The 54,469-nt window shown below is 69.3% G+C and carries 52 protein-coding genes; 19 read left to right on the forward strand and 33 right to left on the reverse strand.

Annotated elements, in window-relative coordinates:
- The first annotated feature begins 165 nt into the window (after window positions 1–165).
- Window positions 166–1,422 (forward strand): MFS transporter, encoded by a 1,257-nt coding sequence (locus A9974_RS17335; RefSeq protein ID WP_183005406.1) that lies wholly within the window; start codon window positions 166–168, stop codon window positions 1,420–1,422.
- A 72-nt stretch (window positions 1,423–1,494) separates the two neighbouring features.
- Here the strand turns inward: A9974_RS17335 and pgaD are convergent, their stop codons facing one another.
- The 4 genes from pgaD to pgaA are packed head-to-tail and all read right to left on the reverse strand — an operon-like array spanning window position 1,495 to window position 7,841.
- Window positions 1,495–1,947, reverse strand: a complete 453-nt coding sequence (gene pgaD / locus A9974_RS17340) for a poly-beta-1,6-N-acetyl-D-glucosamine biosynthesis protein PgaD (protein ID WP_183005407.1) — start codon at window positions 1,945–1,947, stop codon at window positions 1,495–1,497.
- On the reverse strand, window positions 1,944–3,281 hold the full coding sequence (pgaC, locus tag A9974_RS17345) for a poly-beta-1,6-N-acetyl-D-glucosamine synthase (RefSeq protein WP_183005408.1): 1,338 nt from the start codon (window positions 3,279–3,281) through the stop codon (window positions 1,944–1,946). Before pgaC ends, pgaD begins: the two co-directional genes overlap by 4 nt.
- Window positions 3,278–5,359, reverse strand: a complete 2,082-nt coding sequence (pgaB, locus tag A9974_RS17350; protein WP_183005409.1) for a poly-beta-1,6-N-acetyl-D-glucosamine N-deacetylase PgaB — start codon at window positions 5,357–5,359, stop codon at window positions 3,278–3,280. Before pgaB ends, pgaC begins: the two co-directional genes overlap by 4 nt.
- Window positions 5,360–5,366: 7 nt before the next feature.
- Window positions 5,367–7,841 (reverse strand): poly-beta-1,6 N-acetyl-D-glucosamine export porin PgaA, encoded by a 2,475-nt coding sequence (pgaA, locus tag A9974_RS17355; protein ID WP_183005410.1) that lies wholly within the window; start codon window positions 7,839–7,841, stop codon window positions 5,367–5,369.
- Between the two features lie 653 nt (window positions 7,842–8,494).
- Between pgaA and A9974_RS17360 the strand changes: the two genes are divergently transcribed.
- Window positions 8,495–9,718, forward strand: coding sequence for a GGDEF domain-containing protein (locus tag A9974_RS17360; RefSeq protein ID WP_183005411.1), 1,224 nt, complete (start codon window positions 8,495–8,497; stop codon window positions 9,716–9,718).
- Here A9974_RS17360 and A9974_RS17365 read toward each other — a convergent pair.
- Entirely contained in the window at window positions 9,708–11,612 is a 1,905-nt protein-coding gene (locus A9974_RS17365; RefSeq protein WP_370539643.1) for a prolyl oligopeptidase family serine peptidase, read from the reverse strand. The two genes, A9974_RS17360 and A9974_RS17365, sit on opposite strands and share 11 nt — an antisense overlap.
- A 248-nt stretch (window positions 11,613–11,860) precedes the next feature.
- On the opposite strand from A9974_RS17365, the gene A9974_RS17370 reads away from it, so the two are divergent.
- On the forward strand, window positions 11,861–12,316 hold the full coding sequence (locus tag A9974_RS17370) for a BPTD_2524 family lipoprotein (protein ID WP_183005413.1): 456 nt from the start codon (window positions 11,861–11,863) through the stop codon (window positions 12,314–12,316).
- A 217-nt stretch (window positions 12,317–12,533) separates the two neighbouring features.
- On the opposite strand, the gene A9974_RS17375 is transcribed toward A9974_RS17370, so the two are convergent.
- Window positions 12,534–12,959 carry a PaaI family thioesterase gene (locus A9974_RS17375; protein WP_183005414.1) on the reverse strand — a complete coding sequence of 142 codons (426 nt, stop codon included), beginning with the start codon at window positions 12,957–12,959 and terminating at the stop codon, window positions 12,534–12,536.
- Window positions 12,960–13,130: 171 nt separating this feature from the next.
- Here A9974_RS17375 and dinB point away from each other — a divergent pair, with 171 nt between their 5' ends.
- Window positions 13,131–14,213 (forward strand): DNA polymerase IV, encoded by a 1,083-nt coding sequence (dinB, locus tag A9974_RS17380; protein WP_183005415.1) that lies wholly within the window; start codon window positions 13,131–13,133, stop codon window positions 14,211–14,213.
- A 54-nt stretch (window positions 14,214–14,267) separates the two neighbouring features.
- On the opposite strand, the gene A9974_RS17385 is transcribed toward dinB, so the two are convergent.
- The 19 genes from A9974_RS17385 to A9974_RS17475 form a co-directional block, all read right to left on the reverse strand.
- A complete protein-coding gene (locus A9974_RS17385) occupies window positions 14,268–14,729 on the reverse strand; it encodes a GatB/YqeY domain-containing protein (protein ID WP_183005416.1) in 462 nt (153 codons plus the stop codon).
- A gap of 125 nt (window positions 14,730–14,854) precedes the next feature.
- Window positions 14,855–15,295, reverse strand: coding sequence for an excinuclease (locus A9974_RS17390; RefSeq protein WP_183005417.1), 441 nt, complete (start codon window positions 15,293–15,295; stop codon window positions 14,855–14,857).
- Window positions 15,296–15,332: 37 nt separating this feature from the next.
- Window positions 15,333–16,556 (reverse strand): beta-ketoacyl-ACP synthase, encoded by a 1,224-nt coding sequence (locus A9974_RS17395; protein ID WP_183005418.1) that lies wholly within the window; start codon window positions 16,554–16,556, stop codon window positions 15,333–15,335.
- Entirely contained in the window at window positions 16,556–17,287 is a 732-nt protein-coding gene (fabG, locus tag A9974_RS17400) for a 3-oxoacyl-ACP reductase FabG (protein ID WP_183005419.1), read from the reverse strand. The genes A9974_RS17395 and fabG overlap by 1 nt, the downstream gene beginning before the upstream one ends.
- Window positions 17,284–17,739 (reverse strand): hotdog family protein, encoded by a 456-nt coding sequence (locus A9974_RS17405; RefSeq protein ID WP_183005420.1) that lies wholly within the window; start codon window positions 17,737–17,739, stop codon window positions 17,284–17,286. Before A9974_RS17405 ends, fabG begins: the two co-directional genes overlap by 4 nt.
- A complete protein-coding gene (locus A9974_RS17410) occupies window positions 17,736–18,935 on the reverse strand; it encodes a beta-ketoacyl-[acyl-carrier-protein] synthase family protein (RefSeq protein ID WP_183005421.1) in 1,200 nt (399 codons plus the stop codon). Before A9974_RS17410 ends, A9974_RS17405 begins: the two co-directional genes overlap by 4 nt.
- Window positions 18,932–19,501, reverse strand: a complete 570-nt coding sequence (locus A9974_RS17415; RefSeq protein ID WP_183005422.1) for a DUF3261 domain-containing protein — start codon at window positions 19,499–19,501, stop codon at window positions 18,932–18,934. Before A9974_RS17415 ends, A9974_RS17410 begins: the two co-directional genes overlap by 4 nt.
- A 7-nt stretch (window positions 19,502–19,508) precedes the next feature.
- Entirely contained in the window at window positions 19,509–20,756 is a 1,248-nt protein-coding gene (locus tag A9974_RS17420; RefSeq protein ID WP_183005423.1) for an NAD(P)/FAD-dependent oxidoreductase, read from the reverse strand.
- 42 nt (window positions 20,757–20,798) lie between these two features.
- Window positions 20,799–23,120, reverse strand: coding sequence for a hypothetical protein (locus A9974_RS17425; protein ID WP_183005424.1), 2,322 nt, complete (start codon window positions 23,118–23,120; stop codon window positions 20,799–20,801).
- Complete coding sequence (locus A9974_RS17430) at window positions 23,104–23,736, reverse strand: outer membrane lipoprotein carrier protein LolA (RefSeq protein ID WP_255468213.1); 633 nt, start codon at window positions 23,734–23,736, stop codon at window positions 23,104–23,106. Before A9974_RS17430 ends, A9974_RS17425 begins: the two co-directional genes overlap by 17 nt.
- Window positions 23,733–24,176, reverse strand: coding sequence for a thioesterase family protein (locus A9974_RS17435; protein ID WP_183005425.1), 444 nt, complete (start codon window positions 24,174–24,176; stop codon window positions 23,733–23,735). Before A9974_RS17435 ends, A9974_RS17430 begins: the two co-directional genes overlap by 4 nt.
- Window positions 24,169–25,092 carry a glycosyl transferase gene (locus A9974_RS17440; RefSeq protein ID WP_183005426.1) on the reverse strand — a complete coding sequence of 308 codons (924 nt, stop codon included), beginning with the start codon at window positions 25,090–25,092 and terminating at the stop codon, window positions 24,169–24,171. The genes A9974_RS17435 and A9974_RS17440 overlap by 8 nt, the downstream gene beginning before the upstream one ends.
- Complete coding sequence (locus A9974_RS17445) at window positions 25,089–25,862, reverse strand: glycosyltransferase family 2 protein (protein WP_183005427.1); 774 nt, start codon at window positions 25,860–25,862, stop codon at window positions 25,089–25,091. The genes A9974_RS17440 and A9974_RS17445 overlap by 4 nt, the downstream gene beginning before the upstream one ends.
- The gene (locus tag A9974_RS17450; protein WP_183005428.1) at window positions 25,849–27,537 is read right to left on the reverse strand and encodes an AMP-binding protein; all 1,689 of its coding nucleotides are present in this window, start codon (window positions 27,535–27,537) and stop codon (window positions 25,849–25,851) included. Before A9974_RS17450 ends, A9974_RS17445 begins: the two co-directional genes overlap by 14 nt.
- A gap of 3 nt (window positions 27,538–27,540) precedes the next feature.
- Window positions 27,541–28,089, reverse strand: coding sequence for a hypothetical protein (locus tag A9974_RS17455; RefSeq protein ID WP_183005429.1), 549 nt, complete (start codon window positions 28,087–28,089; stop codon window positions 27,541–27,543).
- Window positions 28,086–28,340, reverse strand: a complete 255-nt coding sequence (locus A9974_RS17460) for an acyl carrier protein (protein WP_183005430.1) — start codon at window positions 28,338–28,340, stop codon at window positions 28,086–28,088. Before A9974_RS17460 ends, A9974_RS17455 begins: the two co-directional genes overlap by 4 nt.
- Window positions 28,341–28,356: 16 nt before the next feature.
- Window positions 28,357–28,617 (reverse strand): phosphopantetheine-binding protein, encoded by a 261-nt coding sequence (locus A9974_RS17465; protein ID WP_183005431.1) that lies wholly within the window; start codon window positions 28,615–28,617, stop codon window positions 28,357–28,359.
- 44 nt (window positions 28,618–28,661) lie between these two features.
- On the reverse strand, window positions 28,662–29,549 hold the full coding sequence (locus A9974_RS17470) for a 1-acyl-sn-glycerol-3-phosphate acyltransferase (protein ID WP_255468214.1): 888 nt from the start codon (window positions 29,547–29,549) through the stop codon (window positions 28,662–28,664).
- Window positions 29,546–30,283 carry a beta-ketoacyl synthase chain length factor gene (locus A9974_RS17475; protein ID WP_183005433.1) on the reverse strand — a complete coding sequence of 246 codons (738 nt, stop codon included), beginning with the start codon at window positions 30,281–30,283 and terminating at the stop codon, window positions 29,546–29,548. Before A9974_RS17475 ends, A9974_RS17470 begins: the two co-directional genes overlap by 4 nt.
- Before the next feature lie 134 nt (window positions 30,284–30,417).
- Between A9974_RS17475 and A9974_RS17480 the strand changes: the two genes are divergently transcribed.
- The 8 genes from A9974_RS17480 (at window position 30,418) to A9974_RS17515 (ending at window position 38,656) form a co-directional block, all read left to right on the forward strand.
- Window positions 30,418–31,062 carry a 4'-phosphopantetheinyl transferase superfamily protein gene (locus A9974_RS17480; RefSeq protein ID WP_183005434.1) on the forward strand — a complete coding sequence of 215 codons (645 nt, stop codon included), beginning with the start codon at window positions 30,418–30,420 and terminating at the stop codon, window positions 31,060–31,062.
- A 110-nt stretch (window positions 31,063–31,172) separates the two neighbouring features.
- Window positions 31,173–32,390 carry an NO-inducible flavohemoprotein gene (gene hmpA, locus A9974_RS17485; protein WP_183005435.1) on the forward strand — a complete coding sequence of 406 codons (1,218 nt, stop codon included), beginning with the start codon at window positions 31,173–31,175 and terminating at the stop codon, window positions 32,388–32,390.
- A gap of 19 nt (window positions 32,391–32,409) precedes the next feature.
- Window positions 32,410–32,847, forward strand: coding sequence for an Rrf2 family transcriptional regulator (locus A9974_RS17490; protein ID WP_183005436.1), 438 nt, complete (start codon window positions 32,410–32,412; stop codon window positions 32,845–32,847).
- 234 nt (window positions 32,848–33,081) lie between these two features.
- Window positions 33,082–34,329 (forward strand): D-amino acid dehydrogenase, encoded by a 1,248-nt coding sequence (locus A9974_RS17495; RefSeq protein WP_183005437.1) that lies wholly within the window; start codon window positions 33,082–33,084, stop codon window positions 34,327–34,329.
- A gap of 209 nt (window positions 34,330–34,538) precedes the next feature.
- Entirely contained in the window at window positions 34,539–35,453 is a 915-nt protein-coding gene (locus A9974_RS17500) for a DMT family transporter (protein WP_183005438.1), read from the forward strand.
- A 166-nt stretch (window positions 35,454–35,619) separates the two neighbouring features.
- A complete protein-coding gene (locus A9974_RS17505; protein ID WP_183005439.1) occupies window positions 35,620–36,579 on the forward strand; it encodes a proline dehydrogenase family protein in 960 nt (319 codons plus the stop codon).
- A 54-nt stretch (window positions 36,580–36,633) separates the two neighbouring features.
- Window positions 36,634–37,494, forward strand: coding sequence for an AraC family transcriptional regulator (locus A9974_RS17510; protein ID WP_183005440.1), 861 nt, complete (start codon window positions 36,634–36,636; stop codon window positions 37,492–37,494).
- A 121-nt stretch (window positions 37,495–37,615) separates the two neighbouring features.
- A complete protein-coding gene (locus A9974_RS17515; RefSeq protein ID WP_255468215.1) occupies window positions 37,616–38,656 on the forward strand; it encodes an alpha/beta fold hydrolase in 1,041 nt (346 codons plus the stop codon).
- Here the strand turns inward: A9974_RS17515 and A9974_RS17520 are convergent.
- Window positions 38,565–39,224 (reverse strand): flavodoxin family protein, encoded by a 660-nt coding sequence (locus tag A9974_RS17520; protein ID WP_183005441.1) that lies wholly within the window; start codon window positions 39,222–39,224, stop codon window positions 38,565–38,567. The genes A9974_RS17515 and A9974_RS17520 overlap by 92 nt on opposite strands.
- Window positions 39,225–39,364: 140 nt before the next feature.
- Here A9974_RS17520 and A9974_RS17525 point away from each other — a divergent pair, with 140 nt between their 5' ends.
- Complete coding sequence (locus A9974_RS17525) at window positions 39,365–40,258, forward strand: LysR substrate-binding domain-containing protein (RefSeq protein WP_183005442.1); 894 nt, start codon at window positions 39,365–39,367, stop codon at window positions 40,256–40,258.
- Window positions 40,259–40,268: 10 nt separating this feature from the next.
- Here A9974_RS17525 and A9974_RS17530 read toward each other — a convergent pair whose 3' ends face one another.
- Complete coding sequence (locus A9974_RS17530; protein WP_183005443.1) at window positions 40,269–41,603, reverse strand: MFS transporter; 1,335 nt, start codon at window positions 41,601–41,603, stop codon at window positions 40,269–40,271.
- A gap of 102 nt (window positions 41,604–41,705) precedes the next feature.
- Here A9974_RS17530 and A9974_RS17535 point away from each other — a divergent pair, with 102 nt between their 5' ends.
- The 4 genes from A9974_RS17535 to A9974_RS17550 all read left to right on the forward strand — a co-directional run bounded on the left by A9974_RS17535 (window position 41,706) and on the right by A9974_RS17550 (window position 45,443).
- The gene (locus tag A9974_RS17535; RefSeq protein WP_220806002.1) at window positions 41,706–42,656 is read left to right on the forward strand and encodes a LysR substrate-binding domain-containing protein; all 951 of its coding nucleotides are present in this window, start codon (window positions 41,706–41,708) and stop codon (window positions 42,654–42,656) included.
- Window positions 42,640–43,545 (forward strand): LysR family transcriptional regulator, encoded by a 906-nt coding sequence (locus A9974_RS17540; protein WP_183005444.1) that lies wholly within the window; start codon window positions 42,640–42,642, stop codon window positions 43,543–43,545. Before A9974_RS17535 ends, A9974_RS17540 begins: the two co-directional genes overlap by 17 nt.
- A 156-nt stretch (window positions 43,546–43,701) precedes the next feature.
- On the forward strand, window positions 43,702–44,331 hold the full coding sequence (locus tag A9974_RS17545; RefSeq protein WP_183005445.1) for a glutathione S-transferase family protein: 630 nt from the start codon (window positions 43,702–43,704) through the stop codon (window positions 44,329–44,331).
- 71 nt (window positions 44,332–44,402) lie between these two features.
- Window positions 44,403–45,443, forward strand: a complete 1,041-nt coding sequence (locus tag A9974_RS17550) for a pyridoxamine 5'-phosphate oxidase family protein (RefSeq protein ID WP_255468216.1) — start codon at window positions 44,403–44,405, stop codon at window positions 45,441–45,443.
- Window positions 45,444–45,485: 42 nt separating this feature from the next.
- On the opposite strand, the gene A9974_RS17555 is transcribed toward A9974_RS17550, so the two are convergent.
- Entirely contained in the window at window positions 45,486–45,935 is a 450-nt protein-coding gene (locus A9974_RS17555; protein ID WP_183005446.1) for a helix-turn-helix domain-containing protein, read from the reverse strand.
- A gap of 133 nt (window positions 45,936–46,068) precedes the next feature.
- On the opposite strand from A9974_RS17555, the gene A9974_RS17560 reads away from it, so the two are divergent.
- Window positions 46,069–47,355 carry an MFS transporter gene (locus tag A9974_RS17560; protein WP_370539644.1) on the forward strand — a complete coding sequence of 429 codons (1,287 nt, stop codon included), beginning with the start codon at window positions 46,069–46,071 and terminating at the stop codon, window positions 47,353–47,355.
- Here the strand turns inward: A9974_RS17560 and A9974_RS17565 are convergent.
- The 5 genes from A9974_RS17565 to A9974_RS17585 form a co-directional block, all read right to left on the reverse strand.
- A complete protein-coding gene (locus A9974_RS17565) occupies window positions 47,349–48,089 on the reverse strand; it encodes an ABC transporter ATP-binding protein (protein ID WP_183005447.1) in 741 nt (246 codons plus the stop codon). The genes A9974_RS17560 and A9974_RS17565 overlap by 7 nt on opposite strands.
- Window positions 48,077–48,895 carry an ABC transporter permease gene (locus A9974_RS17570; RefSeq protein ID WP_255468217.1) on the reverse strand — a complete coding sequence of 273 codons (819 nt, stop codon included), beginning with the start codon at window positions 48,893–48,895 and terminating at the stop codon, window positions 48,077–48,079. Before A9974_RS17570 ends, A9974_RS17565 begins: the two co-directional genes overlap by 13 nt.
- The gene (locus A9974_RS17575; RefSeq protein ID WP_183005448.1) at window positions 48,892–49,905 is read right to left on the reverse strand and encodes an ABC transporter substrate-binding protein; all 1,014 of its coding nucleotides are present in this window, start codon (window positions 49,903–49,905) and stop codon (window positions 48,892–48,894) included. Before A9974_RS17575 ends, A9974_RS17570 begins: the two co-directional genes overlap by 4 nt.
- 191 nt (window positions 49,906–50,096) lie before the next feature.
- Window positions 50,097–51,866 (reverse strand): acyl-CoA dehydrogenase, encoded by a 1,770-nt coding sequence (locus A9974_RS17580; RefSeq protein ID WP_183005449.1) that lies wholly within the window; start codon window positions 51,864–51,866, stop codon window positions 50,097–50,099.
- Between the two features lie 31 nt (window positions 51,867–51,897).
- Window positions 51,898–53,535: an acyl-CoA synthetase gene (locus tag A9974_RS17585; RefSeq protein WP_183005450.1), complete on the reverse strand. Its 1,638-nt coding sequence runs from the start codon at window positions 53,533–53,535 to the stop codon at window positions 51,898–51,900.
- A gap of 207 nt (window positions 53,536–53,742) precedes the next feature.
- Between A9974_RS17585 and A9974_RS17590 the strand changes: the two genes are divergently transcribed.
- Window positions 53,743–54,453, forward strand: coding sequence for a Crp/Fnr family transcriptional regulator (locus A9974_RS17590; protein ID WP_183005451.1), 711 nt, complete (start codon window positions 53,743–53,745; stop codon window positions 54,451–54,453).
- The last annotated feature ends 16 nt before the right edge of the window (window positions 54,454–54,469 follow it).

Here is a 54,469-nt window from a genome sequence, read left to right on the forward strand (position 1 = left end):
TGGTGTCACTTCCAGCAATAGGATGAGGCCGGAATACCGGTGAGAGATACGCTATTTTGTCACTTTCCCGACGAAAATTGGCAGGCGGGGCGCAGCGCCAGTTCCTACACTAGCTTCAGCGCCCGGCGTGCCGCCGGCGCATGGCCCATTTTTTTCCCACCCCCCATGAATTCCGCCCAGAATCCCGCTGTCGATATGCCGGACCAGGCCGCGCCCGCGGCCGCCCCGGCGCCCAGCCCCGCCGTGTCCGATCCGTCCACCGCGTTCAAGGTACTGGGCGCGATCAGCGTGGCGCACCTGATGAACGACATGATCCAGTCGATCCTGTTGGCCATCTACCCGATGCTAAAAGAGTCGTTCAGCCTGTCGTTCGCGCAGATCGGCCTGATCACGCTGGTCTACCAGCTGGCGGCGTCGCTGCTGCAGCCGTTCATCGGGTTCTACACCGATCGCAATCCCAAGCCGTATTCGCTGCCCGTGGGCATGGGCTTTACGCTGGTGGGGCTGTTGTTGCTGTCGGTGGCGCCGTCGTTCGGCTGGCTGCTGGTGGCGGCGGTGCTGGTAGGCACGGGGTCGTCGGTGTTCCATCCCGAGTCGTCGCGGGTGGCGCGCATGGCCTCGGGCGGGCGCCACGGCCTGGCGCAGTCGCTGTTTCAGGTGGGTGGCAATGTCGGCTCGGCCCTGGGGCCGCTGCTGGCGGCGCTGTTCATCATTCCGCATGGCCAGGGCAGCGTGGCCTGGTTCTCGCTGGCCGCGCTGTTCGGCATCGTGGTGCTGACCGGCATCGGCCGCTGGTACAGCGCCAACCGTGTGCGCCTGAAGCCGCGCGCCCGGCGCGAAGGCGCGGACAACGGCCTGACGCGCAACCAGGTGCTGGGTGCGTTGGGGGTGCTGGGCCTGCTGGTGTTTTCCAAGTACTTCTACCTGTCCAGCCTGAACAGTTATTTCACGTTCTACCTGATCGACAAATTCGCCTTGTCGGTGCGCGAGGCGCAGCTGTACCTGTTCCTGTTCCTGGCCGCGGTGGCGGTGGGCACGGTGGTCGGCGGTCCGGTGGGCGACCGCATCGGCCGCAAGATCGTGATCTGGGTGTCGATCCTGGGCGTGGCGCCGTTCACGTTGATGCTGCCCTACGCCAACCTGTTCTGGACCGGCGTGCTGGTGGTGATCATCGGCATGGTGCTGGCGTCGGCGTTCTCGGCCATCGTGGTCTATGCGCAGGAACTGGTGCCGGGCAAGGTCGGCATGATCGCGGGCCTGTTCTTCGGCTTCGCCTTCGGCATGGGCGGGCTGGGCGCGGCCGCGCTGGGCAAGCTGGCCGACGCGACCAGCATCGGCTATGTGTACCAGGTGTGCGCGTACCTGCCGCTGCTGGGCGTGGTGGCGGTGCTGCTGCCCAACGTGGAACGCAAGCGAGCCTGATGCGGGGGCGGCCGCAGGCGCTTGCCTGGCCCGCCGCCCGGCAAGCCCGCAGCCCGGGATGCCGGGCGCGGCTCAGGCAGCGCTGGCCGGCACCGCGCTCAGGCGCGGACGCGCCGTGTCGATGCCGCGGATCTCGCCGTCGCCGCTGTGGTGGATGACGGCGATGCGGGCGCCGCGCAGCTGGGCAAGCTGCTGCGGCGTGACCGCGAAGCTCATGGCCAGCTGGTAGTCGTCGAGCGCCTCGATGGGCCGGCGGCGGTCCATGCCGCCAAAGCGCAGGTGGTTGTAGACCGCCCAGGCCACCAGCACGGCCGCGTTGACCAGCGCCAGCAGGGCATAGCTGCCCAGCGTATGCAGCGTGGGCAGGAAGCTCGGCCACAGCGGGGCCTCTGGGCCGCTGGCGGCGCCGCGCAGGATGGCGGCGATGCCCGAGCCGAATAGATAGACGAAGGCGAACCAGCCCACCGCGGTCAACAGCAGATCGAACAGGTAGCCCGCGCGCGAGCGTTGCGTGGTGATGATCATGAGGCGTCCGGAGATTGGATGCCGCGGTCGGGGCTGGTCCAGCGCGCGCGCCGGGCCTGCTTGCGCAGCATGACTTTGGGGAAACTGACCAGGGTCGTAAACAGGCTGACCATCCAGTAGGCCAGCGGATACCAGATGACCCAATACAGCGCGCGCCACAGGCCGGGCTCGTAGCGGCGGTCGATCAGGATGCTGATGGCGAACTGCAGCAGGCAGACCACGGCCAGCATCATGCCGGTGAAGGCCGGCGGCATCAGGCTGGCGATGTGCATGTTGTGGGGCAGGGTCACGACCTGGCTGATCAGCCACAGCAGCACCGACACGCCGAAGGCGAAGGCCCAGGCGGTGGACAGGCAATATTCCAGCATCAGCGGCCACAGGCGGCGGTGGCGCCAGGTCCAGATCGAGCGCAGGTTCTTCAGGAACACTTCGGCGCCGCCCTGGGCCCAGCGTAGGCGCTGCTTCCACAGGCCGCGCAGCGTCTCGGGCATCAGGATCCAGCACAGGCCGCGCGGCTCGTAGAAGATCGACCAGTGATCGCGCTGCAGCTTCCAGCTGATGTCGATGTCTTCGGTGATCATGTCCAGGCTCCAGTAGCCGACCCGGTCCAGCGCGGCGCGGCGAAAGGCCGCCACCACGCCGGATACGGTGAAGACCTGGCCGTAGACGCGCTGGGTGCGCTTGATCAGCCCGATGATGGACGAGAACTCGCCCACCTGGATGCGGCCGATCAGGGTCGAGCGAGTGCGGATGCGAGGGTTTCCGGTGACGGCGCCCACGCGCGGATTGTCGATCAGCGGGGCCACCAGGTAGGCGGCCGCGTCCGGGTCCAGCACCGCGTCGCCGTCGATGCAGACCAGGTATTCGCTGCGCGCGGCCAGCGCGCCCATGCGCAGCGCCATGGCCTTGCCCTGGTTCTGCGCCAGGTGCACGACCCGCAGGCGCGGATGCCGGGCGGCCAGGCGGTCCAGCATCGGGCCGGTGTCATCGCTGGAGCCGTCGTTGATGGCGATGACTTCGATGTTGGGATAGTGCTGGCCCAGCGCGGCCAGCAGGGTTTCTTCGCCGTTGGCGGCCTCGTTGTAGCAGGGCACCAGGATGGAGATCAGGGGGGCGCCGGCGAGCGCGGGCGGCGGGTGGCCCGGGCCCCAGTCCCAGCGCCGTTCCCAGTGCCACCAGAAATACAGGCCGCCGGCCATCCACATGCCGGACATGAAGAGCGGGTAGAAGAAGACGAAGCCCAGCAGCGCCTGGCCGGTCAGCATCATGGTGAAGCCGAACGGCGCGCCCAGCACCGCCAGCAGGATAATCAGGGCAATCAGTCGGTCGATCATCGGATGGGATACCAGGCTTCGGAGAGGGCGGGCCGGATGCCTTGCAACCGGGGCTGATCTTGCGAGAAGTCGTCGGGGTAGTAGCCGAAGCTGCGCGCGCCGCGCAGTTGCAGGCGCTGCATCCAACCGGCCAGGACGGCGGTGTCCACCGGCGTGACCTCGGGGCGGCCGGGACCGGTGCGCCAGTCGCGCGCCTGCAGTTCGAACACGGTGCGGTCCAGCCCGCCGGGGCGCTGGGCGACCTTGTCCACCAGCTTGTCCAGCCAGGCGTTTTCCTGCCCCGCGGGCACGTTTTCCATCAACGGCATGGCCATGGGCGCGGTCCAGTCGTAGGCGCCCAGGAAGTCGTCCAGGTTCTGCGCGAACCAGGTTTCGGACTGCGGCTCCAGGATCGGCATGGCGAAGATGTTGCGCGCGGTCTTGATCTGCGGGCCGCGCACGGCGCGCACCCGCGCGGTCAGATCGGCCGTGAAGTCGACCAGCGCGCGGCTCTTGTAGCGGGTCCAGCGTTGCAGCGTGGCGGGGTCGGCGCGCAGTTGCGCGATGTCGCCTGGCAGGCCGGCGGCGCGGTAGGCGGCCAAGGCGCCGGGGCTGGCGTCTTCAAAGTCGGACAGCACAGCGTCGTCATGGAAGAGGATGCCGTCGAAGATCGCGTGGCGAGCCAGGTCTTCGTAGAGGTCGCCGATGCGGGCGCGGGCGGTGGCGTCGAACGGGGACAGGCGGCGGTACTGGTCGGGATCGGGCTGCGGGGCAGGCTGCGGCTCGGCCTTTGACCCGGACGGCGCATCCGGCTGTGACCCGGGCGCGTCCGGCTGCCAACGCGTCACCCGCGGGATGGCGGGGTCCAGGTCGTAGGCCAGCACCGGCATCCAGGCGTAGACCATCACGTTCGCCCGGTTGTGCAACTGCCAGGCCGCGCGGTTGAGCAGGTCGGCGCGCATGGGTAGCCAGCGGTTGGGGAAATAGACGGAGCGCACCAGCCCATCGCCCGTGGGGTCCGAGTAGGCCTGCAGAAACACCGTGTTGATCTGCATGTCCAGGATGCGCTGCACCAGCTCGCCCAGGTTGCGGTCGGTCTGGGCCGGATCCGGGTCGTAGACGTAGTCCAGGTCCACGTGGGCCACGCGCATGAAGGGCGTGGCTTCCATGCCCACGACGCTGTTGGCGAACGACTTCAGCGCCGGATCGCTGGCCAGCAGCAGGCGCGGCGTGGACATCAGGCGGTCGAGGCGGCCGGCGCCGTCTTCCAGCGTCAGCGCCAGCTGGTAACCGTGCTCGGCGGTGATGCGCAGGGTGGTGCCGCCTTCGGCGCCATAGGGCCAGACCCACACGCGCGGCGCCTTGCCGGTGACGCGTTCGATCTTGCGGCTGATGGCGGCTACGTCGGCGCCCATGCGGGCATTGAACTGTGCCTCGGTTTCATATTGGCGGGTCTTGGCGTCGTAGGCGCGAACGGCGGCGGCCGGCTCGGTGTTGCCTTGCGGGTTGGCCAGCGCGCCGTAGTGCGAGGCGTTGGTGTGTGCGGCGATCTCGACCAGGCCGGATTGCGAGATCTCGCGGATTTCGTCCCAGTTCAGGAAGCGGCCGCGCGGTTCGGGGCTGCCGCCGAAGTCCACGGGCTTACCGGCCGGCGTGTCCATCCAGGTGCCGACGGGCGCCAGCAACGCGGGCCAGCGATAGGCCTTCAGGATCGGCAGCACGCGGGTGTAGAAGCTGCGGTAGCCGTCGTCGAACGACAGCAGCACGGCGCGGTCAGGCAACGGCGCGCCGCCCTGGCGCGCGGCCAGGATCTGGTCGACGGTGACGGCCTGGTAGCCGTTTTCGCGCAGCCAGGCCAACTGGTCGACCAGGCGGTCGGTGCGCACGCTGAGAAAGCCCTGGTCGGGGTCTTCGTCTTCGACGTCGTGGTAGGCCAGCGCCAGGAAGTGGCCGGTCTTCCACGGTTGTTCGGCGGCGGCTGCGGGCCGTTCGGACGGCGGCGTGTAGACGGGAATGTCCTTGGCGCAGGCGGTCAGCGCCAGGATGAGCAGCAGCAACAAGGCCGCCAGGAAAATGCGGGTGGGTAGCTTGAGCAGCATGGCGGTCTCAGAAGCGGTAGGCAAGGTCGAACGTGATGCGCAATTCGCGCTCGCGCTGGCCGTCGTACGGGCGGCTGATGCCGGTGACCATGGCGCCCATGTCCAGCACGTCGTTGGCGCGGTAGCGCTGGCCGTAGCCCAGGGCGATGACGCCGCCGGTGCCGTAGCCTTGCTGGGTATAGGCGCCGGCGCCGATCGTGCCGATCTGTTCCCAGGCGGTTTCGTAGCGGCGGTACAGCGTGTGGGTCACACGAGCGCCGGGCAGCAGCATCAGGTCCGAGCGGGGATTGAAGTAGGGCGCGTCGTCGCGGCTGTTGCGCTGGGTCGACAGGTCCAGCGTCAGGTCGGCCTTCAGGTGCGGCGCGGTGTAGACGCGCTCGCGGCCGGCCAGCCCCAATTCCCAGCGCTGGTTGCCGTCGGAAAAGCGTGACGGCGCCAGCGACAGCGTCCATTCGCGCCGTTCGTTAGCGCGCCAGCGCACGTAGCCGGACAGACGGTTGGACGAGATGTCGTTGGTGAGCGCGCGCAGCGGCGTGTCGCGCGACATCACTTCGCCGCCGCCGCCCACTTGCCAGTGATCGTCCAGATCGTAGGCGGCCGACAGGCGCAGACCCGGTTTGACGCCGTAGCCGTAGCTGTGGGTGGAGACTTCGCCTTCGACGGTCAGGTCGCGGCCGCGCCACTCTACGCCGGTGCGCAGCCAGCGGTAGTTGCCGCGGCCTTCCTCGAAGTCGCCGGTGGCGTAGCCGCCGCCGCCGAACGCGCGCCAGTTGTAATCGATGGGCGGCGAGTACAGGACGGCGTCGATGCCGAAGTCGCCGTTGCCGTTCACCGGGCTGTCCGAGGCCAGCCCGCGATAGCCTTCGATGCGCAGTTCGGCCTTGTTGTGAACTTCCCATTCGCGGGCCAGGCGGCGGCTGGTCAGGTCGTCGGGGGCGCGCGCCAGCGTGTCGGCGGACAGGGCTTCGGCCTGGCGCCATTCCTGCAGGTCCATGGCGGTGAAGCCCTGGCCGTTCTCGACCGACAGCGCGCGCGGCGCCAGCGTTTCGGCTAGTTTCAGTTCGCGTTCGGACGCGCGCGGCCGGTCGCGCTTGCGGTAGGCCGACGCCAGGTCGGCGCGCAGGGTGGAGTTGTTGGGCGCGTTGGCGACCATGTCTTCCAATTGCTGCTGGGCGGCGACGGTGTCGTCGGCCAGCAACCGGGCGCTGGCCACGGTCTGGGCGCTGGCCAGTTTCAGGTCGTTGGGGTTGCGGGTGGCCTGGCCCTTGTAATACAGCCACGGCGCGTAGCCGGATCCGACCGCGTCGGTGACCGGCGCGGTCTGGTCGAACTGTTCGGCTTCGGCCAGCGCGTAGTACAGGCCGGTCTCGGTGCTGAGGCGGTCTTCGGGATCGTCCTGGCGCCAGGCCTCGCCGGCGGCCACCTGACGGTACAGATCGCGCGCCTTTTCGGGCTGGCGCAGGTACAGGTAGGCCGAGGCGACATCGTTCAGCGCGTAGCGCGGCACGGCCACGCCTTGCACCTGCAGCGCTTCGTATTCGGCCACCAGCTCGGCCATGCGGACCCGGGCGTGAAGGGCGTGCAGGCGGTCGATGCGGGCGCGCACGACATCGGCCTGCGCCGGCTCGCCCAGCGCCTGCCAGGCGGGGATCAGTTCGGCATAGCGCGCCAGCGCGCGGTCGGCGATGACGAAGCGCTCTGCTTCGCTGCGGGTGGGCATGGACGCCAGCCGCACCTGCTGGGCCACGGCGTCGGCCTCGAAGCGCCGCAGTTCGGCGGCGCCGTACAGGTCCGGGTGCTGGCGGGCCAGCGCCAGCGCTTGCCCGGCCATGCGGGCCCGGCTGAGCGCGTCGATGTATTCACGTAGCACGTAGGGCGTGCCGGGGGCGATGGCCAGCGCCTGGTCGGCCTGGTGCAGGGCTTCGTAGGGCTGGCGCAGGCGCACGTGGACGTAGCTCAGCGCCAGGCGCGCGTCGGCGTTGCGCGGTTCGCGTTTGATCCAGGCCTGGCCGGCATCGCGGGCCGCGGCGGTCTGGCCGGCGTCGGCCAGTGTCATGATTTCGCCGGCGGTGAAGGCGGCTTGGCCCGGATGGCGGTGCTGGCCGGCGCGGAAGGCCGTCAGGGCCTCGGGCCAGCGGCGCAGGTCGCGATAGGCGCGTGCCGCGGCCAGCTGGATGTCGGCGGGCAGGGCGGCGGTCGAGGGCAGTGTTTCGTAGGCGGCCACGGCTTCGGCCGGGCGGCCGGCCCAGCCGGCGATGACGATGTGGTCGTAGACCGCCTGGCGGCTGGCATCGGGCCCTTGCTGGCGCAGCATGGCCAGCGCGGGCTCGTAGTCGCCGGCCCGGGCGCGCGCGATCAGCGCGTCGTAATCGTTGCCCTGGGCGGCCCATGCCGGGGCGGCCCACGCCAGGGCCGGCGCCAATACGGCGCAGGCCGTCAGGGCCTGCCAGCGGGCGCAGGCAGCGCGTAGCGGCGGCTGCATAAGCGGGGCATGGCGGGCGTCCTCGCCCCGTCGGGGCGTTCCTTTTTTCAGCATCTGTAGTACTTCCGCAGTTGCGATATGGGCGCTCGTGGCTCCGCCGGCCAGGCGCACGTGCGCCGCGTTGCCGAGTCATGCGCAGCGCAAGCGCCAAAGGCGCCGGCGGCGAAGAGAATGAGCGTTCAGGTTTTCACTGCGCGGCGCCCGCTACGGGGACCTTCGCACTCGCGCCAGCGTGTATTGACATTCAAACGGGCCTCGCATGAGCGCCCGAATGACTAGCTGCTGGGGAGTACATGGCTAGTACGCGCCGCACCCGTGGGGTGCGGTCTCGGCGCTTCGGATGGCGCCGTCGACAGTCGAACTTTATGGGTTTTCGGCCGATCCAACTGTCAATTAGTGCAAAGGACGGGCCGTTGCCCGGGGCCTTGGCGTATTCTTTGCCGCATACCGTGCAACCGTCGTGGCCGGTATCCCGCCAGCTGGCACACCCGGCACGGAACGTTTCATGCGACGGAGGTGGCAGGATGCTTTGCCACGCTGGTAACAAAAGACGTCAAAGATACTGGTGTGTAACGCGTCCCCGACTGTGAGTCCGGTGCAACAGATGTTCCAAGCGACGGCGACCGCCCACGAGGGCGCGAAGCCGCAAACACATGACGACTGCTTTATTTTTTCTCGTATGGGGTCTGGCGACGGCGCTGGCCCTGCCGCTGCTGCTGCCGTTCCATGCGCGAGGCATCGAGGGCGTGCGGACCTTCACGGCCGCCAACGCGCTGGCGGTGCTGTCGCTGCTGGCCTACGCCTCGTCGGAGCTGATGCCGCCCGGCATCTACGTGATGGTGTCCAACGCCGCCTGGCTGGCCGCGATGAGCCTGGTGTACGTGGGCGTGCGGCAGTTCTTTGGATTGCGGCCGCATGCCCGGCGCGCCATCCTGGCCGCCGCGATCGGCGTCGTGGCGATGGCGCTGATGCTGTATGCCGCCGACAACCTGATCGGGCGCATGACGCTGTTTTCCGGCTACACCTGTGTGTTCATGGGCGCCACGGGGCGGGTCGTCTACCGCCAGCGCAAGCGTATCCAGACGCCCGGCGTGATGCTGTACGTGATGCTGTCGATGTTCGGCCTGGCCGCGCTGAGCGCGTTGCGCGCCGCGGTCTACGGCAGTGGCTGGGTGCATGCGGCCTCGCTGCTGGATCCGGCGCCCTGGGGCCTGTTCTTCATGGTCTGTGGATCGGTGACCGTGCCGGCGCTGTTCCTGGCGCTGCTGCTCCTGATCCAGACCACGCTGTCCGAGCAGATGCAGGCCGCGCTGACCTTTGACGGCCTGACCCGCGCCTATTCGCGCCGCAGCATCCTGGACGAGCTGGAACACGAGTTGCAGCGCTGCGAACGCGGCGACGGCCGGCTGGCGGTGCTGGTGCTGGACATCGACCACTTCAAGTCCATCAACGACCGCTACGGCCACGCGGCGGGCGACAGCGCGCTGCGCCATTTCGCCCAGGTGGTGCCCAGGGCAGTGCGCGCCAGCGACCGTTTCGGCCGCCTGGGGGGCGAGGAATTCGTGCTGCTGATGTATGGCTGCGATGCCGCTCACGCGCTGGTGCAGGCGCAGCGGGTGTGCGATGCGCTGCGCGATTCGCCGTTGTACCTGCAGGGGCAGGAAGTGCGCATGACCACCAGCGGCGGCGTGGCGACGTTTCAGCCGGGCGACACGGCCGATGGCATTCTGGCCCGCGCCGACCTGGCGCTATACAAGGCCAAGGAGCTGGGGCGCGACCGTATCGAAATGGCCTGGAGCGGGCGCGGGCCGGGCCGCCAGATGGCCCGGGGCGAGGCGGACGGCGCCGCCACGCTGGCGCCGGGCACTACGGTTTGAGGTGTTCGGTGAAGAACTTCTCCATCGCCGCGTAGAACTCGAACTTGTTTTCGTCGTTGTGGAAGCCGTGGCCTTCGTTGTCCTTGACCATGTATTCCACTTCGACGCCGCGCGCTTTCAGCGCCTTGACCATCTGGTCGCTTTCGTCCTTGTTGACGCGCGGGTCCTTGGCGCCCTGGGCGATGAACAGCGGGGTCTTGATCTTGTCGGCGTGCAGCGCGGGCGAGGTGGCCGCCAGGCGTTCCTTGTCGCGTTCGGGGTCGCCGACCATGTCCTGCATCTTGTCGAGCATCGGCTTCCAGTAGGGCGGAATCGACTTCATGAAGGTGAACAGGTTGGACACGCCCACGTAGTCCACCGCGGCGGCGTACAGGTCGGGGGTGAAGGTGACGCCCGCCAGCGTGGCGTAGCCGCCGTAGCTGGCGCCGTAGATGCCGATGCGCTTGGGATCGGCGATGCCCTGCTGCACCAGCCACTGCACGCCGTCGGTGATGTCGTCCTGCATCTTCAGGCCCCATTGGCCGAAGCTGGCTTCCCAGAAGCGCCGGCCATAGCCGGTGGAGCCGCGGAAGTTCATCTGCAGCACGCAGAAGCCGCGGTTGGCCAGGAACTGCACTTCGGGGTTGTAGCCCCAGCCGTCGCGGGCCCAGGGGCCGCCGTGCGGATTGACGATGCACGCCAGGTTCTTGGGGGCGCGGCCGGCGGGCAGGGTCAGGTAGCCGTGGATGGTCAGGCCGTCGCGGGTCTGGTAGCTGATCGGCTGCACCCGGGCCATGTCGGCCTCGGGGATGGACGGATTGATGTCGGCCAGCTTGTTCAGCGTATCGGCGCGGGCATCGTAGATATAACGCGAGCCCGGCGTGCGGTCGTTGTAGGCGGCGACGATGAACTTGTCTTCTTCGCGGTTGGCGCCCTGGATGGCGAACTGGTAGCCCTCGAGCTTGGCTGACAGTTTCTTGAACAGGGTTTCGGTTTCGGCGTCGAAGAACTTGAATTGCGGCTTGTCGGTCTGGTAGGACGCCACCGTCAGCACGCGGCGCTTGCGCGAGAAACCGGCGGCGTCCAGGTCGACCGTGTCCGGGGTGAAAATCTCGTCTTCCTGGTCGGGCGTGGCCGGGTCGATCACCACCAGGCCGAGCTTGTCGCGGCCGCGGTTGGACAGGGCGTAGAACTTCTTGTCGTCGAAGGTGAAGAAGGCCGGGCTGACGCTGGTGCGGTAGTCGGTGGTGAGCAGCGGACGGAATTCCGAGGCTTCGTTGTCGCGGTAGAGCAGGGTGGTGTTCAGGCCGTCGCTGGTGACGGCGGCGCGCACCTTGCCGGCGTGGTCGGTCTGCCAGCCGACGATATTGCCGGGGTTCTGGGCCACCAGCACACCGGCGCCGGTGTGCACGTTGACGCGGTAGACGTCGAACACCTGCGGGTCGCGCTGGTTGTGGCTGATCAGGATGTGGTCGGGGTCGTCTTCGAGATCGTCTTCGATGCTGGCGCGCACGCCTTCATACGGGGTCAGGTCGGTGATTTTGCCGGTCTTGGCGTCCACCGCCAGGACGTGGAAGTTTTCGTCGCCGCCGAAGTCTTTCTGGTAGAGCACCACGTCGGGGCCTTTCCAGAAGAAATTGCTGATGTCGCGGGCCGATTCGCTGGTGAGCTTGCGGGCCTCGCCCACGGGCTTGCTGCCGTCCAGGGCCTGCACGTAGATGTTCATGCGGGGCGGCTTGCCGTCGACGCTGGTGGGCTGCATGAAGCCCAGGGTCTTGCCGTCGTCGGCCAGGCGGAAGAAACCGCGTTCCGGATTGCGGAAGAAGTCTTTCAGCGGATAGGCCCGGGGAGGCTGCGCGGCATTGGCGCCCAGGGAGGCGCCGACGATGCCGGCGGCCAAAATGGTATTTTTCATGAAAGAGAGCAAGGCGGACCTCCGACGGATGCAGCCGGCTGCACCGGCCGCTGGCCGGCCGCGACGGGCCTGGCCAGGCGCGTTGCAGCCTGCGGACGTTGGCCGGCCAGGAGCCGGCGGACTGATTGATAATGCCATAGCCGCGCCTGGGGTGTCGAACCGCTTGGCGACCAAATTGTCCCGCCCGGGCCCGTCCCCAGGATTGCCTCGTTTGCGGGATAATCGCGGCTATCAATCTGGAGAAACACATGGTTAGGAATCTGCTCGCGGTGTCGGCGCTGGCGCTTGGCTTGGCCGGCTGCTCGCTGGGCATCTCGCAGGACAGCGCGTCGCCGCATAGCGAATTCAAGGCGCCGGTGAACTACAAGGACGCCTATGCGACCGTGGTGCGCCAGGCCAATGCCTGCCTGCGCGGCACCGACAACGCGTACCGCGTGGTGGCCAACCTGGACGAAAGCGCGCAATCCGGCGTGGTGCGGGTGCTGGCCCCCTACACCGACAACGAAATGACCCGCGTCGACGTCAAGGCGGCGGGCCCCAAGACGACCGACGCCCGCATCGTGGTGTGGGGCAAGGGCACCTGGGACGTGGCGGCGATGCGCGCCATGCAGGACGCGATCTTCTACAACCTGACGTCGTGCGCGACGTACATGCCGCTGGACCCGCGTCCGCCCGCCAAGCCGTCCCGTGATCTAGGGAAATAGGCCCAGGGGGAGCCCCCACGCCGCGCACGCTACGCGCGCTTGCTGCCCCCCAAGGGGGCTACCCGGCCTTCGGGCGGCCGGGAAAGACGTGGGCCCCCACGCTGCGCGCTCCGCGCTTGCTGCCCCCCGAGGGGGCTACCCGGCCTTCGGGCGGCCGGGCGGCCGGGTGGCTTTTCTAGCGGGCGTTCGGCAGGGGCAGGGCTCCTCGAAGAGGGGATCAATCGCCGCCGGGTCGGCGGCGGATGATCTTGAAGGTGGCGGTGGCGCGGGCGACCAGTTCGCCGTCGGTGCGGCGGATGTCGCCTTCGCAGAAGGCGATGGACGCGCCGCGGCGCAGGCAGCGCGCTTCGATGATCAGGTCGCCGGTGGCGGGCGACAGGAACGTGGTGTTCATGTCGATGGTGGCCATGCCTTCGGTGGCTTCGGCCGAGCCGCGGGCGGCAGCGCTGAGGGTGAAGTCCAGCACGCTCATCAGGGTGCCGCCGTGCACGTCGCCGCGGCTGTTGGTCAGGTCCTGGCGCCAGGGCAGCGTGGTGCGGGCGTAGGCGGGCGCGATGCTTTCGGGCACCAGGCCGAGAAAGCGCATGAAGGGAATTGCCAGGCCGAAATAGTCGCCCGGAGCGGGGGTTGCGGTTGCAGTCATGGAAGCCGGTATGCGGGGATGGAATACGACGGGAATTTGCCGGTCATAATATCCATTTTTCCGGCGCGCGCCGCGTCCGGCGCCCCTAAGCGTCCGGTATGCGTCCGATAATCGTCCGGTCACCGAACCCGTTTCAATGCCTGCATCGCCAGCGCCCGTTTTCTTCGCAACATGAGCGAGCCCAGCCGCAAGATCGTACACATCGACATGGACGCGTTCTACGCGTCCGTGGAGCAGCGCGACAACCCCGACCTGCGCGGCAAGCCGGTGGTGGTGGCGTGGACCGGGCCGCGCTCGGTGGTGTGCGCGGCATCCTATGAGGCGCGCCGTTTCGGCGTGCATTCGGCCATGTCGGCGATCCGCGCGCAGCGGCTCTGTCCGCAGGCGGTCTATGTGCCGCCGGACTTCAACCGCTATCGCGACGTGTCGCGCCAGATCCGCCAGATTTTCGCCCGCCACACCGACCTGATCGAGCCCCTGTCGCTGGACGAGGCCTACCTGGACGTCACCGTCAACAAGCTGGGCCTGCCGTCGGCCACCGAGGTGGCGCAGGTGATCCGCCAGCAGATCCGCGCCGAAACGGGCCTGACGGCGTCGGCCGGCATCGCGCCCAACAAGTTCCTGGCCAAGATCGCGTCCGACTGGAACAAGCCCGACGGCCAGTTCGTGATCCGGCCCGCCAAGGTGCTGGAATTCCTGCAGCCGCTGCCGGTACGCAAGGTGCCGGGCGTGGGCAAGGTGACGCAGGCGCGGCTGGAGCAACTGGGCATCCAGACGGTGGGCGACCTGGCCACGCATGGCGCCGAGGAACTGGAACACTACTTCGGCCGCTATGGGCGGCGCCTGTACGAGCTGGCGCGCGGCATCGACGAACGCGAGGTGCAGACCGACCAGCCGTTGCAGCAGGTGTCGGCCGAGACCACGTTTTCGGAAGACATCCGGCTCGATGCGCTGGGCGTTGCCATCGACCGCATGGCCGACAAGGTCTGGGACCAGGCGCAGAAAAAGGGCGCGTTGGGGCGCACGGTGGTGCTCAAGCTGAAGACCGACCGTTTCCGCATCCTGACGCGCAGCCAGACCAGCCCGAACCCGCCGGCGTCGGCCGCCGAACTGGCGGCGGTGGCGCGGCTGCTGTGCGAGCGGGTGGATTTGCCGGCGGACACGCTGTACCGGCTGGCGGGGGTGGGCATGAGCAACTTCGCCGACCCGGCCGAGCAAGCGCGCCAGCCTGATCTGTTCGGCGGCGCGTTCTGAATTGAAAACGGGGGCATGCCTGCCCCCGTTGATGATGCGCCTCGGCGCGGGCCGTCAGGCCAGGCGGGCCTTGACCTGCTGCGACAGCGCGGTCATGTCGGCGCGGCCAGCCAGCGATTGCTTGAGCAGGGCCATGACCTTGCCCATGGCGGGCGCGCCGGTGATGCCCTGGGCGGCCACTTCGGCCAGCGCGGCGTCGATGGCGGCGGACACTTCCTCGGCCGTGGCGGCTTGCGGCAGGAATTCCTGCAGCACGACCAGTTCGGCCTTTTCCTGTTCCGCCGTTTCAGTGCGGCCGGCCTGCTCGAACGCGGCGATGGATTCGCGGCGCTGCTTGACCTGCTTTTCGATGATGGCGGTGATTTCGGCGTCGGTCAGGTCGCGGCGCTCGTCCACTTCCTTTTGCTTCACCGCGGCCAGCAGGAAGCGCAGGGTGGCAAGGCGCTCGCTCGCCTTGGCGCGCATGGCGTCCTTGACGGCGTCGGACAAACGGGTCTTGAGCGTAGCGGTGCTCATGGTGGAACCTTTGTGGTGTTGCGGCAAACCGGAAGTTTAACCGTGCGGAGGGGAGCGTGGGGCCGGCCATCCGGGGAGGACGGCTCTCTGCGGGCCGGTCATCCGGGGATGGCTCCCCGCCATCCTTACTTGACGTTGGCCAGATCGCCGCGCAGCGCGACGCCCGCCACGGTGGCGCCGGCGTGGCATTCGTAGTCGGTCTTGCTGGCGTATTCGTTCTTGCGGTAGTAGCTGACGATGTTGGTGACGGCATTGGCGCCCGCCTTCTTGGCGGCCTCGTGCAGGGCGATCACGGCGGATTGCGCGACCCACAGGCAGGCTTCTTCGTCTTTCTTGCCGAAGGCGTTGGTCTTGCGGTTGGTGACCACGCCGGCTTCCACGACGCGGCCCTTGGGGCCGGTGCCGGCCAGGTAGAACTTGACGCTGCCGTCGATCTTGCCGGCGGCTTGCGCGGCCTCGACCGCCGCTTGCAGCGGCAGGTAGACCGAGGTATCCCTGGCCAGCGCGGGGGCCGAGCAGGCGAGCGACAGGGCGAGGGCGCCAAACAGCGTACGGGAGACGTTCATGGGATGCGTTCCTGGAGGGAAGGTTGAGGGAAGGGCTTCAGGGCCAGCGGCGGAACACCAGCGAGGTGTTGATGCCGCCGAAGGCGAAGTTGTTGTTCATGACGTATTCGTGGCTCATGCGGCGGCCTTCGCGCAGGTAGTCCAGGTCGCCGCAGCGCGGGTCCACGTTCTGCAGGTTGAGCGTGGGGGCATACCAGTCGCTGCGCAGCATTTCGATGCTGAACCATGATTCCAGGACGCCGCAGGCGCCCAGCGTGTGGCCCAGGTAGCTTTTCTGCGAGCTGATCGGCATGCGGCTGCCAAACAGGCTGTGGGTGGCCTGGGTTTCAGCGATGTCGCCCTGCTCGGTGGCGGTGCCGTGGCCATTGACGTAGCCGATGGCGTCGGGCGGCAGGCCGGCATCGGCCAGCGCCATTTCCATGGCGATGCGCATGGTGCGCGCCTCGGGCCGGGTGATGTGGGTGCCGTCGGAATTGCTGCCGAAGCCCACGATCTCGGCGTAGATGCGCGCGCCGCGGGCCTGGGCGTGTTCGAGCGATTCCAGCACCAGCATGCCGCCGCCCTCGCCGATGACGAGGCCGTCGCGGTCGCGGTCGTAGGGGCGCGGGGTCAGTTCGGGCGTGTCGTTCTTCTGGCTGGTGGCATACAGAGCGTCGAACACCAGCGCTTCGCTGGGGCAGAGCTCTTCGGCGCCGCCGGCCAGCATCAGGTCCTGGCGGCCGTAGCGGATGGCCTCGAAGGCATAGCCGATGCCTTGGCTGCCCGAAGTGCAGGCGCTGGACGTCGGGATGATGCGGCCCTTCAGCTCGAAGAAGATGCCGACGTTGGCCGCGGTGGTGTGCGGCATCATGCGCACGTAGGAATTGGCGTTCAGGTCGTCGGTCACGCCATTGAGCAGCATATTGCCAAAGGCGCGGATCTCGGCGGTGCTGCCCACCGACGAGCCGCAGGCAACCCCCATGCGGCCGTCGGCGATGGCCGGGTCGCCCAGCAGGCCGGCGTCGTCCAGCGCCAGTTCGGCGGCGCGCACGCTCAACTGCGACACGCGGCCCATGCTGCGCAGTTGCTTGCGGGTCCAGTGCGAGGGCACCTGGAAGTCGTCGATGGGGCCGCCCAGGCGGGTATTCAGTTCGGTGTAGCGCGCCCAGTCGGGCATGACCCGGATGGCGCTGCGGCCAGACGCGAACGCGTGCTGGATGGTGGCCCAGTCGGACCCCAGCGCGCTGATGCCGGCCATGCCGGTGATGACGACGCGTTTCATCAGCAGAGTCCTCCGTTGACGGCGATGACCTGGCGCGTGATGTAGGCGGCGCCGGGCGACATCAGGAAAGCGACGGTGGCCGCGACCTCTTCGGGGCGGCCCATGCGCTGGGCGGGAATGGCTTTCAGGATTTCGTCGACGGGCACGTGCTCGTCGATCATGTCGGTGTCGATCAGGCCGGGGGCGACGCAGTTGACGGTGATCTGGCGCTTGGCGAGTTCCACCGCCAGGGCCTTGGCGGCGCCGATCAGGCCGGCCTTGGACGCGCTGTAGTTGACCTGGCCGCGGTTGCCGATCAGGCCCGAGACGGATGCCATGCAGACCACGCGGCCCGGTGCGCGACGGCGGATCATGGGCATCGCCAGGGGGCTGAGTACGTTGTAGAAGCCGTCCAGGTTGGTGCGCAGCACCTGGTCCCAGTCATCGCCGGTCAGGGCGGGAAAAGCGCCATCGCGGGTCAGGCCGGCGTTGAGCACGACGCCGTAATAGGCGCCATGGGCGTCGGTGTCGGCTTGCAGCACGGCGGCGCACTGGGCCCGGTCGGCCACATCGAACTGCAGCACGCGCGCCTGGCGGCCGCGGGCGGCGACTTCGGCCTGCACGGCCTCGGCCTGGGCGCGTTGCTGGCGGCAGTGCAGCACCAGGTCATGGCCGGCGTCGGCCAGGGCCAGCGCGATGGCGCGGCCGATGCCGCGGCTGGAGCCGGTGACGAGAATGGGAGCGGCGCTCATTGGGGTGACTCTTCCTGGATAAAAACAGTGGGGTCCTTGGGCTGGTAGACATTCAGCCGGGCGGTCGCCAGCAGGCGGTCGCCGTCGCGCAGTTCACATTCGAAGACGCTCATGCCGCTGTCGTCGATGAACCCGCGTTGCACAGGGATGGTGAGGACGGCGCCGGCGGGCAGGACGTCGACATGGCAGTCGTAGCGGCGCGTGCCCAGCAGGAAACCCAGCTTGACCTCGGCGCCGGCCAGGCGGGCCTGGCAACCGGCCCAGGCGCCCACGGCCTGGGCCATCAGTTCCAGCCCCAGCCAGGGGGGCAGCGAACCGTCCGGCAGCGAGTAGGGGCCGGGCTTGACCACGGCGCGCGCGGTCAGGCTCTCGGCGTCGTACGCCAGGACCTCGTCGAGCAGGATCATGTTGCCGGCGTGCGGCAGCAAGGTGGACAGGGGCCAGCTGGTCATGGCGATACCCCCAGGATCAGGCTGGCATTGTTGCCGCCGAAGGCAAACGAATTGCTCATGGCGATGCGGGGCCGGCCCGCGGCATAGCGGTGTTCGGCCGTGGAGAAGTCCAGCGCCGGCAGGGCCGGGTCGGGCTGGCCGTCCCACACGTGGGGCAGGAGCCGGCCGTCGGCGTTGGCCGGCGCCAGGGTGATCCAGGCCAGCGCGGCCTCGAGGGCGCCGGCCGCGCCCAGCGCGTGGCCGGTCAGCGGCTTGGTGGACGCGCAGGGCACGCCCTGCGGAAACAGTGTATGCACGGCCAGGCTTTCCATGGCGTCGTTGTGCTGCGTGCCGGTGCCGTGCAGGTTGACCCAGCCGATGCCGGCGGGCGCCACGCCGGCCGCTTGCAGGGCGGCGCGCATGGCCAGCAGCGCGCCGGCGCCGGTGGGCTCGGGGGCGGACATGTGCCAGGCATCGGAGCTGGCGCCGCCGCCCAGCAGCGCCACCGCGCCGTCGCTGGCGGGTTCGCGCTGCATCAGGAACAGCACGCCGGCCTCGCCGATGTTGATGCCGCGGCGGTTGGCCGAAAACGGCAGGCATAGGGCCTCGTCCACGGCTTCCAGCGTGGCGAAGCCGTTGATGGTCAGGCGGCAGAGCGTGTCGGCGCCGCCGCAGACCACGGCGTCGCACAGGCCCAGGGCCAGCAGCCGCTGCGCGGACAGCAGCGCGCGGGCGCTGGAGGTGCAGGCGGTGGACAGCGTGTAGGCGGGGCCGGTCGCGCCCAGCCAATCGGCCAGGAACGCGGCGGGCGACGACAGCACCTGGCGCCGGTAGTCGTAGCCGGCCGGCCAGGCGCCGTCGGCAGCCAGGCCGCGGAAGGCGGGCGCGTTGTCGTTGACGCCCGACGTGCTGGTGCCCAGCACCACTGCGACGCGATGGGCGCCGTGGCGGGCGACGGCCTCACGCAGCGGGGCTTCGATCTGGCGGGCGGCGGCCAGCAGCAGCTGGTTGTTGCGGCTGCGGTGATGCGCGGGGAAGGCATCGGGGATGGCGGGCAGCGGCGCGGCGCACGCGCCCAGCGTCAATTCGCGGCCGGCGACCCAGCCGGGTTGCCGGCGCATGCCCGACGTGTCGCCGGCAAAGGCGGCGCGGGCCACGGCGTCGATGCCGGCGCCCAGCGCGCAGACCACGCCGGGGGGGCTCAACCAGGCGGTCATGGCAGCTCCTTCAAGGGCGCGACGTGCCAGACGGTGCCGCCGGCGTCGCGGATATCGAGTTCGCCGGCGGGCGCGCCCGCCGGCCAGCGCACGGTCCAGCGCGCCTGGCCCCGCTGCATCAGTTCGCGCTGCGCGGCGCCGTCATCGGCCCGGGTGGCGCGCCAGGCGCCCGCGCCGTAGGCCGCGTCCAGGTCGGCCTCGGGGGTCCAGGCGAACACCAGGGCGGCGAACAGGTCGCGCGCCTGGCCGTTGGGACGCAGGAAGCCGTCGTTGCGCCACTTGCCGTTTTCAAGCATCTGGCGCGCCTGCGGCACGCCCATCGGGTCGAACAGCGACCAGCGCGTGGCGCCGGCTTCGCGCTGCACCACCAGCAGCGTGTCCTGCGCCGGCTGGCCGGGGCTGGACTGCACCACGTGAAGCTGGCGCGGCAGGTCGAACGGCGCCAGCCGCGCGGGCACGGGCGGCGCGCCGGCGCACCCGGCCAGCAGCGCCAGGGCCAGCGCGACAGAGGCCGCGTGGCGGACGGCGCGCGCCAGGCGCGAGGACGGGAAGAGGGCGGGCGTCATGGGCGGATCAGGCGGGCACCGGCTGGGCGCCGGGCGCGCGGCAAAGTTCGCTCAGCATGCGCAGGCGGCGCTGCGGGCTGGCCACGAACGGGTTGGTCTGGTCCCAGGCGTAGCCGGCCAGGATCGAGCTGATCATGCGGCGGATGTCGGGCTGGGCGTTCTCGTAGAACACCACGTCCTGGAATTCACCGGTGTACCAGCCCTGCACGTAGGCGCGGAAGGTCTCGACGCCCACCATCAGCGGATCGGCGAAGTCGGCTTGCCAGTCGACGGTCTCGCCGTTCAGCTGGCGGTGCAGGGCGTCGGCCGCCAGCTTGGACGAGCGCAGGGCGATGGTGACGCCGGACGAGAACACCGGGTCCAGGAATTCGGCGGCATTGCCCAACAGTGCGTAGCCGGGGCCGTGCAGTCGCGTGACGCTGGCGGAATAGCCGCCGATGGTGTTGGCGGGCGTGTCCCACACGGCGTTGCGCAGCACGCGCTTCAGGTTGGGCGCGGCGTCGGCCATGGCGCGCAAGGTGGTCATCAGGTCTTCGTCGGCGCCACCGAACAGGTCCTGTCCGCCGACCACACCGAACGAGCAGCGGCCGTTGGAGAACGGAATCAGCCAGTACCAGATGCCGTTCTGTTCCGGATGCACGCTGATCAGGATCTTCTCGCGATCAAAGCCCGGGTCGTCGATGCGGTCTTCGATGTGGGTGAAGATGGCCTTGCGCGGCGGCATGGACGACGCGCGCTCCAGGTCGAGCAGGCGCGCCAGCACGCGGCCATAGCCGCTGGCGTCCAGTACGAACTTGCCGCGCACCTGGTATTGCGCGCCGTCGGCGCCGCGCACGTCCAGCAACGGGCCATCGCCCGAGAAGTCGGCGGCGGTGACTTCCTGCTGGTAGCGCACGTCCACGCCCTGGCGCGCCGCGTCGTCGGCCAGCACCTTGTCGAACTGGGCGCGCTGCACCTGGAAGGTGGTGCCGGGGCCGGGGGTGAATTTGTCGCGGAAGTCGAAATAGGTGTAGCTGTCGCCGCGGGCGAAGGCGGCGCCGTTCTTGACCTGGAAGCCGGCGGCCTGCACAGCCGGCATCATGCCGGCTTCCTCGACGAATTCCAGGCAGTGGGCCAGCAGGCTTTCACCGATGGAAAAGCGCGGGAACTGCTGGCGTTCGAGCATCAGGACGTCGTGCCCCTGCCGCTTGAGCAGCGCGGCGGCGACCGCCCCGGCGGGACCCGCCCCGATGACAACCACTTCCCGATGTTCCATGCCGGATGTTTCCTTGAAGAATCGTTAGAGAAAATGCAGGGTTCAAGCCTTGCGCGGGGGGCGGATCCAGGGCGCCCACAGCAGCGAGAAGGCCACGCCCAGCGCCACCGCCATGCCGAAGTTGGCGATGGCGGGGGTGCTGCTGACGGCCAGCAGGCCGAACGACAACAGGGTCGTGAGCGCGCCCAACAGGATGCCCACCAGGCTGGCCGCCGCACCGGCGACCCGCTCGTACATGAAGATGGCGTAATCGACGCCGATGGCCGACACCAGCAGCAGGCCGAACAGGCTGAACAGCGTCAGCGGCTGGCCCAGGTAGCCCAGCGCGGCCAGGCTGCAGGCGGTGGCGGCCAGCGGCACGGCCAGGATGCGCCAGGCGGCCGCGCGCCCCAGCGTCAGGCACAGAAGCAGCGCCGCCACGCCATACGACAGCAGCTTGAGTTCGGCGGCCTCGATGCGGGTGGCGGTGAACATGCGGTTCAGTTCGCCGCTGCGGTCCACCAGCGTCACGCCGGGCGCGGCCTGGGCGATGGCGGCCAGGGCGGCGGGGTCGCGCAGGCCCAACAGCGTGACCATGCCGGCGGCCTCGCCATCGTGCCATCCCAGCCACAGCGGGCGCCACCGTTCGCCGGCCTGGCCTTGCATGGCGTCATCGATGCTGACGGAGGGCAGGGCCGACAGGGTCATGAGCTCTTGCTTGACGACATCGAAGGGCACGCCGATATCCGTCAGGCCGCGCCAGGCATCGGGCTGGCCAGCCAGTTTGGCCAGGGCGGCGGCGGTGGCCTGTTGTTCGGCCACGGGCGCCACGCGCTGGCTGAGCGCGGTGTAGGCCTGCAGGCCGCCCGCGGCGACCAGGGTATCGAGCTGGCGGGCCACCTGCGCCTGCCGGCGCAGCAGTTCGTCGGTATCGGGCGCGCGCACCAGGAAGAACTGGCTGGTCGGCATGAAGCCGGTGATCTCGCCGATCTGGCGCGCCTGTTGCAGCAACGGCGCGGGCAGGCTGAGCCATTGGCGCAGATCGTCCTGGATGTTCAGCCGCGCGATGCCGCCGGCCGCGGCGGCGGCCAGCAGCAGGGCGCCGGCCCACAGCACGCGGCGGCGTCCGGCCAGGCGTTCGCGCGCTTGCAGCGCGGCCTGGGCGACGCGCAACAGCGGCGTCCAGGGGCGGGGGCGGAAACTGCGCAGCCAGGCGGGCAGCTGGCACACGGTGCAGGCGTAGGCGCCCAGCAGTCCGGCGGCCGAGAACACCGCGGTCTGGGTCAGGGCGGGAAAGGGCGTGAACGCCAGCGCGACGTAGCCGACCAGGCTGGCCGCCAGGCTGATGGTCAGGCCCGGCAGCACGCGGCGCAAGGCAGGCCAGGCGCGCCAGTCGGGCATGCCGTAGCTTTTGCCCAGCCAGTGCATCGGGAAGTCGACCGCCACGCCGATCAAGCTGGCGCCGATCACCAGCGTCAGTACGTGGATGGAGCCGAACACGGCCACGCAGGCGACGGTGCCGGCCAGCAGGCCCACGACGACCGGGGCCAACGCCAGCAGCGCCTGCCAGCGGCGCAGCGCCAGCAGCAGCACTAGCACGATCCCAGCCACCGCGATACCGCCGATCCAGCCGCTTTCCGCCACGGCTTGCGCCCGGCCCGCCGCCGCGTACAGCGCGCCGCCGGCCACCAGCAGGTCGGCGCCGGCCAGGGCCTGGCGGTCCTGGTCGATCTGCGCGGCGATGCGCGCGGGGGCATTGCTGTCGAAGGCGTCTTCGCGGGTGGTGGCGCGCACCAGCACCCACGAGCGGCCGGCGCTTTCGGCCAGCAGCGTGCCGGTGGCCACGTCGTACTGCACCGCGCCGCCGGGGCGCAGCGCCAGCTCGCCCAGCCGGGTCAGGCCCAGCAGGTCCTGGTTGACCGGCACCGCGCTGGACGACGAAAACGGGTCGACCAGTTCGCGGGCGCGGCGTTCGGCGAAGGCGGGCGTGTCCTGCAGCAGCTGCTGGCGCTGCACCGGAGTCAGCAGCGCCAGGCGGCTGGCCAGCAGGCGGGTGCGCAGGTCTTGCATGTCGATGTCCATATCGACCAGCACCGACTCGAACAGGCCGCTGTGCTGCCAGCGCTGCGCCAGCCGCCGCGCCGCGCCGGCGCTGTCGCCGCCGGCGGGGGCTGCCACCAGCGCCACCAACTGGCGGCTGAGGGGCTCCTGGATGCGGGCTTCGGCCAATTGACGGGTGGCGTCCGCTTGCGCCTGCGGCACCAGTTCCATCAGGTTGGCCGACACCGGCCAGCCGTTGCGGCACTGCCATGCCCCCAGGCACAGCAGCAGCAACAGCCCCAGCTTGAACAGCCGCGGCAGCCAGCGTTCAATCGGCAAAGGCACGTTGCTCCTCGGGCGTCAGCGCGTCGGCCGCGACGGCGTCGGTCATCTGCAGCACGCTGCGGTCGCCCTGGACTTCACGCAGTTCGATGCGGTCGACCAGCTTGCCGCCGTTGATCTGGATGTTGTCGAAGATCTGGCGCAGCAGCACCGAGCGCGGCTGCAGCATCAGCTGCCAGGCGCCGGCATCACCGGTCAGGGTCAGGTCGAAGTTCTCGCGCAGGCCGCTGGTATCGCCGGCCAGCACCGACAGGAACAGGCGGTTTTCGCGGCCGGCGCCAGTATGCTGCGGCAGGGCCTGCCAGGTGCCGTCGGGGCCCCGGCGCGCAATGCCGTCGGCGCTGATGCGCAGGTCCTGGGCGATGGGGCTGCGCAGCAGCCACAGCAGTCCGCGGCCGGTGGCCAGGGTGAAGTCGCCGCGGCTGGTCAGGGGCTGGGGCAGCGAGCGCAGGAATTTCTGCTGCACGAAATGGCCGCGCACGATCGGGGTGGCGCGCAGTTGCAGTTGCAGGTCGTTCAGGCTGAAGGCGCGGGCGCTCCAGGGCAGTACGGCCAGGGCCAGGCAGACCAGCAGGCGCTGCATCAGCGGACGCGTCATCAAAGCAAGGAAGCGGATCATGCGGGCGAGTCCTCGGCGTCGAGCTTGCGCCGCACCGCGTCCACCAGGGCCGCGGGCGAGGCCAGCTGCATTTCGCGGGTGGCCATGCAGACGGCCACCTGCACGGAACTGGCCCGGGTCAGGCGCTGGCCGCTGGCGGCTTCGCGGATGAGATAGTTGATCTTCAGGCGGTTTTCCCATTCGACCAGCTCGGCGCGCACCACCAGGCGCTGGCCGAATTGCGCCGCCTGGGCGTAGCGCAATTGCAGGTCGATCACCGGCCACACGTAGCCGCTGGCGCGCATCGCGTCGTAGTTGTAGCCCAGGCTGTCCAGCAGCGCGCAGCGGGCTTCTTCCAGGTATTTGACGTAATGGCCGTGCCAGACGACGTTGATGGAATCGACGTCGTAGAAAGGCACCCGGATTTCGACTTCCGCGCCCAGGGCGCCACGTTTACGCATCGTCTTTCCAGAAGGGGTAGAAGTTGAACCATTGCAGCGGCGCCTGGCGGCAGTGCGCGCCCAGGCGGTCGGCGTAGCGCTGCGTCCAGTGCGCGATTTGCGTCTGGCGCGTGGCGCGGGTCCATTCGATGCCGTCGCACAGGCGCTCCATGGCTACGCGGTAGCGCGCGCCGTGGCGGGTGCAGAACAGCAGGTTGACGGGGCAGCGCAGCAGGCCGGCCAGCAGCCACGGGCCTTGCGGCAGCAGCGCCGCGTCGCCCAGCAGATTGACCTGGGTGCTGCGGTCGCCGGCCAGCGGCACGCGGTCGCCGGCGATGGCCAGCCATTCGCCGCGGTCCAGCCGCTGGGCCAGATCGAGCATCACGCCGGCGTCCAGTTCGCTGACCTGGATCATGCGCAGGCCGCCGCCGGCTTCGTCCAGCAAGCGGCCGAAGTGGACGGCGTGCTTGGTGTGCACCAGCACGTTCAGTTTGAGCAGGCCGGATTGTTCGGCCAGCGCGCGGCAGACTTCGATGTTGCCCAGGTGCGATCCCACCAGGATCTGGCCGCGGCCCGCGCCCATCTGCGCGTGCAGGCCGTCGGGGTCGGCGATGTCCAGGTCGGCCATGCCGATTTTGCCTTGCCAGACGTCGAGCTTGTCGAGCAAGGCCTGGGCAAACGCCAGGTACTGGCGGTAGACCGGGAACGACTGGGGCAGCGGCGCGGCCAGCCCGCCCGCGCGGGCCAGCCGGCGCTGGTAGGCGCCGATGGCGCGCCGGGCGCGGGGGCCAAAGGTGTAGAAATACAGCACCACCACCCACACCACCGGCGCCACCGCGCGGCGGCCGATGTTGCGCGCGGCCCAGGCGGTCAGGCGCAGCAGCGCGGGGCTGCCGCGTTCGGGCTGGTCGGCCCAGTGAGGATCGGCGGCGGTCATGGACGAGCGCCTTTGGCCTGGGGGCGCACGCTTTTAGCCAGGCGCCGCAGCAGCAGCGCAGGCGCGCGCAGCAGCATGCCGAAGAACAGGCGGGCGTGCATGCGGCTGATCAGGACGTTGTCGCGCAATGCCTTGAAATGCGATACGCCGCCTTCGGGGTAGATCACGCGGGTCGGCAGCCAGGCCAAGGGCACGCCGCGCCAATGCAGCCGCACCAGGATGGCGATGTCGAAGTCCATGCGGCGGCCGACCTGCGCGCCGTCGATGACCTGCAGAACCGGGTCCAGCGGGTAGACCCGGAAACCGCACATGGCGTCGGGGATGTCGAGCGACAGCGTGTTGATCCAGACCCACACGCGGGTCAGCCAGCGGCCGTAGAGCCGGCTGCGCGGCACGTCGTCGCCGTATACCGGCGCGCCGCAGATGACGGCCTGGGGCTGGGCCCGCGAGGCCTGCGCGAAGAGCGCCGCGTCGGTCAGGGCATGCTGGCCGTCGGCGTCTACCTGGAGCGCATGGGTGTAGCCCAGGCCGCGCGCGGCGCGCAGGCCGTCTTGCACCGCGGCGCCCTTGCCGCCGTTCTGCGCGCGGCGCACGAGGTGCGTGCCGGGCAGGGCGGCCAGCGTGTCCAGGGCGGCGGCGCAGTCCGGCGCCGAGCCGTCGTCCACCAGTACGCAGGGCAGGCCCAGCGCCGCCAGTTGCGCATGCACCGCGGCCACGGTGGCGCCATGGTTGTAGACGGGGATGACCGCGCAGAGCTTATGCGGCGTCATGGCGGTTTCCGTGGAGCACGCGGCCGGACGAGCAGGGCGCACCGTCCAGGGTGTAGGCGAAATACAGCTTCTGCTTGCCGGCGTCCCAGCGCAGGGCCAGCTCGGCCACGTCGCCGGGGCGCAGCAGCCGCTGGAACTTCAGCGCTTCCATGCCGGCAAAGCCCAGACCGGGCTGCAGGTCGCGTTGCGCCAGTGACAGGGCCCAGGTGATCTGGGCCACGCCGGGCACCACAGGCGCGGTGGGGAAGTGGCCGCTGAAGTAGGCCAGGTCGCACGGAATCTCGACGCGGTAGCGGCGTTCGTCGGCGGTGGCGGCCGGCAGGCTGTCGGCCGCCGGATGCAGCGGGCGTTCGCCGGCGGCGATGTCGAAGTCGGCCTGCGGCATCTTGCCCTGGGCGTTCCAGGGCAACTGGCGCATCAGGCGCCAGCTGCGCGGAATGGCCAGCGATTCCAGGCCCGCCACCAGGTGCTGGCGCAGCCCATCGACCACGGCGGCGCGGCCCTGGTTGCGCAGCGCGTGCAGGCCGGCGGCCGACAAGGCCACCAGCGCTGTCAGGCGCGTGGCGCCCGCCTTGCGGCCCACGCGGGCCTCGGCGACGAAGGGGTGGCGCGCCAGCGCCTGTTCGATCATGGGCAAGGCAATGCGTTTTTCTTCGAGCTTGACGATCCGGTCCAGGCGTCCCAGCAGCCGGAAGCCGTCTGCCGCGAGGTCGGCGCCGTCAGCCGTCTGTTCGTCGGCAGCCTCGACCCAGGGCGAGGCCACGCGCAGCGCGCCTTGCGCATCCAGGCTGACCGTCACGCCGGGCAGGGGCTGCCACGGACCGGTGCCGCTGCGCCAGGCCACGGCGCCGGTTTCGGAGCTGCCGTAGATCTCTGTGGGACGCAGGCCCAGGTGCTGGCCGATGGCGTCCGAGACCTCGGGCGGCAGCGCGCCGCCCGATGAATAGATGCGGCCCAGGCGGCCGCGCAACTGGGCCCAGTCCAGCCGGTCGCCCAGGCGGCGCAGCAGCGCGGGGCTGGCGATCCAGGTGAACGCGGGGTGGCGTAGGCTGGCCTGCTGCAGTTCTTCGGGGTAGTGCCGCTGGCGACGGTCGATCAGGCGGCCGCCAGCGAGCGGCCACAGCACCCGGAACGGCAGGCCGTACATGTGCTGGGCGGACACGCTGCCCAGCACCGGGCCGGTGGCGTCGGGCCATTGGCGTTGCAGGGCGTCGACCTCGCGCGCCAGCTGGCCCCAGCTTTTCTCGATGTGCTTGGGCGTGCCGCTGGAGCCGGACGTGCACAGCACCAGCGCCTGCGCCGGATCCAGCGCGATGGGCGGCAGCGCCGGCGCATCGTGCAGCGCGTCCAGGCGCCAGGCGCGGCTGGCTGTGGGCGGCAGATCGGTATCCGTCAGCCAGGCATCGACGGTGGCGTCCAGCAAGGCGCAGGTTTCGGGCCGCGCGTCGCCGGGCAAGACGGCGGTGACGCCCGCGCGCCAGCAGGCAAACAAGGCGGTGGCCAGGGCCGCCGCATCGTCGAACCAGAGCGCGGCGCGGCGCGTGCCGCGGGCCTTGAGGGACCCCGCCATGGCCAGGCATTGCGCGGCGAAAGCGGCCCGCGTAAAAGGCGGTTCGTCGGCGACCGGCGCGTGGCCGGCTGGCAGCAGCAGATGCGTCAGGGGAATCCAGGTCACCGCTCAGACCGCCTTTGCCGCGGCGGGCCGCAGCAGCCATTCGCCGCCCATCAGCAGGCCCATCAGCCCGTAGCTGATCGCGCCGTTGTAGGCGGTCCACCAGCTCCAGGGGCCCCAGGCGGCCAACGCCGCGGCGATGGCGCCGTTGACGGCGAAAAAACCGCACCAGACGCGCGTGACGTTGCGCGTGTAGCGCACGCCGGCCGCGGGCAGATCGGGGTGACGCAGGCGCGCCAGGCGTTCGATCACGGGGCGGCCGTGACGCAGGCTGGCGCCGAAGACGATCAGCAGCATGGCGTTGATCGTCACGGGGTACCAGCGCAGCCAGTCTTGCGAATTGGACATCGCCAGCACCAGGCAGAACACGACCGCGGCCAAGGGCAGCAGACGTCCGCCCGGCGCGTCGGCGCCGCGGCCCAGGCCGCGCGCCAGCCACAGCGCGGCCAGCGGCAGCGCCAGCCAGGCCGCGCTGACCCGTCCCAGCGTCGCATGCACGACGAAGGGGTAGGCCAGGCCGGCCACGACCAGGGCGGGCGCCAGGCCACGCTTCATGCGGCGGTGTCCTGCTTGTTGCACATGGCCTGCACCACGTCTTCGACCGTGCGCACGCTGCGGAAGTCGTTGGCGTCGAGCTTGCGGCCGGTCTGGCGGCGCACGTGGTCGATCAGGTCGATGGCGTCGATACTGTCGATTTCCAGGTCGGTGTACAGGTGCGCCTGCGGCGTGATGCGCTCGGGTTCGATCTCGAACAATTCGCTCAGCGCGTCGCGCAGCGTGTTGAAGATTTCGTCGCGGGTCTGCATAGTCAACTCCATTGCCTTAGTTGCGGCGTTGGGCCGCGACGAATTCGGCCAGGTTGGCAATGCTGGCGAAGTGCTCGCGCATGTTGCGCGTTTCGGGGTCGATGGCGATGCCGTAGCGCTTTTGCAGCGCCAGGCCCAATTCCAGCGCATCCACCGAGTCCAGGCCCAGGCCGTCGCCAAACAGGCTGGCTTCGCGGTCGATGTCGTTGGGGGCGATGTCTTCCAGGCCCAGGGATTCGATGACGAGTGTCTTGAGCTCGGTTTCCAGTTGATTCATCCTGCGGGACTCCACTTGCGGCGCTTTTTGGCGCTTGTTCGTTATCAGGCGTGTTCGTTGTCGGGCTTGGCGGCGCTTGCCTCGGCGGCCGGCCCAGGGCTGGCCGCCATCGCGCCGGCCTGCGTGTCACGCGTCAGTTCGGCTTCGAAATACGCGTGCAGGTAATCATTCATCTTGCGGCCGGCAATGGGCAGCGGGTGCGCATTGGACCATGTTGCGGGATCAATGTCGTCGCCGACCTGAATGACATAGCGCATCCGGCACGGCGGAATGCGGTACCAGGGCTCGCCTTTGGTCAGGCTGCGCGGGTTCATGCGGATGACCACCGGCGTCACCACGCGCGCGCCGCGCAGGGCGATGGCGCAGGCACCGCGGTGGAACTGCGGGAGGCGGTCGGGCGGCGTGCGGGTGCCTTCTGGAAAGACGATCAGCGTTTCGCCATTGCGCAGCACGTCGGCGGCGCGGTCGAACATGTCGAAGCTTTCGTCGTTGGTGATGTAGCCGGCGTTGCTGATGGGGCCGCGCGTGAACGGGTTGGTGGCCAGGCCGTGCTTGACGATGCAGTTGGCGTTCTTGACGTGGCCCACCAGGAATACCACGTCGAGTAGCGACGGGTGGTTGGCCAGGATCATCTGGCCCGGTTTGCCCAGGCGGTCGGCGCCCTTGAATTCAACGGTCAGGATGCCCACCCGCACCATGAAGCGGATGAAGAAGCGGAAGGTGCCGTTCAGCGCCCAGCGCGCGCGGCGCTGGCGGTCGGCGGCATTGCCGGGAATCAGGCGCTGCGGCGGAAACACCACCAGGCGCAGCAGCAATCCGCCAAGGCCGAACATGGTGAAGGCCATGGCGGTGGCGACCAGGCGCCAAAGCCAGAAGTCCTGGCGGGGCAGGGCGGGCGCTGCGGGAGCGGGCGTCAGGCGGGAGGGCGTCATGCCGAGCGGGTCCAGAGCCATTGGCGGGCGCGGTTCGCATGCCGCCAGGTAGGGGTTTGCAGCGCCAGGTGGCGCAGCAGGTTCAGCGTATTGGGCCAGGCTTGCGGCGCGCCGGCAGCGGCTTGCCGGGATGCATCGGCGCCGGGCGCGGTTTCAAGCCGCCAATCGGCGCCCGCGCGCAGGCGGAAGGCCGCGGCGTACGAAAAGGGCACGTCGTCGATCCAGGGTAAATACGGCGCGGGCGGCCGTTCCTCGGCCAGCACCACCAGCACTTCGGGGTGGCCGCCGGCCAGCAGCAGTCCGGCTTCCAGGAAAGCGTGTTCCAATCCGTCGTCTTCGACCGACAGCGCGACGGATTCGGTGGTTTCGCGGCGTATGATCGACCACTGCCCGGCAATGGCGTTATGCACCGACAGGCCGAACGCGGTGGGCGACAGCGGTTCGGCGGCGGCAAGCGATTGCAGCAGGCCGAAATTGCGGGTGGTTTCTCCGTGGCGCGACGCGAACACCAGGGGCATGGGCGGCTGGCCTTCAGCTACCGGCCAGGCGCACTCAAACACCGCGCGCGCCATCGGGCTGAGGCGACGGCGTTGCATCGGCGGTAAGAATTCCAGGCGGGGCGGGCAGACTTCTCCAACGGGACAATAAGGATGTTCAGCCCAATGCTTCCAGCTGCTCGCGTCTTCAATACCCGATGTCCAACCCTGCCACTGCGCGATTGAGAAGGTCAGCATAAGCGCGCGATCTTACTATGATCGCAAACGAGTTAATTGTTTTCAGGCGTTACTGGAACGCTATGAAGGTCAAGGATTTTACACACCGTTCTATCAATTGGTTACTTAATCACGTGGAATTCCGGGAACTTTTAATGGGGTGGGCGTGCCAAAGCGCGGCTGATTACTATCAGCCGCAGGCGCTATCGCCCGAGGACGCCCGGCGGGCGTCGGAGATCCGTTCGGCCAAGGCCCGAGTGGACTGGCGCGTCAGCCGCGCGCTGCTGCAGCACCTGCGGGCCGCCAGCCCCGCCCCCACCCCCCACGCGCTATCCCTGAGCCACAGCGGCGGCCACGCCTTGTGCGCGCAGGCGCCGGTTGACTGGGCCATTGGCGCCGACCTTGAACGCATGCGGCCGCGCGACCTGGACGCCTTGGCCGCATGGGTTTGCAGCGGGGCTGAGCAGGCCTGGCTACGCCAAGCCGACGCGCCCTTGCGGCAAGTGCGGTTCTATCTGCTCTGGACACTGAAAGAAGCCTTCATCAAAGCCGCGGGGTTGGATTTTCCCGCGGATATGGCCTCGGTCGGCCTGACGCCGCAACCCTCGGGCGCGCTGGCGTTGCGGCCGCCGCCGGGGCGGTGGCAGGCTGCCTGCTGGCAGCTTGGCGACGAGTGGGTGGCCGCCGCCGCCTGGCGCGCCGCGGCGGGTGAGCAGGCTCGCATCACCTGGCGGGCGGCGGTGGGTTGCGACCTGCCGACGCGCCAATTCCTGGGGCAGTGGGAGGGCAGCGCCGGCTGATTGGCGCCTGATGGTTTTGCGCGCCGCAGTTAAACATGTATTATTAATACATCTTTAAAACAGGATGCCGCGGCGATCCGCCCGCCCATCCTCCGCGCAAGGAGCAGTCCATGTTGAGTCCGCAAATCCGCACCCTGGTCAAGGCCACGGCCCCGGTCCTGAAAGTCCATGGCGTGGCGCTGACCCGTCACTTCTATGCCCGCATGTTCGCGGGCAATCCGGAACTCAAGCATGTCTTCAACCAGGGCCATCAGGCGGGTGGCGAGCAGCAGCAGGCGCTGGCCGGCGCGGTGGCGGCCTACGCCGAGCACATCGACGACCCGTCGGTGCTGGCGCCCGTGGTGACGCGCATCGTCCACAAGCACGTCAGCCTGGGCATCCGGCCCGAGCATTACCCGATCGTGGGCCGCCACCTGCTGGCCTCGATCCGCGAAGTGCTGGGCGAGACCGCCACCGATGAACTGGTGAATGCCTGGGCCGCCGCCTACGGCCAGTTGGCCGACATGCTGATCGCCGAAGAGGCGCGGCTGTACGCAGAATCGGCCGCCAAACCGGGCGGCTGGACGGGCTGGCGCGCGTTCCGGGTGGTCGGCAAGCAGCCGGAAAGCGCCGGCATCACCTCGTTCTACCTGGCGCCGGCCGATGGCGGCGCGGTGCCGGCGTACCGGCCCGGCCAATACGTGTCGGTGCGCATTTACGTGCCGGAACTGGGCCTGATGCAGCCGCGCCAATACAGCCTGTCGGACGCGCCGGGGCAAGACCGCCTGCGCATTTCCATCAAACGCGAGGCCGCCGGCGTGGATACGCCCGCCGGCCGGGTATCCAATGCGCTGCACGACCGCCTGCGGGAAGGCGACGTGCTGGACGTGGCGCCGCCGCAGGGCGATTTCCACCTGCGCGAAGACAATGCCGCACCCGTGGTACTGCTGAGCGGCGGCGTGGGCCTGACGCCCATGGTGGCGATCCTGAATCATTTGGTGGCCACGGACGATCCGCGCCAGATCCGTTTCGTGCATGGCTGCCGCGATAGCGCGGCGCATGCCATGAAAGACCACGTCAACGCGGTCGCCCAGGCGCGCGGCAACGTGCGCAAGGCGGTGTTCTACGAAGCGGTCGCCAGCGGTGATCGGCCAGGCCAGGATTACGACTATGCCGGCCGGGTCGACCTGCGCGTCATCCGCGACCAGGCGATCGTGCCCGGCGCCGATTACTACCTGTGCGGACCTGCCGGCTTCATGCGGGCCCAGCGCGAGGCCCTGCTGGAACTGGGCGTGGCGGCCGACCGGATCCATGCCGAGGCCTTCGGCAGCGGCGGCGCGCCGGCCTGACCGGTGTATTCTGGCGGCCATGCAACTGACCCGATTCACCGACTTCGGCCTGCGCGTCCTGATGTACCTGACGCAATGCCGCGACCGGCCCGCGGCGGTCACCATTCCGGAGATCGCCGCGCGCTTTGACGTGTCGCGCAACCACCTGGTCAAGGTGGTGCACTTCATGTCGCAGCGCGGCTGGGTCAGCACGTCGCGCGGCAAAGGCGGCGGCCTGGCCCTGGCGCATGCGCCCGCCAGCTACCGGCTGGGCGACCTGGTACGTGAACTGGAGCAGCAGAGCCCCCTGATCGATTGCCGCGAGCCGCCTTGTGCGCTGGACGGCGCCTGCCGCCTGGCGGGCGTGCTGGCGCAGACCTTGCAGGCCTTCTACGAGGCGCTGAACGGCTACACGCTGGCCGACCTGGTGCGCGACCCCACGGCCGCGGCCATCATCAAGCTGCACCGGGCGGCGTAAGGCCTGTTGATACTAAAAGAGCCAGGTCTGCCCGAAGGGTGAGCGCCTGAATGAATGCCGCTCCGTGTTGCGCATGTTTGTATGGGCCGCGGGTCGCGCATCAGGCGCAGGCCGGCCTCCCCCCTGGGCGCGGCCATGAGTCCGGGTTATGGCCGCCCCGGCCTTGGTGATTTGCTACCGCTCGTCGCACCCGCCAGAATAGAACGGTTGCCAATCAATCATTTGGATGCAGGTATGCGCGTTTGCGTGATCGGGGCCGGAGTCGTGGGCGTGACGTCGGCCTATTTCCTGGCGCGCCAGGGGCATGACGTGGTGCTGGTGGACGCCAACGCGCATCCGGCCGAAGTGTCCAGCTACGCCAACGGCGGCCAGCTCAGCTATAGCTATGTGGCGCCGCTGGCCGGCCCGGGCGTGCTGCCCAGTGTGCCCGGCTGGCTGCTGCGCGAAGATTCCCCGCTGCGGTTCCGTCCGCGGCTGGATCCACACCAGTGGCGCTGGTGCCTGCGGTTCGCGCTGGCCTGCCGCGCGTCGGTGGCGCGCGAGTCCACGGCCCAGCTGCTGGCGTTGTCCTATCTCAGCCGCGATGCCATGAATGCGCTGCTGCAACAGGAAGACCTGGAATTCGGCCACCTCAAGAACGGCAAGCTCATTGCCTATCGCAGCGCGGCGTTGCTGGACAAGGCGCGCGCCCTGGTGGCCTACCAGGCGGCGCACGGCTCCGACCAGCAGGTGCTGGACGCCGCCCAGACCCTGGCGCGCGAACCGGCGCTGGCCGGCATGGGCGCCAGCCTGGCCGGCGCCATCTACACCCCCAGCGAAGAGGCGGGCGATTGCCGCCAGTTCACGCAGGCGCTGTTCGACCGCCTGCGCGCATTGCCCAATGCGCAATGCGCCATGTCCAACCCCGTGTCGGGCCTGCAACGCGAAGGCCGCCGCATCGTGGCGGTGCACACCCGCGACGGCGACATCGGCGCAGACGCCGTGGTGCTGGCCACCGGCATCGGCACGCGCGCCTTGCTGCGGCCGCTGGGGCACGACGTACCGCTGTATCCGCTCAAGGGCTACAGCCTGACCGTGCCGCTGGCCGCCGACGACACGGTCGCGCCGCGCATCAGCGTCACCGACTACGAACGCCGCATCGTGTACGCGCGGGTGGGCGGGGTGCTGCGCATCGCCGCCATGGTCGACATCGGCAGCGCCAACGCCGATATCGATCCGGCGCGCATCGCGCTGCTCAAACGGCAGGTGGCCGAGGCCTTTCCGGCGCTGGACCTGGGCCAGGCGGTACCCTGGGCCGGTTTGCGCCCGGCCACGCCCACGGGCAAACCGCTGATCGGGCCCAGCCCGGCCGCGAGCAACCTGTGGCTGAACATCGGCCAGGGCGCGCTGGGCTTCACCCTGGCTTGCGGCAGCGCCGCGCTGCTGACGGCGCAGATGGCCGGGCTGGAGACGCCGCTGGACGCCGCGCCTTTCCGGCCTTGAGGGGGAGGGGCCTGATGGCTGCGGGGCTTTGGGCGCGCGGCCCGGTCCCCGGTTTCTGCGGAGGGTATGGGATGTCCATTTCTAGATAGTCCCTGCCTGTTCATCGGCAGACGGGCGTCCGGACGCTCAATAGGATAGCGGTCATCCGCCAGTGCGGCAGGGGATGCCGCGGCGGACTTGCCCATTCCTATCCTGCGAGTGAACCCATCATGTCCTACCTGTTTCCGTTGTTCGCCATCCTGTTCTGGGCGGGCAATGTCATCGTGTCCAAGATGGCGGCCAGCGCCATCTCGCCAACCGCCATCACCTTCTACCGGCTGATCCTGGCGCTGGCGATCATGGGTCTGTTCACGGCCGCGCCGGCCTGGCGCAACCGCAAGACCATCCTGCGCCACTGGCCCAAGCTGGCGCTGTACGGGGCGCTGTCATCGGCGCTGTTCCAGGCCCTTTCATACCGCGCCGCAGAAACCACCACCGCCACCAACATGGCGATCCTGACCGCGCTGATTCCGCTGCTCAGCATGCTGCTCAGCGTGGTCATCCTGCGTGATCCGCTGACGCTGGGCATGGCGGCCGGCGGCGCGCTGTCGTTCCTGGGCTTGCTGTACCTGGTCGGGCAGGGCGACATGCTCAGCGTGTTCCAGCATGGCATCCACGTGGGCGACGGCCTGATGCTGCTGGCGGCGTTTTCCTATGCGCTGTATGGCGTGCTGCTGCGCCACTGGAAGGTGCCGGTGCCGGCCTGGCAGTCCACCTTCGTGCAGTCGATCTTCGCGCTGCTGTACATGCTGCCGCTGTACCTGCGGGTACCGGCCGGGCAGGCCGCGCTGGACATGAAGACGATTCCGCTGATCCTGTACGCCGGCATTTTCTCGTCGGTGCTGCTGTCGTTCCTGTGGATCGAAGGGGTGCATCGCCTGGGCCCCAACCGTTGCAGTATCTTCATCAACCTGCTGCCGCTCTTTACCGCGCTGGCCGCCTTCGTGCTGCTGCGCGAGCAGTTGCATGGCTACCATCTGCTGGGCGGGGCGGTGACGCTGGCCGGCGTGCTGCTGGCCCAGACCGTGCAGCGCCCCTTGTACGGCCGCGGCCGGGCCGCGACGCTGGCCGCGGGCAAGGCGTGACGGGTTGGGCTGGCGCCACTGCGCCCGCGGTCATGCAAAGTCCGGTTCGGCAGGGGGCGTAGCGGTTGCCCGCCGGGCCGGCTTGACCCGCCGCGGCGGGATTCACTCCTGTTCAAGACAGGCCGGCGCCGGCCCCGCATAGTGGCTCTCTTTGAACGGAGCGCCCATGAGCCTTTTCCAGAAAACCGCCATCGCGCTGGCGCGCAGCCCGGGCATTGGCCGATCCATGCGCGCCCTGGCCGCGCGCACCTCGCTGGCGCGGCGTTTCGTGGGCGGCGCCGATATTGCCGGCGCGGTGCGCACCGCGGTCCGGCTGCGCGAGGCGCACGGCATCCGCGCATCGCTGTTCTACCTGGGCGAGTACGTGGCCGACCCGGCCGCCGTCGAGCACAATACGCGCCAGGCCATGCAGGCCTGCGCCGCCCTGGGCCAGGCCGGGCTGGACGTGCACGTGTCCATCGACCCTACCGCCGTCGGCTACATGTGCAGCGACGCGCTGGGCCGCGAGAACGCGATCCGTATCGCACAGGCGGCGCGGCAGGCGGCCGGCGTGGGCCGCGACTGGGTGGTGCTGGACATGGAGGACTCGGGCATCCGCGACCGCACCTGCGCCCTGCACCGCGAACTGCTGCAGGCGGGCCTGCCGGCGGGTCTGACCTTGCAGGCCCGCCGCCGCCGCACGCCCGAAGACCTGACGTGGGCCATCACCCAGCGTACGTCGCTGCGGCTGGTGAAGGGCGCGTTTCCCGAGCGCGCGCTGGACCACCAGGGGCGCGCCCGCATCGACCAGGCCTATCTGGACGCCGCCGCCATCATGCTGTCGCCGGTGGCGCGCGCAGCCGGCTTCCTGCCGGTGTTCGGCACCCACGACGACCGCCTGGCCGGCGCCATCATGGCCTTGGCGCGCGAGCGCGGCTGGGCGCCGGACGCCTTTGAATTCGAGATGCTCTACGGCGTGCGGCCGGACTGGCAGCTGGCGCTGCGCCGGCTGGGCTATAACGTCAGGGTCTATCTGCCGTTCGGCGCCGACTGGTGGCCCTACGCCATCCGCCGGGTGGGAGAAAATCCCCGCAACGCCTGGCTGCTGGCCCGCTCGCTGGCGGCGGACGGCGCGTATTTCGGGTAGGGGCTGGCGGATGTCCGCGGTCCGGCGCCCGGCCCTTTTCCTGGCGGTCTTTTCATGGCGGTTTCCCAACATATCTGGCATTGCGGCGCGGGCCTGCCCGGCGACGTGCTGATCGCCGACCTGCGTGCCTACCGCTATGACGCGCATTTCCACGACGCCTGGTCCATCGGCGCCATCGCCCAAGGACGCTGCGCCTTCACCGTGCACGGCCAGGCGTTCGAGGCGGGCGAGGGCGATCTGGTGGTGATCGCACCGGGGCAGGTGCATACCGGCGGCACGTCGGCCGGGTTGCTGGCGTACCGCATGGCGTACATTGAGCCTGCCTGGTTCCAGGAGCATGCCCTGGCGCTGCGCGATGGCGGCCTGACATTGCCGGGGCCCGTAATTCACGACGCGGCGTTATGCGGGCAGTGGCTGGCGACGCTGGCGCCGGACGAGACGGAAGACGCCCTGCGTCGCGGACGGCTGTCGGCCGCGTTGTTCGGCCTGCTGGCGGCGCACGGGTGGGCGGCGGGCGAGGCCAGCGCCGAGGGCGGCGGCGCGGCCGCCGGTTTCGCTGCGGTCCCAGCGGCTGGGCCACGCATTCCCGATGTCTGTGCGCTGTTGTTCGAGCGCATGCGCGCCGACCCTGCCTGCGCGCCCGACCTGGAAGCGTTGGCCCGGGCCGAGGGCAAGCACCGCAGCACGCTGGTCAAGCAGTTCGCGCGCCGCTATGGCCTGCCGCCGCAGGCCTGGTTGCGCAACTGGCGGGTGGCGCGCGCCCGCGCGCTGCTGCGCGGGGGCCTGCCGCTGGCCGACGCGGCTGCAGCAGTGGGCTTTGCGGACCAGGCGCACCTGACCCGGGTGTTCAAGCAGGTCTACGGCAGTCCGCCGGGCGTGTTGTGCAAATCGGCGGCGCGGGCGGTGGGGTTTTGACATTCTTAAAAGTCATGCGATGAGCGACGAATAATCGTTTGATGCTTGGATTTTTACCGGCTTTAATCGATATGTTCGGATGTTGATTACGCCTTGTCGATTGCTATAAGGGAATGTGAAAATGGAACCCCAACGGATCACGCTGCACGCGGCGGACGGTATGGCGCTGGGCGGGTTTGTGTGGCGTCATGCCGAGGCGGATGGCGCTGACACTGATGCTTTCTCGAAGCAAGCGACGCGCCCCGAGCGTGCCGGCCCCGGGGGCGAACATGCGGGGCATCCCGGGATGACCCATCCCGGGATGCCCCGCCCAGTGGTAATCATCAACGCCGCGACCTCCGTGCGTTGCCGCTACTACGCGCGCTTCGCCGCCTACCTGCACCAGCACGGCTTCGACGTGGTGACCTACGACTACCGCGGCATCGGCGAATCGCGGCCCGCCTCCTTGCGGGGCTTCCAGGCTTCATGGATGGATTGGGGCGAGCGCGATTTCGAAGCCGTGCTGCAGTACGTGGCGACCCACTTCCCCGGTCAGCCGGTGGACGTGGTGGCGCACAGCATCGGCGGCTTCGTCACGGGCCTGGCGCCGTCGGCGCGGCACGTGCGCCGCATCTTCACCATGGGCGCGCAATACGCCTACTGGCGCGATTACGCGCCGGGCAAGCGCCTGCGCATGCTGGCCAAGTGGCATGTGGCCATGCCGCTGCTGGCCGTTTGCCTGGGCTACTTTCCCGGACGCCGGCTGGGCTGGCTGGAAGACACGCCGCGGGGCGTCGTGCGGGACTGGAGCTTCATGGGCCCGCGCTTCGAGGCGCGCAGCGCGCCGGCCGATGCCGCCCGCCGCCAAGCCGCGATGGCGGCGGTGACGGCGCCGATCCTGGCGCTTGGCGTGACCGACGACGAATTCGGCACCGAGGGCGCCATTAGCCGGCTGCTGGCGTATTTCACCGGCAGCGCCCGCACGCATCTGCGGCTGGCGCCTGCCTCGCTGGGGCTGGACGGCATCGGTCATTTCGCGTTCTTCCACGAACGCTTTCGCGAGGCGCTATGGCCGATCGCCCTGGGCTGGCTCAGCCGCGGGGAGCGGCGGGTGGCGGGGGTGACGCCCATACGTTGTGACTGCGCGGCGTCTCTAGCCGGTAGTCCGAGTATTTCCGCGTAAAGAACTCGGCGCCCAGCATTTCGGCGGCCAGCAGGGGGGTGCGCGGATCCGCCGCGATTTCACCGCGGCGGTTGCCGGCGCCATGCACATAGCCGACGAAATCGGCATGGGTGTAGCGGGCGAATTCCTGCACTTGGTGCACCACGCCCAGCACGGCGCCAGGGTAGGTTTCTTCCGAGGCCACGGTCAGGCCCAGGCGCTTGCCGGCCATGGCCGCCTTGACGCGTTCCGGCTCGGGGCCCGAGCCGGCGTAATGGCTGAACGAGCGGTCGAAGAACGCCTTGGTCTGTGCCGACATGCCGTACCAATAGAGCGGCGTGCAGAACAGCACGCCTTCGGCCGGCAGGAAGTGGTCCAGGAACAATTCGGCGTAACGGTCATCGGGGGCGGGCGCGTGGCGCAGGTCCGGCAGGAAATGCTGGATGTAGTCGTCCAGCACCAGCAGCGTGGCCGCCGTGCCGGCCATCTGTGCGCCGCGTTGGGCCGCGGTGCCCAGCGCCATGCTGTTGCCGTCGCGGCGCGGGCTGCCCACCAGGATGAGCAGCTTGGGTTGATGATCTGAATTCAAGTGAAATGCCTCGATGGAGAGAAGGGGCCTAAGGTAGAAGCAAGCATTCAATAGAGACCTTCAATTTACGAAGGCGCTACCTCGACGACAAACGAGAATTTCTTGGCTAAGATGAATTGAATTCATCCACAAGGCCAGCCATGTTTGCCTCCTTGCCCGTGACGTCCTTGCGCGCGTTTGAAGCCGCCGCGCGGCTGCGCAGCTTCAAGCTGGCGGCGGCCGAGCTGTCCGTCACGCCCACGGCCGTGTCGCACCAGATCAAGGCGCTGGAGCGCCATGCGGGCGTCGCGCTGTTCGACCGGGTGCCGCAAGGTGTGCGCCTGACCGACAGCGGCGCGCGCTTGTTCGCCAGCACGCACGGCGCCTTCCTGGATATCGCGCAGACGCTGGACGCCCTGCGCCCGGCCAGCGCGGCAGGCGCGCTGACGTTGTCCACCACCCACTCGTTCGCCGCGCTGTGGCTGGTGCCGCGGCTGGGGCGCTTTCATCAGGCCTATCCGCAGTATCAGTTGCGCTTGTCGACGCAAGCCGAAGTCATTGACCTGCTGCAGGACGCCAGCGTCGACGTGGCGATCCGCTACAGCAGCCGGCGTTATCCGGCGCTGTATGCGGCCTGCGCCTTGCAGGAATCGTTCGGCGTCTACGGCGCGCCCGCGCTGGTGGCGCAGGCGCGCCGCGCCGGCCGGGCCAAGCCGGCGCTGGTGACCGTGCACTGGCGCGACTCGGCGCTGTACGAAGAAGGGTGGCGGCAGTGGTGCGACGCGGCGGGCCTGCCGGGGTGGCGCAAGCCGGCATCGGTGCACGCGTATACGGAAGAGCACTACGCCTTGCAGGCGGCCATCGCCGGGCAGGGGCTGGTGCTGGCCAGCTCGGTGATGGTGTCCGACAGCATCAAGGCCGGCACGCTGGTGCCGCTGCGGCCGCAGGTCAGCGTGGCGGGCTCGGCCTACACCGCGCTGTGCGCGCCGGGCCGCGAGCGCCATCCGCCGGTGAAGGCGTTTCTGGCGTGGCTGCGGCGGGAATTCAAGGAATAGCGGTCTGGGGTCATGTCCGCTTCGGGCGGGGCAGCAGCGGCAGCGCCGCCAGCATCGCCAGGCCCGCCGCCAGCCAGGCCAGCGGCCAGGAGGTGGCGGTGACCAGATGGGGCAAAGCCAGCGGCGTCAGGAACAGGCCCAGATAGACGCAGGTATTGGCCAGGCCCAGCGCGGTGCCGGCGCGCTGGGCGCCGGCCAGCGTGGCCAGTTCGGTATAGGCCACGCCGTGCCAGGCGGACACGCAGATGCCGGCCGCCGCCAGCAGCAAGGCCACCAGCGCCCGCGCGCCCGTGTCGGCGGGTGCGCCGCGCACGGCCCAGGCCGCGCCGGCCAGCACGGCGAACAGCAAGAAACCCAGCCACGCGCAGCCGCGCAGATAGGCGTGCCGGTTGCCATGGCGGTCGGTCCAGCGGCCGCTGGCGATGCGCGCCACCATGGCCCCCAATTGCACCGCCACCATCACGGCCGTCAGCGTCGCGATGCCGGCGCCGCTGAAGTCGTGCAGGAACACCGTGGCGAAAGTCAGCACCGCGAATTGCGGGCAGCACAGCAGGCCGATGGCCAGCGCGGCGCGCCAGACGCGGGCATCGCGCAGCGGGCTGGCGGGCACGTCGCGGGACGGGGCCGCAGGCAACCGTCCGGACGTCGCGGGCGTCACGCTGGCGCCTGGGTGGACCTGGGCCTCCCCGGTGCGCGGCGCCGATACGGCTGGCTTGCGCTCGGGCTCGCGCAGCCACCCCAGTGTCAGCAGCGCCGCCCCGGCGCACAAGCTCCCCAGCAACCCGAACACCGCGCCGAAGCCGACCCGCGAGGCCAGCCACGGCAACGTCAGCGCGCCCAGGCCGCCGCCCAGCGGCACGGCGGTCTGGCGGATGCTCATGGCCAGGCCGCGCTCGCCTTCGTCGAACCAGGCCATCACGGCGCGCCCGCTGGCGCCATTGACGCTGCCGCCCATGACGCCGACCAGCAGCAAGCCCAGCGCCAGCAGCCACAAGGCGGGGGGCATGCCGCCGGCCGGCGCGGCATACAGGCTCATCCAGGCCAGCGCCGCCGAGGTTGCGCCCAGGCCGGCCAGCAGCACGGGCCGGTCGCCCCAGCGGTCGGCCAGCATGCCCCAGGGCAGTTCAAACAACGCCACGCCCAGACCCATCAGGCCCAGCGCCAGGCCCAATTGGTCGTTGTCCAGCCGATAGCCCGACCGCATGAATACCGCGCTGGCCGGCAGGCCGGCGGCGGCGGCCGAGAAGGCGGCGTTGGCTGCCACGCCGACCGCCAGCACCTTCCAGCGGTGGGCGGAGCGAACGGCCGGCAGAGCGGCGGGGGCGGTGAACGTGGACGAAGACATGGCGGGCTCCAGACAGGATTGACGCGTCGTAGTCTGCGCCCGTAACATCATTCTGAAAATCAGGAAATATTCAATCAAAGGTTTTGAAAAACAGGACAATAAATGCGGCCTGTCACCTTCGACCTGGACGTGCTGCGCAGCTTCGTGGCTGGCGTGGAACTGGGCAGCTTCGGCCGCGCGGCCGACCGGCTGGGCCGCTCCACGTCCGCCGTCAGCGCGCAACTGAAAAAACTGGAAGAGCAGGCCGGCGTGCCGCTGCTGCGCAAGGCCGGGCGCGGCCTGGCACTGACCGACGCCGGCGAGACCATGCTGGCCTACGCGCGCCGGCTGCTGGAATTGAACGACCAGGCCTCGGTGGCGGTGCGCGGCGCGCAGTTGCAGGGCCGCGTGCGCCTGGGCCTGCAAGAGGATTTCGGCGAAATCCTCTTGCCGCAGGTGCTGGGCCAGTTCGCGCGCACCCATCCGCAGGTCCGGATAGAGGCGCGCGTGGCGCGCAATGCCGACCTGCTTGACCGCGTTGCCGGCGGCGAACTCGATCTGGCGCTGGCCTGGGAGCATGACGCGGCACGGTCTCATGGGGTCCGGCTGGCCGAATTGCCCATGTGCTGGATTGGTCCAGCGGGGGCGGCGGTCGCCCGCGATGCCGACGGCGCCTTGCCACTGGTCGCGTTCGAGGCGCCCTGCCTGTTCCGCAGCCGCGCCACCGACGCGCTGGACCGTGCCGGCATCGCCTGGACGTCGGCGTTCATCAGCCCCAGCCTGGCGGGCTTGTGGGCGGCGGTCAGCGCCGGCCTGGGCGTGATGGTGCGCACGCCCTTGGGCCTGCCCGCCAGCCTGCGGGTGATGGCGCCGGGCGAACAGGGGCTGCCGTCCTTGCCCGGCCTGGCCTTGTCGCTGTATGGCGCCCAAGCCCGGCCCGGCCCCGTCGCCGCCGCGCTGGCGGACATCGTGCGCCAATGCGTACGCGACAGCGTCGCCGCGCTGCCCGCCTTGCCTGGCCCGCCGGCCCGCATCATTGCTACGGAGGCTGCCCGCCTTGAACCGGTTTCATGAAATGAGCGTGTTCCTGGCGGTCGCCGAAGCCCAGAGCTTTGCCGCCGCTGCTCGCCGCCTGGCCATGTCGGCGCCCGCGGTGACCCGCAGCGTCGCGGCGCTGGAGCGCCGCTTGGGCACGCTGCTGCTGGTGCGCACCACCCGCAGCCTGCGCCTGACCGAAGCCGGCCAGCGCTACGCGGCCGACTGCCGCCGCATCCTCGACGACGTCGAGCAGGCCGACGACGCGGCCGCCGGGGCCATGGCCGCGCCGCGCGGGTCGTTGCATATCACCGCGCCGTCGCGGTTCGGTGAATTGCACGTCATGCCCGCGGTGCTGGGGTATCTGCGCGAGCATCGCGAAGTCACGGTGCGCGCCTTGCTGGTGGACCGCGTGGTCAACCTGATGGACGAAGGCGTGGACGTGGCGGTGCGCATCGGCGCGCTGCCCGACTCGTCCTTGACGGCCATCGCGGTGGGACACGTGCGCCGCGTGGTGTGCGCGTCGCCCGGTTTCCTGCAGCGCTTTGGCACGCCGGACACGCCCGATGCGCTGGCGCAGTTCTGCACCATCACCGCGGCCATGGAAGGCCGCGGCAATCAGTGGCGCTTTCTGCAGGACGGCCAGCCGCGGCGCCTGCCGATGGCGTCGCAATTGACCGTCACCTCGTTCCAGGCGGCGGTCAAGGCCGCGTGCGAGGGCTGGGGCCTGACCCAGGTAGTGTCTTACCAGGTGGCGCGCCACCTGGCCAGCGGTGCGCTGCAAGTGGTGCTGCGCGACTACGAACTGCCGCCGCTGCCGGTCCACGTCGTCTACCCCGAAGGCCGCAAAAGCTCGGCCAAGGTCCGCAGCTTCGTCGATTTTTGCGTGGATGCCTTGCGGCGCGATCTGGCGGCGTTGCCGGTGTAGACGGATGGGGCCATCCCCGGGCGGCGAGCGCGTCGCGTACGGCTTGTGGGGGGCACCCTCCGTTTTTCGCAATAGTCTCTTGTGTCCGCCGGCGGTTCTCTGGCGGCCCGCGCCGGTTCAAGATGAAGGCCTGTTCCCCTTTCTTGAGATGCCGCCATGTCCGCCGCGCCCCTGACGTTCTACAGTTTTCCCTTGTCCGGCCACGCCCACCGCGTTGCGCTGATGCTATCCCTGCTGGACGTACCGCACCGCGTGGTCGAGGTGGATCTGCGCAGCGGCGCGCAGAAGCAGCCCGACTTCCTGACGCTGAACGCCTTCGGCCAGGTGCCGGTGATCGACGACAACGGCGTGGTGATCGCGGATTCGACCGCCATCCTGGTGTACCTGTGCAAGCGTTACAACGGCCAGGCCTGGTTGCCGGAGGATGCCGTGGGCGCAGCCAAGGTGCAGCGCTGGCTGTCGGCGGCCTCAGGCCCGCTGGCGGGCGGCCCCGCTGCGGCGCGGCTGGTGACGCTGTTCGGCGCGCCCTATGACGTGCCGGCCACGCTGACCCGCGCGCATGCCTTGCTGGCCGTGATGGAACTGGAATTAACCGCGACCGGCTATCTGGCAGGCGCCGCCCCCACTATCGCGGACGTGGCCTGCTATGCCTATGTGGCGCATGCGCCCGAAGGCAATGTGTCGCTGGCCGCGTATCCGCGGGTGCAAGCCTGGCTGGGCCGGATCGAGGCGTTGCCCGGATTCGTGCCGATGCTGTCGTCGCCGGTCGGCCTGCTGGCCGCCTGACGCCGTCCGCCCCTCGCTTGACGTTACCGACGGCGGCGCTTCTCGGCGCCGCCGCGCGCAAGGAGCAAGACATGAACCGCACTTCAATGAACCCTGCCTTGATCGATGCGCCGGCCCCCGCCGCGCCCTGGCACGCAGGCGAGCGCGACCTGCAGGCCCGCGTCGGCATGGCGGACCGCATGGCCCAGATCGGCGCCAAGGTGATCCGCGACCACATGCCGGACCAGCATCGGATCTTCTTCGAGCAACTGCCGTTCGTGGTGGCGGGCGCGGTCGATGGGCAGGGCGACCCCTGGGCCGGCGTGCTGGAAGGCGAGCCCGGTTTCCTGCGCTCGCCGGACGCGATGACGCTGCAAGTGGCCGCCATGCCCGACGCTGACGATCCGCTGCGCGATGGCCTGGGACCGGACCAGGCGGTGGCGCTGCTGGGCATCGAATTGCACACGCGCCGCCGCAACCGCATGAACGGCCGCATCAGCGCCTGGGACGGCAAGCGTTTTGCGATCACGGTGGGGGAATCGTTCGGCAATTGCCCGCAGTACATCCAGGCGCGCGAGTTCTATTTCTCGCGATCGCCCGCGCTGCGCTTTCCCGCGGTGGTGCAGCCGCGCACCGGTTTGGACGAAGCGGACCGCGCGTTGATCACGCGGTCGGATACCCTGTTCGTGGCCAGCTATGCCGACACGGATGCCGGCGCGAGCCCACAAGCCCCAAGCGAGGCCGGCGCCGCGCGCCGGGTCGACGTCTCGCATCGCGGCGGCAAGCCCGGCTTCGTGCGGGTCGATGGCGACACCCTGACGATTCCGGACTTCTCCGGCAACCGCTTCTTCAACACGCTGGGCAACCTGATGGTGAATCCGCGCGCCGGCCTGTTGTTCATCGACTTCGAGCGTGGCGACGTGCTGCAGGTGTCCGGCCGCGCCGAGGTTGTGCTGGATAGCCCGGAGATCGCGGCCTTCGAAGGCGCCGAGCGCTTGTGGCGGGTGCATGTGCGGCAGGTGCGCACGCGCCGGGGCGCGCTGGCGCTGCGCTGGCACTTCGGCGGCTATTCGCCGACCGCGTTGGCGACGGGCCAGTGGCCGGGGGGTGTCGCGGCGCAGGGCATGCCGTAGCCGCCGCCGGGGCCGGGTCCGCTGGACCGAGGGCTGTCCGGATCAGCCTTCGACCTTCTGCACCACGGTGTCGTGCGGGCCCAGCAGGCGGCCGTCCTGCGCATGGATTTCCAGCCGCTTGACGGGTTGGCCGCGCTTGCGGTCGATCAGCAGGGAATGGGCTTCGGCGGGGCCGTAGTAGTGGTCTTCGCCCCATTGGCGCAGACCGACGATGACGGGAAACAGCGCCTGGCCTTTTTCCGTCAGCACGTATTCCTGGTAGGCGCTGCCGTCCGATGCCGGCACGCTGGCCAGGATGCCGTGCGCGGCCAGCGTGCGCAGGCGGTCGCTGAGGATGTTTTTGGCCACGCCCAGGCTTTTCTGGAATTCGCCAAAGCGCCGCAGGCCATCGAACGCGTCGCGCACGATCAACAGCGACCACCAATCTCCGATGGCGTCGAGCGAGCGCGCCACCGGGCAGGAGGCGCCTTCAAGGCTGGTGCGTTTAACCATGTCGTACGGACCTTTGCCGGCCAAGCCGGCGGGATCGCCCGCTGCCGGGCAGCGGACATGCCAAATTAGTAGTTGCATTATAAAACCTTTGAACCTAGCATTCTAGTTTTGTTATGAAACCATAGAGATCGCCATGCCAGACCCTTCCGATTCTTCCGTCTTGCCCGGCCGCGCGGCGCCGCCGGCCCCCGCCCGCGCTGCCGGCCAGGCCCCCGGCCGCATGCCCGCCTCGCTGGTGATGCTGCTGGCCGTGGCCTGCGCCTTGAGCGTGGCCAACGTCTACTACGCTCAACCCTTGCTGGACGCGATGGGCCGCGAATTCGGCCTGGACGAGGGGGCGGTAGGCATCGTGGTCACCGCCACGCAGGTCGGCTGCGCCATCGCGCTGCTGCTGGTGGTGCCGCTGGGCGATCTGCTGGACCGGCGCCGCCTGATGCTAGGGCAACTGGGGTTGCTGGTGCTGGCGCTGGCGGCGGTGGCGGGCGCCACGACTTCGCCGTGGCTGCTGGCCGGCATGTTGGCGCTGGGGCTGCTGGGCACCGCCATGACCCAGGGCCTGCTGGCGCTCTCGGCGGCGCTGGCCGCACCCGCCGAGCGCGGACGGGTGGTGGGCGCCGCGCAGGGCGGGGTGGTGATCGGCCTGTTGCTGGCGCGTACGCTGGCCGGCGCGGTGGCCGACCTGTGGGGCTGGCGCGCGGTGTACCTGGTGTCGGCGGCGCTGGCCGCCATATTGGCGCTGGTGTTGGCGCGTTGGCTGCCGCGCCGCGACTTGCCGGTGGCCGGCCTGCGCTATGGCGCCTTGCTGCGTTCGCTGTTCACGCTGTTGGCGACCGAACGCGTGTTGCAGGTGCGCGGCGTGATCGCGCTGCTGATGTTCGCGAGCTTCAGTGCCTTCTGGACCGCGCTGGTGCTGCCCTTGAGCGCGCCGCCGTATTCGTTGACGCACACCGCGGTGGGCGCGTTCGGCCTGGTGGGCGTGGCCGGCGTGCTGGTGGCGGCGCGGGCCGGCCGCCTCGCAGATCGCGGCCTGGGCCAGCGCACCACCGGGGCAGGGCTGGCGCTGCTCTGCCTGGCCTGGATCCCCATTGCGTTCCTGGATCACAGCCTGTGGGCGCTGGCGCTGGGCGTGCTGTTGCTGGACATCGCGGCGCAGGCTTTGCACGTTACCAATCAGACCATGATCTTCAGCATTGGCGCGCAGGCGCACAGCCGGCTGGTGGGCGGCTACATGATGTTCTATGCGGTGGGCAGCGGCCTGGGGTCGATCGCGTCGACTTACGTGTATGCGCAGGCCGGCTGGCTGGGCGTGTGCGTACTGGGCGCGGGCCTGGGCCTGGTGGCCATGGTGTTCTGGATCGTGACCTTGCCGCGCAAGGCGCCGCTGAAGGCGGCCTGCGCCAGGCCGCCCGCGGTTCAGTGATGTTCCAGCGTGTGCGAGATCGCCGCCACCTGGCGTGCAAACGCCGGATCGGCGCGGTCGCGCGGCCGCGGCAGGTGGATCTCGTAGTTGCCCACGATATTGGCCGGGCGTCCGCCCAGCACCACCACCTTGTCGGCCAGGAACACGGCTTCTTCGATGTCGTGCGTCACGAACAGCACCGCCGCGCCCGATGCTTGCCACACGCGAATCAGCTCTTGCTGCAGGTTGCGGCGGGTGATCGCATCGACCGCACTGAATGGCTCGTCCATCAGCAGCAGGTCCGGCTTGACCGCCAGCGCGCGGGCGATGCCCACGCGCTGCGCCTGGCCGCCGGACAGTTGATGCGGCCAGCGGCGGCCATAGTCGCCCAGGCCGGTCAGCTGCAGCGCCGAGTCGATGCGCTGCTGGCGTTCCTGGCGAGCCAGGCCCAGGCCTTCCAGGCCGTAGCCGACGTTGCCGCCGACCGTGCGCCAGGGCATCAGGCGGCTATCCTGAAACACCACGGCGCGGTTGCGGCGTCCTGGGCGCGTCGGCGCTTGAAAGCGCACCTCGCCGCCGGCCGGCTCGGCCAGTCCCGCGGCCGCGCGCAGCAGCGTCGACTTGCCTACGCCCGAGCCACCCACCACCGCTACGAAGCTGCCCGCCTCGATATCCAGGGACAGCCCCTGGATGACGGGCATGTCGGCGCCGGGGTGCAGATACGAGAGCTTGGAGAATTCGATTACGGACGCCATTGCAGCACCTTGCCTTCGACGGCGGAAAACGCCATGTCGCAGATCGTGTAGACCAGCGAGATGATCAGCATGTAGACCACCACCGCATCGTAGGCGCCCACGCCGGCCGCGGCGTTCATTTCCTGGCCCATGCCGGGCACGCCCAGCAGTTCGGCGGCGATCAGCGTCATCCAGGCCTGGCCGATGCCGGTACGCACGCCCGACAGGGCGCCAGGGGCGATGGCCGGCAGGGTCACGGTCAGCGCGCGCGCCAGATAGCCGCCATGGCCAAAGGCGCGGGCCAGTTCGTAAAAACGCGGGTCCACGTTGCGCACCGCGCTGTAGGTGGCGAAGTAGTTGACCCAGAACACGCCGATGGCGATCACGAACGCCGCGCCGGCATGGCTGACCTTGAACCAGGCGATGGCGAATACCACCCAGGCCAGCGGCGGAATCGGCCGCAGGATGCGCGCCAGATACGCCTGCATCAAATCAAAGCGCGGCAGCGTGGCCGCGGCCAGACCGACGGCAAAGCCCAGCGCGGTGCCCGCGGCCAGGCCCCAGAAATAGTGCACCAGGCTGGAGCCGATGGCCGGCAGCAGCCGGCCCGACTGCCATTCCTGCGCCAGCGTAGCGGGCAGTGCGAAGGGGTCGGGCAGGGTGCCCGCAGGCGCCCACTGCCAGATCAGCGCGGCTTTCCAGATCCCGATGAAGATGACCAGCCCCGCGACGCCATAGGCGGCCCGGCGCACGGACGCATGCCAGGGCAGGGGCGCGCCGCGCTTGCCGGCTGCCGGGTTGGCGCAGGCCTGGGCGGTCGGGCTCATGGCTTGGCGGCCCGGTCGAAGTAACGCGTGTCGAACAACTGCTTCACGTCCACGGCCGGCGCCTCGACCGTGCCCAGGCTGGCCTGGAAGGCCTGCAGCTCGGCGGTCGCGTTGACGATGGCGTGCGGATCGGCCACGAACTGGTCGTGCGAATTGCGGATGGCCTTTTCGACCAGCGCGCGGTCCAGGCGGCCGCCGCCCACGTATTTCTGCACGTGGCCCGCGGCGCGCGCCGGATCATTCTTGAGCAGGGCGGTGGCGGCCAGCTGGGCATTGACCAGCTGCTGCACCACCTCGGGGTGATCGGCGATCAGCTTGTCGCGCACCAGCAGCACGGCGCCGGGCTGGTTCGGAAACAGTTGCGAGCCGCGCGCCACCACGCGGGATTCCGGGGCGCGCGTCAGCACCGTCGTCACGGTCGGCTCCAGGATCGCGGCGCCGTCGATGGCGCCGGTCAGCAGCGATTGCTGGATCTGCGCTTCGCCCTGGTAGATCAGTTCCAGGCTGGCCGGGTCGGCCTTGATCTGCTTGCGCAGCCAGTACTGCAGTGCGGCTTCTGGCACCGCGCCCTTGGGGTAGCTGGCGATGACGGGCTTTCTGCCCTTGTCCTTGGCAAAGCGCGCAAAGGCCGTGGCGGGATCGCCCGACGCGAAATACGGCGCCAGCGCGCCCAGCGCCACCACGTTCACCTGCTCGACGATATTGGAGGCCACCACCTTGATGCCGGCGCCCTTGGCGCTGGCCACCAGCGCTGGGCCGATACCCACATAGGCCACGTCCAACTGGCCGGCCAACAGCGCCTGCGTCAGCGCGGGGCCGCTCTGGAACTGCACCAGTTTGGGCGCCGGGGCGCCCTTGGCCTGCAAGGTGCCTTCTTCCAGCGCCACGAACAACTGGGCATCCGGCAGGATCGGCAGGTAACCGATTTCCAGCGCGGGCGGCGCGGCATGGGCGGGTGCAACAGCGAAGGCGGTGGCGATGAGCGCGGCGGAAAACAGCTTGCGAAGCATGGGGGAAGGGTCCTGTACTACGCCTTGATACGGCTGGCGTCTTGCCTGCGGGCAGGATTTCCGATGTCCGCTTAATAATTTTAGATATGTTTATTTCTTTTCTTTATTCTTTTTGGTTATATATTTAATCGCGCTGTCTCCTATGAAAAAGACCGCCGCAGCGGTCTTGGATCAAGCGAGCCGCAGGGGATTCAGGGCTGAATCGCGTACTCGTTCGACCCGGCGACCACCGCGGCCAGGCCCGGCGCCTGCGTGAGCTTGTGCAGCGCATAGGTCTGGGCCGTGGCGATCTTGGCCTCGTGGAAAGCCGGGTCCTCGGCGTGATGGTCCAGCGACGCGAGCAGCGCGCGCGCCATCTGCCAGCCGGCCAGCACGGTGCCCGCCAGCAGCAGATAGGGCACCGCCGCGCCGAACACGGCATTGGGATGCGCGGCGGCGTTGGCCACCACGAAGTCCACCGCGTTGGCCAGCGCCAGGCGGCCCTGGCGCAGCGGCGTCAGCACCCGCCTGGCGGCCGGCTCGCTGCGGGCTTGCAGCGCTTCTTCGGTCTTGCGGATTTCTTCGATCAGCGCCTGCGCCACCGCGCCGCCGTCGCGCAGCGTCTTGCGGCCCACCAGGTCGTTGGCCTGGATGGCGGTGGTGCCTTCGTAGATCGTCAGGATGCGCGCGTCGCGGTAATACTGCGCGGCGCCGGTCTCTTCAATGAAGCCCATGCCGCCGTGCACTTGCACGCCCAGGCTGGCCACGTCGATCGACGTCTCGGTGCACCAGCCCTTGACGATGGGCACCAGGAATTCCTGCACCGCCAGATGGCGGGCGCGGGCTTCGGCGTCGGGGCTGGCATGCGCCAGGTCGGCATGGCCCGCGGTGTAGTAGGCCAGCGCGCGGCCGGCTTCCGTCAGCGCCCGCATCGTGCCGAGCATGCGGCGCACGTCCGGATGGTGGATGATGGTCACCGCCTCGCGCGACGACCCGTCCACCGGACGGCTCTGCACCCGCTCCGCGGCATAGGCCAGGGCGTGCTGGTAGGCGCGGTCGGCCACTGCGATGCCCTGCACCCCCACGGCAAAGCGCGCGGCGTTCATCATGATGAACATCGCGTCCAGGCCGCGGTTTTCCTTGCCCACCAGATAGCCCAGGGCGCCGCCCGCGTCGCCGAACTGCAGCGTGGCCGTCGGGCTGGCCTTGATGCCCAGCTTGTGTTCGATCGACACGCAGGTCACGTCGTTGCGCGCGCCCAGCGTGCCATCCTCGTTCACCAGGAACTTGGGCACCAGAAACAGCGAAATCCCTTTCACGCCCTCCGGCGCATCGGGCAGGCGCGCCAGCACCAGGTGCACGATGTTCTCGGCCAGGTCATGCTCGCCATAGGTGATGAAGATCTTCGTGCCGGATATCCGGTACGTGCCGTCGCCCACCGGTTGCGCGCGGCTGCGCAGCAGGGCCAGGTCGGAGCCGGCCTGCGGCTCGGTCAGGTTCATCGTGCCGGTCCATTGGCCCGAGATCATCGGTCCGATGTAGCGTTCGCGCAGCTCCGGCGAGCCGGCGGTCAGCAGCGCTTCGATCGCGCCATTGGTCAGCAGCGGGCACAGCGCGAACGACAGGTTGGCCGCGTTCAGCATTTCGGCGCAGGGGGCGCCGAGCAGGCCCGGCAGGCCTTGGCCGCCGTATTGCTCGGGATGCGTCATGCCTTGCCAGCCGGCGTCGGCGTATTGGCGGAAGGCCTGCTTGAAACCGGGCGACGTCGTCACCGCGCCGTCTTTCCAGGCGCTGGGCTCGCGGTCGGCGGTGTGGTTCAGCGGCGCCAGCACGTCGGCGGCAAAGATCGCGGCTTCCTCCAGCACCGCCTGCGCGGTGTCCGGCGTGGCCTCGGCATAGTCGGGCAGCGCCGCCACTTGCGGCAGGCCCGCAAGGTGGTTCAGCACGAACAGCATGTCTTTCACGGGGGCTTGGTACGTCATGGCGTGGAGCTCCTGGCGTGTGGAAGGGGAATCAGGTGGCGTCGATGGCGCGGGTGGAACCCACCGCCGCGCGCAGTTCGAATTTCTGGATCTTGCCGGTGGATGTCTTGGGCAGCTCGCCGAAGCGCACGGCGCGCGGCACCTTGAAGCCGGACAGCAGCAGCTTGCAGTGCGCGATGATTTCTTCGGCGGTGGCGCTGCAGCCGGGCTTGAGCTCGACGAAGGCGCAGGGCGTCTCGCCCCATTTCGGGTCCGGCATCGCCACCACCGCCACCGCGGCCACGGCCGGGTGGCGGTACAGCGCGTCCTCGACCTCGATGCTGGAAATATTCTCGCCGCCCGAGATGATGATGTCCTTGCTGCGGTCCTTGATGCGGATGTAGCCGTCCGGCGTCATCACGCCCAGATCGCCGGTGTGGAACCAGCCGCCGCTGAATGCGTCGTCGGTGGCGCGTTCGTTCTTCAGGTAGCCCTTCATGCAGATGTTGCCGCGGAACATGATCTCGCCCACGGTCGTCTCGTCGGCCGGCACTTCCTGCATGGTTTCCGGGTCGCGCACCGACACCCCGGCCTGCAGGTGGTAGCGCACCCCCTGGCGGGCGGTCAGCGCGGCCAACTGCTCGTCTTCCAGCGCATCCCAGGCTTGCTGGCGGGCGCACACGGCCGCGGGGCCGTAGACCTCGGTCAGGCCATAGACGTGCGTCAGTTCAAAGCCGATTTCCTTCATCTTGGCAATCACCGATGGCGCCGGCGCCGCCCCGGCCACCATCGTGCGCACCGTGTGGGTGATGCCCGCCCGCATTTGCGCCGGCGCATTGGCCAGCGCGCTTTGCACGATGGGCGCGCCGCAGTAGTGCGTGACGCCTTCGCTGCGGATCAGGTCGAACACCGTCTGCGGATCGAACTTGCGCAGGCAGACATTGACGCCCGCGCGCGCCGCCACCGTCCAGGCGAAACACCAGCCGTTGCAGTGAAACAGCGGCAGCGTCCACAGATACACCGGGTGCTTGGGCATATCCCATTCCAGGATGTTGCTCACCGCGTTCAGGTAGGCGCCCCGGTAGTGGTAGACCACGCCCTTGGGGTCGCCCGTCGTGCCCGAGGTGTAATTCAGCGCGATCGCGTCCCACTCGTCGGCCGGCGGCTGCCAGTCGAAGCGGGCAGGCGCCGCCGCCAGGAAATCCTCGTAATCGGTCGCACCCGGCAGGGTGGCCGGCGCGCTGTCCAGGTCGTGCACCGAAATCACCACCAGATGCGGAAATTCCGCCCGGGCGCGCTGGGCGACGTCGGCGTATTCGGTATCGACGATCAGCGCGCGCGCTTCGCCGTGGCCCAACATGAACAACACGCTGGGCGTGTCCAGCCGGGTGTTCATCGTATTGAGCACCGCGCCCAGCATCGGCACCCCGAAATGCGCCTCGACCATGGCGGGGATATTGGGCAGCATCACCGCTACCGTCTCGCCGCGGCGGATGCCGGCGGCGGCCAGCGCCCCGGCCAGGCGCTGCGCGCGCTCGTAGGTCTGGGCCCAGGTGCGTCGCACCTTGCCATGCACTACCGCCAGCCGCTCGCCATAGACCTGCGCCGCCCGGGCGATGAAATCCACCGGGGTCAGCGGCTCGTAATTGGCGTCCCGGCGCGCCAGGCCGTGTTCGAACATGCTGCTCATGGTTGTCTCCTGTCGAGCGCCGTGCGCCCGGATAGCCTGTCTGCGGCAAGCCGGGTGCCGGGTCGCGGGTCTTGCTGCCCGCGTGGGCCTGGCCACTTGCCGGATCTCGCTGCTTGCGAGATTATCCGCCGCGGGAAATACGGTCTGTCGCTTGCATGACAGACCTTCCCGGCACATGCCAACCTCCAGTTTTACACGGTTCTTTCCATGTCCGATGTTTCAAACATTGTTTCCCCGAACGCATTGGCCAGCCTGCTGGGCGCCTGTGCCTGGTTCGGCGCGCTGGAGGCATCGCACCAGGACATGGTGCTGGCCACCTCACGCGCCGAACACGTTCCCAACGGGGCGTGGATCGCGCGCCGCAACGCGCCATCGGACTGCTGGCTGGGCGTGCATGCGGGCCTGCTCAAGCTGGCGATCTACAACGAGTCCGGGCGCAGCTGCACGTTTTCAGGGGTGCCGCCGGGCGGCTGGTTCGGCGAAGGCAGCGTCATCAAGCGCGAGCTGCGCAAGTACGACGTGGTCGCCATCCAGCCGTCGCTGGTGCTGCGCGTGCCGGCCGATACCTTCCACGCGCTGCTGGCGGCCAGCCTGCCGTTCTCGCATTTCGTGATCGGGCAATTGAACAACCGCATGGGCGAGTTCATCGCGTCGATCCAGAACCACCGGCTGCTGGATGCCGATGCGCGCGTGGCGCAATCGCTGGCGCAGCTGTTCAACCCGCAGCTGTATCCGTCCACCGACCTGACGTTGGCGATTTCGCAGGAAGAATTGGGGTATCTGACCGGCCTGTCGCGCCAGCGGGTGAACCAGGCCTTGCAGACGCTGGCGGACCAGGCGATTCTGGAATTGGCCTACAACCAGATCCAGGTGCGGGATCTGGCGCGCTTGCGCGCGTTCGGCGCGGATCAGCTCTGACCGCGGCTACAGGAAC

This window comes from Achromobacter sp. UMC71 (genome assembly GCF_014170305.1).
GTDB lineage: Bacteria > Pseudomonadota > Gammaproteobacteria > Burkholderiales > Burkholderiaceae_B > Achromobacter.

Excerpts from the sequence above, each read along its gene's own strand:
- pgaC (WP_183005408.1), bottom strand. The coding sequence starts at position 3,281 with ATGATCGACCGACTGATTGCCCTGATTATCCTGCTGGCGGTGCTGGGC.
- A9974_RS17560 (WP_370539644.1), top strand. The coding sequence starts at position 46,069 with ATGCCAGACCCTTCCGATTCTTCCGTCTTGCCCGGCCGCGCGGCGCCG.
- A9974_RS17430 (WP_255468213.1), bottom strand. The coding sequence starts at position 23,736 with ATGATCCGCTTCCTTGCTTTGATGACGCGTCCGCTGATGCAGCGCCTG.
- A9974_RS17550 (WP_255468216.1), top strand. The coding sequence starts at position 44,403 with ATGAACCGCACTTCAATGAACCCTGCCTTGATCGATGCGCCGGCCCCC.
- A9974_RS17460 (WP_183005430.1), bottom strand. The coding sequence starts at position 28,340 with ATGCAGACCCGCGACGAAATCTTCAACACGCTGCGCGACGCGCTGAGC.
- A9974_RS17505 (WP_183005439.1), top strand. The coding sequence starts at position 35,620 with ATGAGCCTTTTCCAGAAAACCGCCATCGCGCTGGCGCGCAGCCCGGGC.
- A9974_RS17585 (WP_183005450.1), bottom strand. The coding sequence starts at position 53,535 with ATGAGCAGCATGTTCGAACACGGCCTGGCGCGCCGGGACGCCAATTAC.
- A9974_RS17500 (WP_183005438.1), top strand. The coding sequence starts at position 34,539 with ATGTCCTACCTGTTTCCGTTGTTCGCCATCCTGTTCTGGGCGGGCAAT.
- A9974_RS17555 (WP_183005446.1), bottom strand. The coding sequence starts at position 45,935 with ATGGTTAAACGCACCAGCCTTGAAGGCGCCTCCTGCCCGGTGGCGCGC.
- hmpA (WP_183005435.1), top strand. The coding sequence starts at position 31,173 with ATGTTGAGTCCGCAAATCCGCACCCTGGTCAAGGCCACGGCCCCGGTC.
- A9974_RS17570 (WP_255468217.1), bottom strand. The coding sequence starts at position 48,895 with ATGAGCCCGACCGCCCAGGCCTGCGCCAACCCGGCAGCCGGCAAGCGC.
- A9974_RS17385 (WP_183005416.1), bottom strand. The coding sequence starts at position 14,729 with ATGAGCACCGCTACGCTCAAGACCCGTTTGTCCGACGCCGTCAAGGAC.
- A9974_RS17525 (WP_183005442.1), top strand. The coding sequence starts at position 39,365 with ATGTTTGCCTCCTTGCCCGTGACGTCCTTGCGCGCGTTTGAAGCCGCC.
- A9974_RS17535 (WP_220806002.1), top strand. The coding sequence starts at position 41,706 with ATGCGGCCTGTCACCTTCGACCTGGACGTGCTGCGCAGCTTCGTGGCT.
- A9974_RS17465 (WP_183005431.1), bottom strand. The coding sequence starts at position 28,617 with ATGAATCAACTGGAAACCGAGCTCAAGACACTCGTCATCGAATCCCTG.
- pgaB (WP_183005409.1), bottom strand. The coding sequence starts at position 5,359 with ATGCTGCTCAAGCTACCCACCCGCATTTTCCTGGCGGCCTTGTTGCTG.
- A9974_RS17445 (WP_183005427.1), bottom strand. The coding sequence starts at position 25,862 with ATGACGCCGCATAAGCTCTGCGCGGTCATCCCCGTCTACAACCATGGC.
- A9974_RS17395 (WP_183005418.1), bottom strand. The coding sequence starts at position 16,556 with ATGAAACGCGTCGTCATCACCGGCATGGCCGGCATCAGCGCGCTGGGG.
- A9974_RS17420 (WP_183005423.1), bottom strand. The coding sequence starts at position 20,756 with ATGGAACATCGGGAAGTGGTTGTCATCGGGGCGGGTCCCGCCGGGGCG.
- A9974_RS17435 (WP_183005425.1), bottom strand. The coding sequence starts at position 24,176 with ATGCGTAAACGTGGCGCCCTGGGCGCGGAAGTCGAAATCCGGGTGCCT.
- A9974_RS17405 (WP_183005420.1), bottom strand. The coding sequence starts at position 17,739 with ATGACCAGCTGGCCCCTGTCCACCTTGCTGCCGCACGCCGGCAACATG.
- A9974_RS17455 (WP_183005429.1), bottom strand. The coding sequence starts at position 28,089 with ATGAAGCGTGGCCTGGCGCCCGCCCTGGTCGTGGCCGGCCTGGCCTAC.
- A9974_RS17530 (WP_183005443.1), bottom strand. The coding sequence starts at position 41,603 with ATGTCTTCGTCCACGTTCACCGCCCCCGCCGCTCTGCCGGCCGTTCGC.
- A9974_RS17390 (WP_183005417.1), bottom strand. The coding sequence starts at position 15,295 with ATGAACGTCTCCCGTACGCTGTTTGGCGCCCTCGCCCTGTCGCTCGCC.
- A9974_RS17410 (WP_183005421.1), bottom strand. The coding sequence starts at position 18,935 with ATGACCGCCTGGTTGAGCCCCCCCGGCGTGGTCTGCGCGCTGGGCGCC.
- A9974_RS17565 (WP_183005447.1), bottom strand. The coding sequence starts at position 48,089 with ATGGCGTCCGTAATCGAATTCTCCAAGCTCTCGTATCTGCACCCCGGC.
- A9974_RS17545 (WP_183005445.1), top strand. The coding sequence starts at position 43,702 with ATGTCCGCCGCGCCCCTGACGTTCTACAGTTTTCCCTTGTCCGGCCAC.
- A9974_RS17480 (WP_183005434.1), top strand. The coding sequence starts at position 30,418 with ATGGGGTGGGCGTGCCAAAGCGCGGCTGATTACTATCAGCCGCAGGCG.
- A9974_RS17370 (WP_183005413.1), top strand. The coding sequence starts at position 11,861 with ATGGTTAGGAATCTGCTCGCGGTGTCGGCGCTGGCGCTTGGCTTGGCC.
- A9974_RS17590 (WP_183005451.1), top strand. The coding sequence starts at position 53,743 with ATGTCCGATGTTTCAAACATTGTTTCCCCGAACGCATTGGCCAGCCTG.
- fabG (WP_183005419.1), bottom strand. The coding sequence starts at position 17,287 with ATGAGCGCCGCTCCCATTCTCGTCACCGGCTCCAGCCGCGGCATCGGC.
- A9974_RS17375 (WP_183005414.1), bottom strand. The coding sequence starts at position 12,959 with ATGACTGCAACCGCAACCCCCGCTCCGGGCGACTATTTCGGCCTGGCA.
- A9974_RS17365 (WP_370539643.1), bottom strand. The coding sequence starts at position 11,612 with ATGAAAAATACCATTTTGGCCGCCGGCATCGTCGGCGCCTCCCTGGGC.
- pgaA (WP_183005410.1), bottom strand. The coding sequence starts at position 7,841 with ATGCAGCCGCCGCTACGCGCTGCCTGCGCCCGCTGGCAGGCCCTGACG.
- A9974_RS17415 (WP_183005422.1), bottom strand. The coding sequence starts at position 19,501 with ATGACGCCCGCCCTCTTCCCGTCCTCGCGCCTGGCGCGCGCCGTCCGC.
- pgaD (WP_183005407.1), bottom strand. The coding sequence starts at position 1,947 with ATGATCATCACCACGCAACGCTCGCGCGCGGGCTACCTGTTCGATCTG.
- A9974_RS17360 (WP_183005411.1), top strand. The coding sequence starts at position 8,495 with ATGACGACTGCTTTATTTTTTCTCGTATGGGGTCTGGCGACGGCGCTG.
- A9974_RS17470 (WP_255468214.1), bottom strand. The coding sequence starts at position 29,549 with ATGACGCCCTCCCGCCTGACGCCCGCTCCCGCAGCGCCCGCCCTGCCC.
- A9974_RS17515 (WP_255468215.1), top strand. The coding sequence starts at position 37,616 with ATGGAACCCCAACGGATCACGCTGCACGCGGCGGACGGTATGGCGCTG.
- A9974_RS17490 (WP_183005436.1), top strand. The coding sequence starts at position 32,410 with ATGCAACTGACCCGATTCACCGACTTCGGCCTGCGCGTCCTGATGTAC.
- A9974_RS17335 (WP_183005406.1), top strand. The coding sequence starts at position 166 with ATGAATTCCGCCCAGAATCCCGCTGTCGATATGCCGGACCAGGCCGCG.
- A9974_RS17510 (WP_183005440.1), top strand. The coding sequence starts at position 36,634 with ATGGCGGTTTCCCAACATATCTGGCATTGCGGCGCGGGCCTGCCCGGC.
- A9974_RS17575 (WP_183005448.1), bottom strand. The coding sequence starts at position 49,905 with ATGCTTCGCAAGCTGTTTTCCGCCGCGCTCATCGCCACCGCCTTCGCT.
- dinB (WP_183005415.1), top strand. The coding sequence starts at position 13,131 with ATGAGCGAGCCCAGCCGCAAGATCGTACACATCGACATGGACGCGTTC.
- A9974_RS17495 (WP_183005437.1), top strand. The coding sequence starts at position 33,082 with ATGCGCGTTTGCGTGATCGGGGCCGGAGTCGTGGGCGTGACGTCGGCC.
- A9974_RS17475 (WP_183005433.1), bottom strand. The coding sequence starts at position 30,283 with ATGCTGACCTTCTCAATCGCGCAGTGGCAGGGTTGGACATCGGGTATT.
- A9974_RS17580 (WP_183005449.1), bottom strand. The coding sequence starts at position 51,866 with ATGACGTACCAAGCCCCCGTGAAAGACATGCTGTTCGTGCTGAACCAC.
- A9974_RS17440 (WP_183005426.1), bottom strand. The coding sequence starts at position 25,092 with ATGACCGCCGCCGATCCTCACTGGGCCGACCAGCCCGAACGCGGCAGC.